We start from the raw sequence: 57,671 nt of genomic DNA, 5'->3' as shown, positions 1-57,671 counted from the left end.
CTCGGTCATCCGCATCAGGAACGCGTCCGCGGACAGGCCGGCATTGGACACCAGCACCTCGACCGGTCCCTGGTGCTCCTCGACCTCTTTGAAGGCGCGATCGACGGCGTCGTTGTCGGTGACGTCGCACTCGACGCCGAACAGCCCCTCGGGCGCCCCGGATCCGCGATGCGTGACGGCCACCTTGTGGCCGTCGGCGGCCAGCCGCTGTGCGATCGCCAGACCGATCCCCCGGTTTCCTCCGGTGACCAGGATCGAACGGGATACGAATGCGGGTCTGCGGTAGTCGGCAGCACTTTCGGTGGTGTTCTCGGTGGCCGTGTCAGTCACCCCGTCAACCTATCGTCTCGGCTCGTCGCGGCCGAAACCGGCTGACCCCGGGCGTAACGCCAGGGCGAAGAATCGAGCAGAATCTCGCCCTGCCGTTACACCCCGCATCCACGTGTCGGTGAGGCCCAGCACACTCTCGTCATGACCGACCCCTTCCTGGGCAGCGAAGCCCTGGCCGCGCGGCTGATGTCGCGCCACGAGCTGCGAAGTCGTCACGTCGCGCTGCATCGCGATGTGTACATGCCGAGGGATGCCGAACTGACGGCGATGCTGCGCGCGAAGGCATGCTGGCTGAGGTCTCGCCGCCGCGGCACCCTGGCGGGCTTCTCCGCCTCCGCCATGCATGGCGCCCGGTGGATCGACCCGTCCCGGCCCGCTGAGATCATCGACACCAATCGCCGCCCCACTTCCGGGGTGCACGCCTGGGAGGAACGCATCGAGCCCGACGAGATCGCCGTCGTCGACCAGATGCGCGTCACCACGCCGGCGCGCACCGCACTCGACCTGGCGCGCCGCCATCCCAGGGGCATGGCAGTCGCTGCGATCGACGCGCTAGTGCAAGCGACTGAGCTGAAGATGGCCGACGTTGAGCTGCTCACGGACCGCTACCGCGGCCGCCACGGCTTGAAGGCCGCCAGGGCGGTCCTCGAACTGGTCGACGGCGGGGCTCAATCCCCGAAGGAAACGTGGCTACGTCTGCTGTTGACAGATGCCGGCTTCCCGCGGCCGCAGACGCAGACGCAGATCGCGGTATACAACGAATGGGGCTGGGCCGAGGCATATTTGGACCTTGGCTGGGAGGACATCAAGGTCGCCGTCGAGTACGACGGCGACCATCACCGGTCTCTTCGCACGCAATTCGCCAAAGACATCGGCCGCTTCGAGATGCTCGAGCGTCGCGGGTGGATCGTCGTCCGGGTCATCGCCGAGCATCACCCCGACGACATCATCCGCCGGGTGCGCGACGCTCGAGCCCGCCGCATGTAACGCCAGGGCGAAGAATCGAGCAGAGTTCCGCCGTGGCGTTACGGGCGCGGGAAGAAGACTAGGTCGGCAGGCGGCGGTTGATGAGCAGCGCCGCCAACGCCGCCAACGCCAACACCAGCGCACCCAACCGCACCCAGCCCACGCTGGCATCGCCTTTGATCGTCTCGTAGCCGATCTGCTGCTGCAGCGTCGCGTAGACCGACTTCAGTTCCTGCAAAGACGCAGCGTTGTAGGCGTTCCCGCCCGAGAGCTGGGCGACCTTCTTGAGCGTCTCGTCGTCGACCGGCACCGGCTGGCGCTGGTCGTTGATCTCGACGAAGCCGTACGGCGTGCCGAAGGAGATGGTCGAGATCGGCACACCCTGGTCCTTGGCGGTGCGCGCGGCGGTGAAGGCGCCCTTCGGGTTGTCCGGATTGGTCGGCATCGTCTCCTTGCCGTCAGAGAACAACACGATGCGCGCCGGCGGCGGTTTGTCGCCGCCACCGATCACCGCGCCGACGGTCGCGATGGCCTGCAAAGCGGTGAAGATGCCCTCCCCGGTGGCGGTGCGGTCGGCGAACTGCAGCTTGTCCAGCGCGGTCTTGGTCGAATCCCGGTTGGTCGTCGGCGACACCAACACCGTCGCGGTCCCCGCATACGCGATCAGCCCGAGGTTGATGCCCGGCGTCAGCTCGTCGGCGAACTGTTTGGCGGCCTCCTGGGCGGCCGCCATCCGGTTGGGCGCGACATCGGTGGCGCGCATCGACTGCGACACGTCGATCACCAGCATCACCACCGCGCGGTTGCGGGGAATGCGGACGTCGTTGGTCGGGCCCGCCATCGCGATGGTGAACAGCACCAGCGACGCGACGAGCAGGATCGCCGGCACATGCCGCCACGTCGACGGGCGCTTGGGGGCAACGCTTTCCAGCAGCTCCATGTTGGCGAACCGCAGCATGCGCCGCTGCCGCGCCAACTGCATCAAGATGTAGAGCGCCGCCAGCCCGACGACGACCAGCAGGAACAGGAAGAACCACGAATGTTCGAAGCCCGACAACGATATCGGGCCGAGGAGCGGCAATGTCACTGCCGCCCCGCCAATGCCCCGCGCCGGCGGGATTCCACGAACCGCACGATGTCGGCGATCCAGTCGCGGTCGGTGCGAAGCGTCAGTATCGGGGCCCCGCAGCTGCGGACGGTGCGGGCCACGTCGGCGCGGTGCGCCGCGGCGGCCTTGGCGAAATCGTCACGCAGCTGGGCGTCGATGGTGAATTCGCGGGTGACCCCGGACTCGGCGTCCTGCAGCACCACGTCGCCGATGTCGGGCAGTTCGACGTCGCGGGGGTCGAGCACCTCGATGGCCAACACCTCGTGCCGGGCGGCGACCGCCCGCAACGGGCGCATCCAGTTGATCGGCCCGAGGAAGTCGCTGATGATCACCGCCATGCCGCGGCGGCGTTCCGGGCGGCGCAGCGCGTCGATCGCCGTCGCCAGATCGCCGCGCACCCCGACCGGCGCGCGGGGCGTGGTGGCGATGGTGCGCAACAGCGTCTGCTCATGCTGGCGACCCGAGCGGGCGGGCACTCGGATCATGTCCGCGCCGGTGGAGACGATCGCACCGAGCCGGTTGCCTCCACCGCTGTTGAGGTAGGTGATCGCGGCCGCGGCCGCCACCGCCAGGTCCCGCTTCTCGCACACGGTGGTACCGAAGTCCAGGCTGGCCGACATGTCGACCACCAACCACGTTTCCAGCTCGCGGTCGGCGATCATCTGCCGAACGTGGGGGTGCGTGGTGCGCGCGGTGACGGCCCAGTCCATACGCCGGACGTCGTCGCCGGGCTGATACTCGCGCGACTCCCCCGGCTCGGAGCCCGGCCCGGGGATCAGGCCGAGGTGATCGCCATGCAGCACACCGTCGAGCTTGCGTTTGACGGTGAGCTCGAGGGTGCGCAGCGCCGCCGACAGCTTCGGGTCGTCGATCTGCCCGCGCTGCATCGAGGGCGGATGGACAGCCGGCGGCCGCTTGGGATCGGTCACCGACCGCTGGCCGCGCCGGCGGGTTGCATCACCGGGGGCACCGAATGCCCTTGCTGCGGAACGGCATTCACCTGAGGCAGGGCAACCGTCTGCAGCACCCGGTTGATGACGATCTCCGGCGAGATCTCGTCGGCGAGCGCGTCGTAGGTGAGCACCAGCCGGTGGCGCAGGACGTCGGGAATGACGTCCACGACATCTTGCGGAATCACATAGTCGCGGCCGCGGACCAGCGCCAGCGACCGGGAGGCCGCGATGATGCCCAGCGAGGCACGCGGGGAGGCACCGAACGAGATCCACGTTCTGACGTCGTTCATGCCGAGCTGTTCGGGATGGCGGGTGGCGGTCACCACCCGCACCACATAGTCCACCAGCGCGTGGTGGACGAAACCGTTGGCCGCGATGTCCTGCAGCCGCAGCAGGTCGCCGGTGTTGAGGATCTGCTTGGGCTCCGGCGGGCGCACGCCCATCCGGTAGATGATCTCGCGTTCCTCTTCCGGCGACGGGTAGCCGACGTTGATCTTGAACAGGAAGCGGTCGCGCTGCGCTTCGGGCAGCGGGTAGACGCCCTCGTGCTCGATCGGGTTCTGCGTGGCCATCACCAGGAACGGGTTGGGCAGCGGGAATCTCTTGCCACCGATCGACACCTGGCGTTCCTGCATGACCTCCAGCAGCGCCGACTGCACCTTGGCGGGCGCGCGGTTGATCTCGTCGGCGAGCAGGAAGTTGACCACCACCGGGCCGAGCTCGGTGTCGAACTCCTCCTTGCCCTGCCGGTAGATGCGGGTACCGATGATGTCGGTCGGCACCAGGTCGGGGGTGAACTGGATACGCGCGAACGTCCCGCCGACCACCCGCGCGAACGTCTCGACGGCCAGCGTTTTGGCGACACCGGGAACACCCTCGAGCAGCACGTGGCCCTTAGACAACAGCCCGACCAGCATCCGCTCCACCAGCTGGTCCTGGCCGACGATGATGCGTTTGACCTCGAAGATGGCCCGCTCCAGGGTCTGGACCTCGGCGGCCAGCCCGTTACCGCCACCCGTCGGCGCTTCGTGAGCCGGCGGCCCTGATTGCCCGCCCGGGCCCGAGTAACCGCTGGCGCCTGGCGGCGGCCCACCTGCTGCTGTCATGAACTGCTACCTTCCACCGCTCAACCAACTCGATCGGACACGACTGCCGGCACGACGAATGTCGTGGGGCAGCGACGTGCCCGCGTCCAACTATTCCAGGCCTGCCGAATTCCGTCGACGCTGGTGCTCCCGCCCCGGGGACGTGCCCGCTCGGGGACACCCGGCGTCAGTACTCGATGATCCTGGTCAGGAACGGCGTCATGCCGGGCTTACGAACCGCGCTGACCGTTACCTTTCCGGCGCTGCCGGAGGCCTCCAGCATCTGGCCGTTGCCCAGGTACATGGTGACGTGCTGGCTGCCGTTCGGGCCGTAGAAGATCAGGTCGCCGCGCCTGGCCTGATCCGGCGGAATGTGGCGCCCGGCGTTGTACTGGTCACCGGAGAACCGCGGGATCAGCACGCCGACGCCGGCGAACATGTAGCGCATCAGGCCCGAGCAGTCGAAGCCGTTGATGTTGGCGCCGTCGCCGACGCCCTTGCTGGGCCCGTCCAGCGAGCCGCCGCCCCACGAATACGGGACACCCATCTGCGATCCGCCCCGCTTGATCACGTACTCGATGGCTTGGCGGCCGTAGACCCGCGGGATCTTGCCGCCCGGGTTGGTGGGGGTTGCCGCGCTGGGAGCGGGATCGCCGCCGAGGTTGATCCCGAGCCCGCCCAGGAACTGCTTGCCCAGGTTGAATGTGGTTTGGGTGGCCTGGGCGGTGGCCTGCAGCGAGGCGTTCGCGACGGCCAGCGGATCTCCCGGGGCGCCGGCGCTGATCTGGGCCGGCAGGGTGGGATCCCACGCGCCGGGGTCGGCCGTGGCCAGCGGAGCCGGGCCGGCCACGGTAAGCATCAGCCCGGTCACCACGGTGGTGATCCAGGCGAAGTTGATGAAACGAAACCGCTTGCGGCGCATAGCTCCTCGTTCAGTACTCGATGTAACGGACCACGTAGGGGGTCATGCCGCTGGTGCGCACCGGGGCGACGCGGACCTTCAACCCGATGTCGGGCGCCTCGAGCATCTGGCCGTCACCGAGGTAGATCGTCACGTGCTGGCTACCGCCCGGGCCGTAGAAGATGACGTCGCCGCGGCGCATCTGCGAGGACGGGATCTTGCGGCCCAGGTTGTACTGCGAGCCCGAGTAGTGCGGCAGCTTGATCCCCACCCCGGCGAACGAGTACAAGACCAGACCCGAACAGTCGAAGCCGGTGATGCCCGCCCCGGAGTCGATTCCCTTACTCGGGCCGGCCGCGTTGCCGCCGCCCCAGGAGTAGGGCACGCCGATCTGGGACATGCCGCGCCGGATGACGTACTCGGAAGCCTGGCGCCCATAGACCCGCGGGATCCGCCCCCCGACCCCGCCCGGCGCCGCGTTGGTGATGCCGGTGTCGTCGGGCTTGAGGATGCCGATCTGCTGCAGGAAGTTACGGCCGAGACCGGCGGTGACCTGCGTCGAGGTGGCCGAGATGCCCAGCACCTGGTTGATCACCGCGATCGGGTCGCCAGGAATGTTGGCGCTCGGGATCATCGGCAGGGTGGGGTCCCAGGCGCCGTCCCATTGGCGGCCCCCGGCCGACGGCGCCGCCGCGCCCGGTGTTCCCGACTCCCACCGGTCACCGGACGCCGGAGCCCCGCCCGTCGACCCCTGCCGGGCGGCGGCCTCACGCTTGGCCTCCTCGAGCTTGGCCTGCGCCTGGTTCCGCTCGGCGGCCAGGCGGATCATGTCCTCGCGCTGCTCGTCGAACTTCTGCCTGGAGTTGGTCAGCGCCGCCACGGCGGCATCCTGGCTGGCCTTGGCGCCGGCGGCGGCCTTGTCGGCGTTCTGCTTGGCGAGCCGCGCCGCCGATTCCTTGTTCACCTGCTCGGTGCGGGCCTGCTGCAGCTTGGCCATCACGGTCTGCGAACTGGCGGTCAGGCTCTTGGCGGCGGCTTCGGTGGCGATGATGTCGTCGGGGCTGCCGGCGTTCAGGTAACTGCTCGACGGGCCGTTCATGTAGGCGGCCGCGGCGAAAGTATCGAAGCGGCGCTGCGCCCCGGCGATCGCCGCGGTGGAATCCTTGACCGCCTGCTGGCTGGTCTGAAGATCGTGTTGGGCGGTCGCCGCGTTGTCCCGGGCGGTCTCCACGTCGACCAGGGCTTTGTTGACGCTTTCCTGCTCGGTCTGAATTTCGGCGCTGAGGTTCTGCAGGCGCTGGTTGGCCTTGGCGACGTTCGCGATCAGTGCGGCCAGATTGTCGGCGGTGGAATCACCCTGCGCCAGGCCCGGGGTGCATATCAACAGGGCCACGCTCAGCACCGACGGCACGATGGGCCGCACCAGCCGTGCGGCCGGTCGCGCGGAAGACCCCCAGCGTGTGCGTCTCATTCGACTCAGGTCTCCTACGGCTCGACGCGACGGGTGGCGCCGGCCACAGATCTCTCGTAAGGCGCCAAAGACAACACCAGCATCATTTGCACCGTACGTCACATGGGTGGGCGTGCAAACGCCCCGCTGAAATCGCACTCTCTACGTGCGTTTACTGTGACCGAACGGTGACCTGCCCCGTTTGCCGTGGCAGGGGGCGGAATTCGTCAGCCGAACCCGAAGAAACGAATACGAGTTGTCAGGCGCCGGTATTGGCCTCGGCATCCTCAGCGGCCGCCGCGTCGTCCGACGTTGCTGCGCGCTTGCTACGCACCTGCAACAACCGGGTGCCGACGGCCGCCGCGAAGACCCCGATCAAGAGGAAGATGGTCAGGCCGGTCCAGGGAAACTCGGGCGTGTCCAGCTCGTGCAGGAAATGCTGCGCCGAGGCCACCGGGTTGCCCGTCTTGGCGATGTCCTCACCGGCCTCGAGGGTGACGCGCGGGAACTGTGTGCTGTAGCTGCCGACGTAACTCGGGCTCAGTGTCAGGACGGTGGCGTCGTGATAGTCGGCGCCGACCACGGTCGAGATGTCGCGCAACGGAGTGTCGTTCGGGGGATTGTGGTCGAGCAGCACGATCTTGAGGTTGATGCCCTCGGCGTGCGCTTGGTTGACCACGTCGAGCAGTCCGGGCATGGCCGCCGGCGGCGCGCTGACTCCGGTGGCGGCGACCTGGGCCTTGACCATCGCGATGTCGACGTCCACGGGAATGTACGCGGGGAGCACCGGAACCGTTTGCGGCAGCGGTCCGACGAAAGAATCTTGCCCGTTCATTGTTTCCCTCCTGCGGCGGCGTGTCCCTCCTGGCGCAGTGCTACAGGCACCGTACGCGACGTCGCCCCGTCCCATCGCGGGCCCACCGCGCCGGCTCCGGCCCGCCACGCGGGCCCGCTTCCCCGCGACACGTGAGCCACGCACTCGGCATGCGCCGGCGGGGGTCGCCCCGCGGTAGATCTCGGCGCGATTGGGGCATGCGCGCAGGTTTAAACCGGCGGCCACCGCGATAAGACTGAAGTCAGGGCTGCTGTCGTAATGCAGGACAAACGTACTGTTAAAGTTGGCAGCGCACCCGCCGACACCAGCCCCGTCGGCGGCAGAACTAAATCCTTGGGAGTTGAAGTGACTGATTCTGTGAACTCATTCGGAGCCCGCAACACCCTCGAGGTCGGCGACAAGAGTTACCAGATCTATCGCCTCGACGCCGTCCCCAACACGGAGAAGCTCCCCTACAGCCTCAAGGTGCTGGCCGAGAACCTGCTGCGCAACGAGGACGGCAGCAACATCACCAAAGACCACATCGAGGCCATCGCAAACTGGGATCCCAAGGCGGAGCCCAGCATCGAGATCCAGTACACCCCAGCGCGGGTCGTGATGCAGGACTTCACCGGTGTGCCGTGCATCGTCGACCTGGCCACCATGCGCGAGGCGATCGGCGAGCTCGGCGGCAACCCGGAAAAGGTCAACCCGCTCGCGCCCGCCGACCTGGTGATCGACCACTCGGTGATCGCCGACCTGTTCGGCACCGCCGACTCATTCGAGCGCAACGTCGAGATCGAGTACCAGCGCAACGGCGAGCGCTATCAGTTCCTGCGCTGGGGCCAGGGAGCATTCCAGGACTTCAAGGTGGTGCCCCCGGGCACCGGCATCGTGCACCAGGTCAACATCGAGTACCTCGCCAGCGTGGTGATGAGCCGCGACGGGGTGGCCTACCCCGACACCTGTGTGGGCACCGACTCGCACACCACGATGGTCAACGGCCTCGGCGTTCTGGGCTGGGGCGTAGGTGGCATCGAGGCCGAGGCCGCGATGCTCGGTCAGCCGGTGTCGATGCTGATCCCCCGCGTGGTCGGCTTCAAGCTGACCGGCGAAATCCAGCCCGGTGTGACGGCGACCGACGTCGTGCTCACCGTGACCGAGATGCTGCGCAAGCACGGCGTGGTCGGAAAGTTCGTCGAGTTCTATGGCAAGGGCGTGGCCGAGGTGCCGCTGGCCAACCGCGCCACCCTGGGCAACATGAGCCCCGAATTCGGTTCCACCGCAGCCATTTTCCCAATCGACGAGGAGACCATCTCCTATCTGCGCTTCACCGGCCGCAAGGATGAGCAGCTGGCGCTGGTCGAGGCCTACGCCAAGGAACAGGGCATGTGGCACGACCCCACGCACGAGCCGGCGTTCTCCGAGTACCTCGAGCTCGACCTGTCCACGGTGGTGCCGTCGATCGCCGGACCGAAGCGCCCGCAGGACCGCATTGCCTTGTCGGCGGCCAAGTCCACCTTCCGCAAGCAGATCCTCAGTTACGTCGATGGCGACGGGGAGCAGGGCTACTCGAAACTGGACGAGTCGGTCGAGGAAACATTCCCGGCCAGCGATCCGGGCGCCGTGTCGAACGGACATGCCGACGACGTTCCCGAGGTGCATTCGGCGGCCGCCCATTCCCAGGGCCGACCCAGCAGCCCGGTGACGGTCAAGTCGGACGAGCGTGGCGAGTTCGTGCTCGACCACGGCGCGGTGGTGATCGCCGCGGTCACGTCGTGCACCAACACCTCCAATCCGGAGGTGATGCTGGGCGCGGCGCTGTTGGCCCGCAACGCCGTCGAAAAGGGCCTGGCGTCCAAGCCGTGGGTGAAGACCACGATGGCGCCCGGCTCGCAGGTGGTCAACGACTACTACGACAAGGCCGGCCTGTGGCCGTACCTGGAGAAGCTCGGCTTCTATCTGGTCGGCTACGGGTGTACCACGTGCATCGGCAACTCCGGCCCGCTGCCGGAAGAGATTTCGAAAGCCATTAACGACAAAGACCTTTCGGTCACCGCCGTGCTGTCAGGCAACCGAAACTTCGAGGGCCGCATCAACCCGGACGTGAAGATGAACTACCTGGCTTCACCGCCGCTGGTGGTGGCCTACGCACTGGCCGGGACGATGGACTTCGACTTCGATCAGCAGCCGCTCGGGAAAGATAAAGCGGGCAAGGATGTCTATTTGAAGGACATCTGGCCGTCGCAGCAGGATGTCTCCGACACCATCGCCTCGGCGATCAACTCCGAGATGTTCACCAAGAACTACGGCGACGTGTTCAAGGGTGACGAGCGCTGGCGCAACCTGCCCACGCCGAGCGGCAACACCTTTGAGTGGGACTCGGATTCGACGTACGTGCGTAGACCTCCGTACTTCGAGGGCATGCCCGCCGAGCCTGAGCCGGTCGCCGACATCACCGGCGCGCGGGTGCTGGCGCTGCTCGGCGACTCGGTGACCACCGACCACATCTCCCCCGCCAGCAGCATCAAGCCGGGCACTCCGGCGGCGCAGTACCTCGACGACCACGGCGTGGAACGCAAGGACTACAACTCCTTTGGCTCGCGGCGCGGCAATCACGAGGTGATGATCCGCGGCACGTTCGCCAACATCAGGCTTCGTAACCTGTTGCTCGACGACGTGTCCGGCGGCTACACCCGCGACTTCACCCAGTCCGAAAATGGAGAAGCGCCGCAAGCGTTCATCTATGACGCGGCGCAAAACTATGCGGCACAAGACATTCCGCTGGTGGTGCTGGGCGGTAAGGAGTACGGGTCGGGCTCGTCACGCGACTGGGCTGCCAAGGGAACGCGGCTGCTCGGCGTGCGCGCGGTGATCGCCGAGTCGTTCGAACGGATCCACCGGTCCAACCTGATCGGTATGGGCGTGATCCCGTTGCAGTTCCCGGACGGCAAGTCCGCCGGGGATCTGGGGCTGGATGGCACCGAGGTGTTCGACATCACCGGTATCGAGGAGCTCAACAACGGCAAGACGCCGAAGACGGTGCGCGTCAAGGCAAGCAAGGATGGTTCGGACGCGATCGAGTTCGACGCGGTGGTGCGCATCGACACCCCCGGCGAGGCCGACTACTACCGCAACGGCGGCATCCTGCAGTACGTGCTGCGCAACATGCTGAAGTCGGGCTAAGCCCGAGCCGGCCAGCCACCCGTGCCCAAGGTCAGCGAGGACCATCTGGCGGCCCGCCGCCGCCAGATCCTCGACGGCGCCCGCCGCTGCTTTGCCGAATTCGGCTACGACAAAGCCACGGTGCGCCGGCTGGAAAAGGCGATCGGGATGTCGCGCGGCGCGATCTTCCACCATTTCCGGGACAAGGACGCGCTGTTTTTCGCCCTCGCCCACGAGGACGCCGAGCGGATGGCCGATGTGGCCTCCCGCGCCGGACTGATCCAGGTGATGCGGGACATGCTGGCCGCGCCCGACCAGTTCGACTGGCTGGCCACCAGATTGGAGATCGCCCGCAAGCTGCGCAACGATCCCGCGTTCAGCCGCGGCTGGGCGGAGCGGTCGGCCGAGCTGGCGGAGGCCACCGCCGATCGGCTGCGCAGGCAGACGGAGGCACACCGGGTGCGCGACGACGTCCCCGGTGACGTGCTGCGGTGCTATCTGGAGTTGGTGCTCGACGGCCTGGTGGCCCGGTTGGCGTCGGGCGAGGATCCGCAGCGCCTGGCCTCGGTGCTCGACCTGGTGGAGAATTCGGTGCGGCGCAGTTAAGGCGCGCCGATTGTGAAGGTGCCCCGATTGTGAATCTCACGACGCGGCACGCCGATTCAGTGTCGCGGGATTCACGCTCGGCGGATTTACGGCGCGACCTTCGCGGTCCGGTTGGGGCCGCCGCGGCTGCGCATCGTGGTACCCGATTCCCGCAGCAGGCTGTGAATCGACCCGTACGACCTGCCGGTCGTGGCGACCAGGCTGCGGATGCTGGCCCCGCCTTCGTAGGCGTGGCGCAGCTCGTCCAACAACTGGTCGCGCGCCTTGGCCGACCTTTGCACTGTTCTTCTCATGGTTCCTCCGAGGCCGGGACACGATCGCAAGCACCTAGAGTAAGAAGCCATCCTCGGCCGCGGGCGGATTTCGCCAAATCACCTGTGGCCACTTGCCGCAGGTTAGTGGTGATCGCGAGCGCGGCGCAGCCGGGCGAAGCGGATCGCCACCATCAAATCAGGCGAGCTCGATCAGATCCCGGTATTCGTCGGACCAGTAGTCCTCGGTGCCGTCGGGTAGCAGCACCACTCGTTGCGGGTCGAGGGCTTCGGCGGCGCCGGGGTCGTGCGTCACCAGCACCACCGCGCCCTGATAGCTGCGCAGAGCGTCGAGCACCTGCTCGCGCGACGCGGGATCGAGGTTGTTCGTGGGTTCGTCGAGCAACAACACGTTGGCGGTCGACGCCACCAGACCGGCCAGCGCGAGCCGGGTTTTCTCACCGCCGGACAGGGTGCCCGCCAATTGGTCGAGTTGAGGGCCGCTGAACATGAACGCGCCCAGCAGGCCGCGCAGTTCTTGCTCGCCCGAATCCGGTGCGGCATGCCGGATGTTCTCCCAGACGCTCACATCGTTGTCGAGCGTGTCGTGCTCCTGCGCGAAGTAACCGATCCGCAAGCCGTGTCCGGGCTCGAGCCCTCCGGTGTCGGGGGCCTCGGTGCCGGCCAGCAGTCTCAGCAATGTGGTCTTGCCGGCGCCGTTGAGCCCGAGCACCACCACCCGTGAGCCGCGGTCGATCGCCAGATCGACACCGGTGAACACTTCCAGCGACCCATACGACTTGCTCAGCCCCTTGGCGATCAGCGGCGTGCGCCCACACGCGGCCGGCGTCGGGAACTTGATGCGGGCCACCTTGTCGGCGACCCGCTCCTCGTCGAGCGCGGCCATCATCCGGTCGGCCCGGCGCAACATATTTTGGGCGGCAACGGCTTTGGTGGCTTTGGCGCCCAGCTTCGCGGCCTGGGTTCGCAGCGCGGCGGCCTTGCGTTCGGCGTTCGCACGTTCCCGTCGGCGACGCTGCTCGTCGGTCGCGCGGGCATCGAGGTACTTCTGCCACGTCATGTTGTAGACGTCGGCCTCGCCGCGCACGGCGTCCAGGAACCACACCCGGTTGACGACGTCGGCGAGCAATTCGACGTTGTGGCTGATGATCACCAGCCCGCCGGTGTGGGCGCGCAGGAAATCCCGCAACCAGCCGATGGAATCCGCGTCCAGGTGGTTGGTGGGCTCGTCGAGAAGCAGCGTGGTCTCAGAGCCCGAGGTTCCCGCTCCCCCCTCCGAGGCGGCGAACAGGATGCGCGCCAGTTCTACCCGGCGGCGCTGCCCGCCGGACAGGGTGCGCAGCTGCTGCGTCAGCACCCGTTCCGGCAAGCCGAGACTGGCACAGATGCGGCCGGCTTCGCTTTCCGCGCCGTAGCCGCCCAGGGCCACGAAACGCTCCTCCAGCTGGCCGTACCGGCGGATCGCGCGGTCGCGGGCGTCGTCGTCGGCGACCTCGGCCATCAACGCCTGCTGCTTTTCCAGATCGGTGAGCAACACGTCCAACCCGCGGGCCGACAGGACCCGGTCGCGGGCCAGCACATCGAGGTCGCCCTCTTTGGGATCCTGTGGCAGATAACCGATTTCGCCGGTGCGGATGATCGATCCGGCATACGGCTCGGTCTCCCCCGCCAAGATGCGCAGGGTGGTGGTCTTGCCCGCGCCGTTACGGCCGACCAGCCCGATGCGGTCGCCGGGCTGCACCCGCAGGTCGGGGCCGTCGGGTGAGAGCAGGATGCGCGCACCAGCGCGGACCTCGAGGTCCGTGGCCGTGATCACGATCGCTCTCCTGAGTTGAAGGACGTCTATTTGTCGTCGGTGAACACCGCTGGTCGTCGTTCTGCGCGCGCGGCAACCGCTTCTTCGAAGTTGGCGGTGAGCAGGCGGACGAAAAGCTGTCCCAAGCCTTCGGCTTGCATGTGCCCTTCCAGGCTACCGGCGTCCAGTCCAGTCCACAGCGTGCGCTTGGTCAACTCGGTACCCGGCCGCGAGAACGCCGCGATCCGCGCCGCGATCGCATAGCAGGTGTCCAGCAGCTGCTTCTCGGGCACCTGGCACGACACCAGCCCGATCCGCTCGGCCTCCTCCGCGGTGACGTCGCGGCCGGTCAGCATGATCTCGAACGCCCGCGACGATCCGATGGCCCGGGGCAGCAGGTAAGACAGCCCCAGTTCGCTGGCCGTCAGCCCGTTGTTGATGCCCGCGGCGCGAAAGTACGCGCTGGTGGAGGCCACCCGGATGTCGGCGGCCAGCGCCAGGCACAGGCCCCCGCCGATGGCTGGGCCGTTGACCGCGGCGATCACCGGTTGGTGCAGCCGGCGCAAGGCCAGGATGACCTCGTCGAGAATCTCCATGGAACGCAGCGCATAGGTGGGTCGGGTCAGCCCCTCGACGTTGGGCACCGAGCCCGCGGACTTGTGATCGGCACCCGAGGAAAAACCCCGGCCGGCGCCCGTCAGCACCACCACGCGCACGGCGTTGTCGTATCGGACTTTCTCCAGTGCCTCCTTCAGGGGCACCATGACGTCGAACGCCATGGAGTTCATCCGCTCGGGTCGGTTGAGGGTTATCAGCGCGACGCCGGGGCGCGGGTGATCTACCAGTACCAAACTCACCCATGCAACCTAGCGCGTGGCCGACGGCAGCGCGGTGTCGCGCTTATTCGGCCGGCCCGGGTTCGGCCGCGTCAACGTCGAAGGCCCGAACCTGCTGGACCAGGTCCTCGAGGGCCGCCGGCGGCAGGGCCCCGGGCTGGTTGAACAGCAGTTTGCCCTTCTTGAAGGCCATCAGCGTGGGGATGGACCGGATCTGGGCGGCCGCGGCCAGCTGTTGTTCGGCCTCGGTGTCGACCTTGGCGTGCACGATGTCGGGATGTTTCTCCGATGACGCCTGGAAAGTGGGGCCGAACTGGCGGCACGGACCACACCAGGACGCCCAGAAGTCGACGAGCACGATGTCGTTGCCCTCGACGGTTTCGTTGAACTTCTCAGCGGTGAGATCAAGTGTTGTCACGTTTGCCGTAACGCCCGGCCGCGGCGCGATGTTCCCGGCGCGCCATGGCGCACGGCGCCGCATTCCGCCATGGTTACGGTTGCGTACGTTTTCCCGCGTCCGACAGACTGAGCCTGACCATCCGCCGCCTCAAAGGACCAGTGAGGGAATCGCGTTGGGCCACTACATCGCTAACGTCCGTGATCTCGAGTTCAACCTCTTCGAAGTCCTCGATATCGGCGCCGTCCTGGGCACCGGTGGCTACCGCGACCTCGACGAGGAGACGGTCCGAACCATATTGACCGAAGCCGCTCGCCTGGCCGAAGGTCCGGTGGCCGAATCCTTCGCCTTCGCCGACCGCAACCCGCCGGTGTTCGACCCGGCCGAGCACACCATCAGCGTGCCGGACGAGCTGGCCAAGACGGTGGCGTCGATCAAGGAAGCCGGCTGGTGGCGGCTGATGCTCGACGAAGAGATCGGCGGCATGGCGGCACCTCCGCCGCTGGCGTGGGGGGTCAACGAGATGATCATCTGCGCCAACCCGTCGGCGAACTTCTTCTGCCTCGGCCCGTTGATGGCCCAGGCCCTGTACATCGAGGGCAACGAGCAGCAGCGCCACTGGGCCGCCGAGGGCGTGGAGCGCGGCTGGGCGGCCACGATGGTACTCACCGAACCCGACGCGGGCTCCGATGTCGGCGCCGGCCGCACCAAAGCCTTCGAACAACCCGACGGCACCTGGCACATCGAGGGCGTCAAGCGCTTCATCTCCGGCGGCGACGTGGGCGACACCGCCGAGAACATCTTCCACCTGGTGCTGGCCCGTCCCGAGGGCGCCGGCCCGGGCACCAAGGGCCTGAGCCTGTTCTACGTGCCCAACCACCTGTTCGACCCGGACACTTTCGAACTCGGCGCGCGCAACGGGGTTTTCGTCACCGGCCTGGAACACAAGATGGGCATCAAGTCCTCCCCGACATGCGAATTGACCTTCGGCGCAACCGATGTGCCCGCCGTCGGCTACTTGGTCGGCGACGTGCACCGGGGCATCGCGCAGATGTTCACCGTCATCGAGCACGCACGCATGACGATTGGCGTCAAAGCCGCCGGCACGCTGTCCACGGGTTACCTGAACGCGCTGGCCTTCGCCAAAGAGCGGGTACAAGGCGCGGACCTGACCCAGATGGCCGACAAGACGGCCCCGCGAGTCACCATCATCCACCACCCCGACGTGCGTCGCAGCCTGATGACCCAGAAGGCTTACGCCGAGGGCCTGCGAGCGCTCTACATGTATGCGGCCGCACACCAGGATGACGCAGTGGCCCAACGTGTTTCGGGTGCCGATCACGACATGGCGCACCGGATCGACGATCTGCTGCTGCCCATCGTCAAGGGCGTGAGCTCGGAACGGGCCTACGAGGTGCTGACCGAGTCGCTGCAGACGCTGGGCGGGTCCGGCTTCCTGGCCGACTACCCGCTCGAGCAGTACATCCGTGATTCCAAGATCGACTCGCTCTACGAGGGCACCACCGCCATCCAGGCGCTCGACTTCTTCTTCCGTAAGATCGTGCGCGACCGGGGCCAGGCCCTGCAGTTCCTGATGACGCAGATCGCCGCGACCATCGATGACTGCGACGAGGCGCTCAAGCCGGTAGGCCAACTACTGCAGACCGCCTACGACGACGTGACGGCGATGACGGGCGCGCTGACCGGTTACCTGATGTCCGCGGCCCAACAGCCCACCGACATCTACAAGGTGGGGCTGGGATCGGTGCGCTTTCTGCTTGCGGTCGGCGACCTGCTGATCGGCTGGAGACTGCTGGTGCAAGCCGCCGTCGCGCACCGCGCGCTGAGCGACGGCGCGGCCGGACACGACGAGCCGTTCTATCGGGGCAAGGTCGCGACGGCGTCGTTCTTCGCCAAGAACATGTTGCCCAAGCTGACCGCCCTGCGCGAAGTCATCGAGGCCATCGACGACGAGATCATGAAGGTGCCCGAAGAGGCCTTCTGACGGCTCAAAGGTTAAGCACAGTTCAAACGGGTAAATTATGACGTTGGCCTTAACCGACGAATGGAGAAACGTTGATGTCTGCCAGCTGTCGCGTGCCCCGGCTCACGCGCTTCGCGGTATTCGCGGTGGCGGGAGCCACCGCACTGTCCCTGTCCGCCTGCGGCTCTTCGAACAAATCCAGCTCCACCTCGACCTCAACCTCAACGTCGACGTCGACCGTGACCTCGGCGGCCCCATCGTCCACGCCCAACGCTGAAGCCAAGGTCCGCGGCCTGATCGCGTCCGTGGCGGGCAACTCCATCCAGGTCACCAAGGAAGACAACGCCACCGCCGCGGTGAACTTCACCTCGACCACCAAGATCACCGAGGCCGTTCCGGCGGGCCTGCCGGACGTCACCCAGGGCAGCTGCGTCAGCGTGAAGCCCACCGAGGGATCGGCGCCCGGGCAGCAGGTCACGGCCGCGAAGGTCAAGATCAGCGAGTCCGTCAACGGCGTCTGCCCCAAACCGCGGGAGTCCACACCGGGCGGCGCCAGCAGCACACCACCGCCCGGCTCATCGTCGCCGTCGCCGGCGCCCGCCAAGCCGGCCATGGTGCGGGGTTCGGTGGCGTCGGTCTCGGGTAACACCATCAACGTGACCGGCACGGATCCCAGCGGGAACACCACGCAGACGGCCGTGACGGTCGACGACAAGACCAAATACAGCAAGCAGACGTCCGCGAACACTGACGCGATCACGCCGGGCAAGTGTCTGTCCGCGCGCGGAACCACGGACAGTGGCGGTGTGCTGCAGGCGACGAGCATCAAGTTACGACAAGCCGTCGACGGCAAATGCGGCAAGCCCAAGCAGCCCGGCGAAGGTGGCTGACCCGGCTCGCGCTGCGTGAAATTGCCGTAACCCCGATGGGCGCGGGTGAAAACCGCGCTTCGCCGGGGTAACTGCCCACGACGGCGAAACATGCGATGGAGAAGAGTCTGTGCGTGCCGCATCGTTGAAACCTCGGCCGACGCAGATCGCGATAGGCGCAGTGATCGCTTTCATCGCGTTGTTGGTGGCCATGTGCGGCTCCTCGCACGACACGTCGACCAGCGGCACGCCACCTACCGTCACGGCCGTCCCGCCCAGCGCGGCACCGAGCGCCGCGCCGCCGCCGGGGCCCCCGCCGCCTCCGGTCGGCAAGGACTATGTCGAGGGCATGGTCCAGTCGGTGTCCGGCGACACGATCGCGCTCCGGACCCGGAGCGGCTCCGCGACCGTGGACTACACCCCCGAGACAAGGGTCGTGCAGGTCGCCCCGGCGAAGCTGACCGATGTGACACCCGGAAGCTGCGTGAATGTCCGCGCCACCCCGGAGAGTAAGCCACCGCCCGGCGCGATCACCGCGCAATCGGTGACGGTCACCGAGTCGGCGGATGGCAAGTGCCCGCCGCCGGCCGGGTTCTACGGCACGGTGGCCTCGGTGTCGGGCAACACCATTGCCGTCACCGGTCTGGGCCCCGGCGGCCCGGGCGCTCCCACCACCGTGACCGTCGCCGACACGACCTCATATCTAAGGCAGACGCCGTCGGACGCCCAGGCGATCACGAACGGTAAATGCATGGGGGCAAACGGAACTCAAGACGGCGGCGCGCTGCACGCGACGATGATCAGCTTGGAGACGTGCCCACCCATGGGGCATCCGCACCACCACCTGCATCTGCCCCACCTCCACGTCCACCTTTAGTGGCGATCGCCAGCGCGGCGCAGCCGGGCACAGCGGGTCGCCACCATCGGATTTAGTGGCGATCGCCAGCGCGGCGCAGCCGGGCACAGCGGGTCGCCACCATCGGATTTAGTGGCGATCGCCGGCGCGGCGCAGCCGGGCACAGCGGGTCGCCACCATCGGATTTAGTGGCGATCGCCGGCGCGGCGCAGCCGGGCACAGCGGGTCGCCACCATCGGGCTGGGACGCGGGAAACCGCGAAAAGGCGCCCTTAGACCGTGAAGCCGAGGGCGCGCAGTTGCTCGCGTCCGTCGTCGGTGATCTTGTCCGGGCCCCACGGCGGGTTCCACACCCAATTGATCCGCAGCTCATCGACCAAACCGGCACCGACCACCGCGTTCTGCGACTGGTCTGCGATGACGTCTTGCAGCGGGCAGGCCGCCGACGTGAGCGTCATGTCGAGCAAGGCCACCGGGCCCATCTCACCGTGCTCAACCTCTAGGCCATACACCAGGCCCAGATCCATGACGTTGATACCGAGCTCGGGGTCGATGACATCATGCATCGCCTCCGCGACATCGGCCAGCAACGCGTCATGCGGTGTGGTGGTTTCGCTCATCTGTAACCTCCTCGAGGGCTTGACTGGCTTGGGCCAGTACGTCGTTAGCCGCGCTGGCGCGAGCCAACGCATCCTTACATGCCAACCATCCCAGCAGCGCGCACTTCACCCGCGCCGGGTACTTGGCCACTCCGGCGAACGCGACTCCATCACCGAGGACATCCTCGTCGCCGTCGATGGTTCCCCGCGAGGACACCATTTCGTTGAACGCGGTGATGGTCTTGAGCGCGTCGCCGACGCTTTGGCCGATCACCTGCTCGGTGAGGACCGAGGTGGCCGCCTGGCTGATCGAGCAGCCCTGCCCGTCATACGACACGTCGGCGATGGTTTCGCCGTCGTCGGACAACGCGACGCGCAGGGTGATCTCGTCACCGCAGACCGGGTTGACGTGAAACACCTCGGCGCCGAACGGCTCCCGCAGCCCCCGGTGTTGCGGGTGCTTGTAGTGATCGAGGATCACGTCCTGATACATCTGTTCGAGGCGCAAGGTCATTCTCTCCCAAAGAAATCCAGCGCGCGGCGCACACCGGCCACCAAACGCTCGACCTCGTCGAGGGTGTTGTACACCGCGAACGACGCCCGCGCGGTGGCGGCCAGACCGAACCGGCGGTGCAGCGGCATCGCGCAGTGGTGCCCGACGCGCACCGCGACGCCGTCGTCGTCGAGTACCTGCCCGACATCGTGCGCGTGCACGCTGTCGACGACGAATGCCACTGGGGAGCCGCGGTTTTCCAATGAGGTGGGCCCGATGATCCGCACGCCGTCGATACCGGACAGGCCCTCGATGGCGGCGGCGACCAGTTCGCGCTCGTGGGCCTCGACGGCGTCCATGCCGATGTCGTTGAGATAGCGGGCGGCCGCGGCCAGCCCGACCACTTGGGACGTCATCGGGGTACCGGCCTCGAAGCGCTGCGGCACCGGCGCGTAGGTGGAGGCTTCCATGGTGACGTTCTCGATCATCGAGCCGCCGGTGAGGAACGGCGGCAGCGCCGACAGCACCTCGCTGCGGCCGTACAGCACACCGATCCCGTTGGGGCCCAGCATTTTATGTCCGGAGAAGGCGGCGAAGTCGACGTCGAGTCCGTGGAAGTCGACCGGCCGGTGCGGCACCGACTGGCAGGCGTCCAGGACGGTGAACGCACCCACCGCCTTGGCGCGGGAGGCCAGCTCACCCACGGGTCCGAGCGCACCGGTGACATTCGAATGGTGGCTGAAGGCAACGACTTTGACCCGCTCGTCGAGTTGCAGCGAGTCCAGGTCGATGCGGCCATCTTCGGTGACCCCATACCAGCGCAGCGTGGCCCCGGTGCGGCGGGCCAACTCCTGCCAGGGGACCAGGTTGGCGTGGTGCTCGAGTTCGGTGATGACGATGACGTCGCCGGGGCCGACCGCGCGGTCGAACCGGGTGTCGCCCAGCACATAGGAGACCAGGTTGAGCGCCTCGGTGGCGTTCTTGGTGAAGACCAGCTCTTGCGCGTCGGCACCGACGAACGCCGCGATATCGGCGCGACCCTGCTCGTAGGCGTCGGTGGCCTCCTCCATCAGCTGGTGTGCACCGCGATGCACGGCGCCGTTGGAGGTGAGCAGAAATTCGCGCTCGGCGTCGAGCACCTGCAGGGGACGTTGCGCCGTCGCCCCGGAATCCAGGTACGCCAACTGATTTCCACCGCGCATGATGCGCTTGAGGATCGGGAAGTCGGCGCGGATCGCCGCCACATCCAGCGGAGTCACGGGGGCAGCCATGCTTATGCCCCGGTGGTCGCCGCTTGCGAAAAGCGCACGTAGCCGTTCTGCTCGAGTTCGTCGGCCAGTTCCGGCCCACCGGATTCCGCGATGCGGCCGCCGACGAAAACGTGCACGTATTCGGGATGGATGTAGCGCAGGATGCGGGTGTAGTGCGTGATGAGCAGAACGCCGGCCCGCACCCGCTGACCGGTGCCGTCGTCCCAGCCGGTTTCGGCGTAGCGGTTCACGCCGTCGCTGACCACCCGCAGCGCATCGACGTCCAGCCCGGAGTCGGTTTCGTCCAGGATGGCGATCTTGGGCTTGAGCAGTTCGAGTTGCAAGATCTCGTGGCGCTTCTTCTCACCGCCGGAGAATCCCTCGTTCACATTGCGCTCGGCGAAGGCCGGGTCGATCTCGAGTGCGGACATCGCGCCCCTGAACTCCTTGACCCACTGCCGCAGCTTCGGGGCCTCGCCACGCATCGTGGTCACCGCCGAACGCAGGAAGTTCGACACCGAGACGCCCGGCACCTCGACGGGATATTGCATGGCCAGAAATATCCCGGCCCGCGCGCGCTGGTCGACGCTCATCTCCAGCACGTTCTCGCCGTCCAGCGTGATGGAGCCCGATGTCACCGTGTACTTGGGGTGGCCGGCGATGGCATAGGACAACGTCGACTTGCCCGAACCATTGGGGCCCATCAGGGCGTGTGTCTCACCGGATTTCACCGTCAAGTCGACGCCGTTGAGGATGGGGATCTGCTGTTCCCCCTCGGCGGCGTTGGGGTTCTCAACGCTGACGTGCAGGTCTTTGATTTCCAAGGTCGTCATGAAACTGTTGCTCTCGATTCGGTAATGGCCAATTCGTGTTCGATGGCTGCGGTGAGGCGTTCCCGTACCTCGGGCACCGCGATCTTGGAGATGATGTCGCCGAAGAATCCGCGGATCACCAGCCGGCGGGCCTCCTCTTCCGGGATGCCGCGGGAGCGCAGGTAGAACAGTTGCTCATCGTCGAAACGCCCGGTGGCGCTGGCATGTCCGGCGCCGACGATCTCCCCGGTCTCGATCTCCAAGTTGGGTATCGAGTCGGCCCGCGCGCCATCGGTGAGAACCAGATTGCGGTTCGCCTCGAAGGTATCGGTGCCGGTGGCTTCGGCCCGGATCAACACGTCACCGACCCAGACGGTGTGAGCATCCGGGCGCTGCGACGCCGAATCTCCTTGCAACGCACCCTTATAGAGCGCATTGGACTTGCAGTTCGGCTGCGCGTGGTCGATGAGTAGCCGCGACTCGAGGTGCTGGCCGTCGTCGGCGAAATACAGGCCCAGCAGTTCGGCGTCCCCGCCGGGGGCGGAATACCGCACGTTGGCCGTCATCCGCACCACCTCACCGCCGAGCGTGACGGCGACGTGGCGCAGCACCGCGTCCTTGCCCAGCTTGGCGTGGTGCATGCTGACGTGCACGGCGTCATCGGCCCAGTCGGCGAGCCACACCACGGTGAGCCGGGCGGCATCGTCGACGATGAGCTCGACGTTGTCGGCGAAGGTTCCGCTGCCCCGGTGGTCGATGACGACGACCGCCTCGGCGAGCTCGCTGACGCGAATCTGCAGGTGTCCGTACGCCACCGCGCCCTCGCCGGGGCCGGTAACGGTGATGCCGACCGGCTCGGCGATGCGCGTGTCGCGCTCGACGGCGATCAACGTCGCGGAGTTGAACGACGAAAACGCTTGCGCCGCAACACGGTCGGTCGGCACGCCACCCTGGCCGAGGCGCTCGTCGCCGCGGCGGACGGTCTCGACCCGCAGGCCGGGTTGTTCGTCGACGCTGACCTCGGCCCTGCCGGTGGCACGCGCCGAACCGTCGTGCAGGCCGCGCAGCCGTCGCAGCGGGGTGAATCGCCAGATCTCGTCGCGGCCGTGCGGGACCTCGAACGCGTCCACGTCGAACGAGGAGAAGATCTCGCCCTTGTTGACTGCGGCCAAGGCCGAACCCTCAACCGCTTCTGTCAGATTCGTCACTAGCCGACCGCGCCTTCCATCTGCAGTTCGATCAGCCGGTTGAGCTCCAGTGCGTACTCCATGGGCAGTTCCTTGGCGATCGGCTCGACGAAACCACGCACCACCATCGCCATCGCCTCTTCTTCGGTCAGCCCGCGGCTCATCAGGTAGAACAGCTGGTTCTCGCTGACCTTCGACACGGTGGCCTCGTGGCCCATCGTGACGTCGTCCTCGCGGATGTCGACGTAGGGGTAGGTGTCGCTGCGGCTGATCATATCCACCAGCAGCGCATCGCATTTCACGCTGGATCGAGACCCGTGAGCGCCCTTGTTCATTTGAACGAGACCGCGGTAGGAGGTGCGGCCGCCCCCGCGGGCCACCGATTTGGAGACGATGTTGCTGGAGGTGTTCGGCGCCAGGTGCAGCATCTTGGCGCCGGCATCCTGGTGCTGGCCGTCCCCGGCGAACGCGACCGACAACACCTCGCCCTTGGCGTGCTCTCCGGTCATCCATACGGCCGGGTACTTCATGGTCACCTTGGACCCGATGTTGCCGTCGACCCACTCCATGGTGGCGCCGGCTTCGGCGCGGGCACGCTTGGTGACCAGGTTGTAGACGTTGTTGGACCAGTTTTGGATCGTGGTGTAACGGCATCGGCCGCCGGGCTTCACGATGATCTCCACCACCGCCGAGTGCAGCGAGGCCGAGGAGTACACCGGCGCGGTGCAGCCCTCCACGTAGTGCACGTATGCGCCCTCGTCGACGATGATCAGCGTCCGCTCGAACTGGCCCATGTTCTCGGTGTTGATCCGGAAATAGGCCTGCAGCGGGATGTCGACGTGCACGCCCGGCGGCACATAGATGAACGACCCGCCGCTCCACACGGCGGTGTTCAGCGCCGAGAACTTGTTGTCCCCGGCCGGGATCACGGTGGCGAAGTACTGCCTGAACAAATCCTCGTACTCGCGCAAACCGGTGTCGGTGTCGACGAAGATCACGCCCAGGGCCTCCAGGTCCTCGCGGATCTTGTGGTAGACCACCTCGGACTCGTACTGAGCCGCCACACCGGCCACGTAGCGATTCTTCTCGGCCTCCGGGATGCCCAACCGGTCGTAGGTGTTGCGGATGTCCTCGGGCAGCTCCTCCCAACTCTGGGCCTGGGCTTCGGTGGACCGCACGAAGTACTTGATGTTGTCGAAGTCGATGCCGCCGAGATCCGAGCCCCACGTTGGCATCGGCTTCTTGAGGAACGTCGAGAGCGCCTTCAGCCGGGCTTCCAGCATCCACTCGGGCTCGCTCTTCTTCATCGAGATGTCGCGGACAACGGCCTCGGACAGCCCGCGCTTCGCGCTGGCGCCCGCGACGTCGGAATCAGCCCACCCGTATTCGTACCGGCCCAGCGAGGCAATCGTCTCTTCCTGGGTCAACGGCTCGGTGCCAACCGCGGCCTTGGTGGCTTCTGGGCTGAGTGTCATACTGACGCTCCTTTGCTGCTCGTAGTGTCGCGGCGCGGGCTGGGCGCCTTGTTTGACATCTGGGTCAGGGGTACGTGCGTGGTACAGGCGCAGTCGCCGTTGACGATGGTCGCCAACCGCTGGACATGGGTGCCCAGCACCTCGGCCATCGCCTGCCGCTCGGCTTCGCACAACTCCGGGAATTCCTCGGCAACGTGGGAGACCGGGCAGTGGTGCTGGCAGATCTGCACACCGTGAATCGGCCCACCGACCTGCGTGGTGCTGGCGACATAGCCGGCTTTGGTCAGCGCGGTGGCGATCCGTTCCGCGGCCGCCTCGACGTCGTCGTCCGCCGCGCTGTCGGCCGCGGAGACGTCGGTCAAAATGGCGTCGATCCGTTGCCGGGCGAACGCCCGGACCGCCTCTTCACCGCCGATCTCGCGCAGCTGCCGCATGGCCGCCGCCGCCAAGTCGTCGTAGGCGTGGTCGAGCTTGGCCCGGCCGCCCGCGGTCAACCGGTAACGCTTGGCGGGGCGCCCGCGTCCCACCTGCTGCCATGCCGCAGCGGCCGCGGACTCGGCCTCCCCCGCCTCGATCAGGGCGTCGAGGTGGCGCCGCACACCGGCGGCCGCCAGGCCCAGCCGGTCACCGATCTCGCCGACGGTGATCGATCCGGATTCCAGCAGCAGGCGCACGATGGCACGACGAGTGTGACCATCCGAGGTGGCAGCGGCGACGTCGGCCGCGCCGGTACCGGCGGCCTCCTCGAGGCTGGTTCGGATTTTCACAACACCAGTGTGACTCAATTCCGGCGATCGGTCTAGCAAGGGTCCCCTGTCTTTGCGTTGCGCTGGTCACACCCAGCACAACGCGCGCCGCACTTGCGGTCACCGCGTCGCACAACGCACGCTTGCCATCGCCGCCGGCTCGGGCCCGACGGCTACGCTGCTCTGATGGCAGCCCGCCACCACACGCTGAGCTCGTCGATCGCGAGTCTGCACGGCGACGAGCAAGCGGTGGGTTCGCCGCTGAACGATACCGAGCTCACCACGCTTCGCCGCATCCGCCTGTTCGGCGCCACCGGCACCGTGCTGATGGCCATCGGCGCGCTGGGCGCCGGGGCCCGGCCGGTCGTGCAGGACCCCACGTTCGGGGTGCGGTTGCTCAACCTGCCGTCGCGGATCCAGACGGTGTCGTTGACGATGACGACGACGGGCGCGGTCATGATGGCGCTGGCCTGGCTGATGCTCGGCCGGTTCGCGCTGGGCAACCGGCGGATGTCGCGCGGCGACCTGGACCGCACCCTGCTGGTGTGGGTGCTGCCGCTGTTGATCGCGCCACCGATGTACAGCAAGGACGTCTACTCCTATTTGGCGCAGAGCCAGATCTCCCTGGAGGGGCTCGACCCGTACCGGGTCGGCCCGGCCTCTGGGCTGGGCCTGTCCCATATCTTCACCCTGTCCGTGCCGACCCTGTGGCGCGAGACGCCCGCGCCCTACGGCCCGCTGTTCTTGTGGATGGGACGCGGCATTTCCGCGATCACCGGCGAAAACATCGTCGCCGCCGTGCTGAGTCATCGGCTGGTGGAGCTGCTCGGCGTCGGACTGATCGTGTGGGCGACACCGCGGCTGGCCCGGCGCTGCGGCGTCGCCGAGGTCAGCGCGCTGTGGCTGGGCGCGGCCAACCCGCTGCTGATCATGCATCTGGTGGCCGGCGTGCACAATGAGGCGCTGATGCTGGGCCTGATGCTGGCCGGGGCCGAATTCGCGCTGCGCGGCATCGATGCTCCACGCCTGCTGCCCCACTCCTGGAAATTCGGCCCGGACTGGGAGCCGCTGGGCATGCTGCTGGCCGGCGCCGTCCTGATCACGCTGTCGTCGCAGGTGAAGCTCCCGTCGCTGCTGGCACTGGGCTTCGTCACGATGGCGCTGGCCCACCGGCGCGGAGGAAACCTGCGTGCCCTGCTGTTGGCGGGTGGCGGCATGGCGGCGCTGTCGCTGGCGGTGATGGCCGTCGTCGGCTGGGCCAGCGGCCTGGGCTTCGGCTGGATCTACACGCTGGGCACCGCCAACGTGGTGCGCAGCTGGATGTCGCCGCCGACGCTCCTGGCGCTCGGCACCGGACAGGTGGGCATCCTGCTGGGCTTGGGCGATCACACCACCGCGGTGCTGGGGCTGACCCGTGCGATCGGTGTGCTGATCATCACGGTCATGGTGGCGTGGTTGCTGCTGGCCGTTTTTCGCGGCCGGCTGCACCCGATCGGCGGGCTGGGCGTCGCGCTGGGCATCACGGTGCTGCTGTTTCCCGTCGTGCAGCCCTGGTATCTGCTGTGGGCCATCATCCCGCTGGCCGCCTGGGCGACCCGCACCGGCTTCCGGGTGGCGGCGATCGTCATCAGCCTCGTCGTCGGCATCTTCGGCCCGACCGCCAACGGCGACCGGTTCGCGCTGTTCCAGATCGTGGACGCCACCTTGGCCAGCACCGTCATCGTGGTGCTGCTCATCGCGCTGACCTACACCCGCCTACCGTGGCGGCCCCCGCCGGTGCAGGGCCGGGAACCCGACGGCCCACCGGTCGTCGACCCGGCGGCACCCGCGCAGCCTGCCCCGACCCCGCGGCCGGCCCCGGCCCACGACGCCTACGCTGATTCCACGTGAGCCGCGCCGACGACGATGCAGAGCGAAGCGATGAGGAGGAGCGGCGCACGTGAGCTCGGACGTTCTCGAAACACCTGAAATAGTGGTGCGACTGCGCGGGGTGAGCAAGCACTACGGATCCACCACGGCTGTCTCCGATCTCGACCTGGAAGTGCACGCCGCCGAAGTGCTCGCCCTGCTCGGCCCCAACGGCGCCGGAAAGACCACCACGGTCGAGATGTGCGAGGGCTTCGTGCGCCCGGACGCCGGCACGATCGAGGTGCTCGGCCTGGACCCGATCGCCGACAACACCCGGCTGCGGGCGCGCATCGGGGTGATGCTGCAGGGCGGCGGCGGCTACCCCGCGGCCCGCGCCGGCGAAATGCTCAACCTGGTCGCGGCCTACGCCGCCGACCCGCTGGACCCGGCGTGGCTGCTGGACACGTTGGGCCTCACCGACGCCGCCCGCACCACCTACCGGCGGCTCTCCGGCGGGCAGCAGCAACGGCTCGCGTTGGCGTGCGCGCTGGTCGGGCGGCCCGAACTGGTGTTTCTCGACGAGCCCACCGCGGGCATGGACGCCCACGCCCGGCTACTGGTGTGGGAACTGATCGACGCGCTGCGCCGCGACGGCGTGACGGTGGTGCTGACCACCCATCAGCTCAAGGAGGCCGAGGAGCTCGCCGACCGGCTGGTGATCATCGACAATGGGGCCACGGTCGCCTCGGGTACGCCGACCGAGCTGATGCGCAGCGGGGCCAAGGACCAGCTGCGGTTCAGCGCGCCGCCGCGGCTCGACCTGTCGCTGCTCTCCGCCGCGCTGCCCGAGGACTACAAGGCCACCGAGGTGACGCCGGGCGAGTACCTGGTCGAGGGCCCCATCGACCCGCAGGTGCTGGCGACGGTCACGGCGTGGTGTGCCCGGATCGACGTGCTGGCCACCGATATGCGCGTCGAGCAACGCAGCCTCGAGGACGTGTTCCTCGATCTCACCGGCAGGAAGTTGCGGCCTTGACGCAGAACGAAACTCGCTCGAATCGATTCCCCGCGGGCACCTTCGCCCCGGACCCGCGTCCCAGCGCGGTGCCGAAAATGCTTGCCGCGCAGTTCGGCCTGGAGCTCAAGCTGCTGCTGCGCAACGGCGAACAGCTGCTGCTGACCATGTTCATCCCGATCACGCTGCTGGTCGGGCTCACGCTGCTGCCGCTCGGCTCGTTCGGCCAGCACCGCGCGGCCACCTTCACCCCGGTCATCATGGCGCTGGCGTTGATCTCGACCGCGTTCACCGGGCAGGCGATCGCGGTCGCCTTCGATCGGCGGTACGGTGCGCTCAAGCGGCTCGGGGCAACCCCCCTTCCGGTGTGGGGCATCATCGCCGGCAAGTCCCTGGCCGTCGTCACGGTGGTGTTTCTGCAAGCAATCCTGTTGGGCGCCATCGGTTTTGCGCTCGGTTGGCGACCCGCCCTCGACGCGCTAGCCTTGGGCGCGGCGGTTATCGCGCTGGGCACCGTGGCCTTTGCGGCCCTCGGCCTGCTGCTCGGCGGGACGCTGCGGGCCGAGATCGTGCTCGCGGTCGCCAACCTGATGTGGTTCGTCTTCGCCGGCCTGGGCGCGCTGACCGTGGAAACCGGGATAATCCCCACGGCGGTCAAATGGGCGGCCCGGCTGACCCCGTCGGGCGCGCTCACCGAGGCGCTGTCGCAGGCGATGACCATGTCGGTGGACTGGTTCGGCGTGATCGTACTGGCGGGGTGGGGCACGCTGGGTGCGCTGAGCGCACTGCGCTGGTTCCGGTTCACCTGACGGTCGGCCGCGTCGCGACGCAGCACCTGCGTACACGACACGCCGACGCGGGGGCGCGTGGCTGACGGCTCGGCAACGCCGGGGCGTACTACAGCATGTAGTTTTCGGTGCCTTAGGATCGGGCCGTGCTTGGACGAATGCTGTTGCGACTGGTGGACCTGCTCCCCAATCCCAGTCTGGGCGTCCAGCGCCTGATCGCTGTGGCCGTCATTCTGACCCAGGGCGGCATCGCCATCACCGGCGCGATCGTCCGCGTCACCGCTTCGGGGCTCGGCTGCCCCACCTGGCCGCAGTGCTTTCCGGGCAGCTTCGTTCCGGTGGCCCACCCCGAGGTGCCCCGCATCCACCAGGCCGTCGAGTTCGGCAACCGGATGGTCACCTTCGCGGTGGTCATTGCCGCCGCGCTGGCCGTGCTCGCGGTGACCCGGGCCCGGCGACGCCCCGAGGTGCTGGTCTATGCCTGGCTGATGCCGGTGTCGACCGTCGTGCAGGCGGTCATCGGCGGGATCACCGTGCGCACCGGTTTGCTGTGGTGGACGGTGGCCATCCACTTGCTGACGTCGATGACGATGGTGTGGCTCGCGGTGCTGCTCTACGTCAAGATCGGCGAGCCCGACGACGGTGTGGTGCGCGTGCTGATCCCCAAGCCGCTGCGCGCGCTGACCGTCCTCTCCGGCGTGAACCTGGCCGCGGTGCTGGTCACCGGCACGCTGGTGACGGCCGCGGGCCCGCACGCGGGCGACCGCAGCGCCACCCGCACGGTGCCACGACTCGAGGTCGAAGTCGCCACCCTGGTGCATATGCACTCCTCGCTGCTGGTCGCCTACCTGGCGCTGGTCGTGGGGCTGGGCTTCGGGCTGCTGGCCGTGCACGCCACCCGGCCGGTGTTGCTGCGGCTCGGGGTGCTGCTCGTCCTGCTGTGCGCGCAGGCCGCCGTCGGCACCGCCCAGTACTACACCGGGGTTCCCGCCGCACTGGTCGCCCTGCACGTGGCGGGTGCGGCCGCATGCACCGCGGCCACCGCGGCGCTATGGGCTTCCATGCGGGAACGGTCGCGGGAACGGGCCGAGCCCGAGCCGCTCGCAGGCTGACTCGACCGCCACGGCAAACCGGCGCTGGGCGAGCTCGCGGGTGTCGACGTCCAAGTGGCGCCAACCCAGCGGCGGCGCAACGAGATTCAGCTTCACCAGCCGATCTCCGGCCACGTCGGCACGCGCGTACAGCAGCTCGGGCACGCCGATTCCGGCGCGGCCGGCGGCCGCCTCGAGCGCGGCGTGACCGAGATCCCAGGACTCGAACTCCGGCTCGCAAGGCCAGGCGTGCGATTGCTCCCCGCCCAGAAAGATCAACGCCGCCTGTGCCGCCCCGGCGGGCAGCGTCGGGATCCCGTCGCTCTCGAGGTCGCGCAGATACCGCGCATCGAAATTCCAGGCGACCGCGTCGGGCGGGTTGAGCAGGTGGCGCACGCGCCGGGTCCAGGCCAGGAATTCATCACGCCGGTCCGGGCCGTCCGCCGCGGACCGCAGGATCACCAGGTCCGCCCGGGTGGTCTCCGGATCGTCCCAGGACAGCCAGCGCGCGTGCAGGCCGCGCCGGCGCAGCGCGGGCACCAGCGCGGCGTCGTCGGGGTCGACGCCGGACCCCGCCAGCACGATGCGGGGATGGAAGACGTTTGGGCGAGCGAGCTTCATGCCCGGGCATGATAAGCACATGCACGCAATCGAAGTCAGCGAAACCGGCGGCCCCGAGGTGCTGCGCTACGTCGATACGCCCATGCCCGCGCCCGGGCCGGGCGAGGTGTTGATCAAGGCCGAGGCCATCGGCGTCAATTACATCGACACGTATTTCCGCTCGGGGCAGTATCCGCGCCAGTTGCCTTTCATCCTGGGCTCCGAGTTGTGCGGCACCGTCGCCGCCACGGGTGAGGGCGCCGACGGGTTCAGCGTCGGCGACCGGGTGGTCAGCGCCGCGGTTTCCGGAGGCTATGCTGAATTCGCTACGGCCCCAGCAGTTTTGACCGCAGCAGTGCCCGACGGTGTGACCGCCGACGTGGCGGCCTCAGCGCTGCTGAAGGGCCTGACCGCCCACTACCTGCTGATGTCGGTGTATCCGGTGCAGGCGGGCGACACGGTGCTGGTGCACGCCGGTGCGGGCGGTGTCGGCCTGATCTTGACGCAGTGGGCGCACCTGCTCGGCGCGCGGGTGATCACGACGGTCTCGACCCCGGAGAAGGCGCGGATGTCGGCGAAGGCCGGCGCCGACGAGGTGCTCTCCTACCCCGATGGCGCCGACGAGTTCGGCGAGCGGATTCGCTCGTTGACCGACGGCGCCGGGGTGGCCGCGGTGTACGACGGCGTGGGCGCGACCACCTTCGACGCCAGCCTGGCCAGCCTGGCCGTGCGGGGCACGCTCGCGCTGTTCGGCGCGGCCAGCGGGCCCGTTCCGCCGTTCGATCCGCAGCGCCTCAACGCCGCCGGCTCGGTGTTTTTGACCCGGCCGTCGCTGGCGCATTTCGTCCGCACCGGGCAGGAATTCAGCTGGCGGGCAGAGGAATTGTTCGCGGCGATCGCCGGCGGCGACATCACCGTCGAAGTCGGTGGGCGCTATCCGCTGGCCGACGCGGCCCGCGCCCACCGGGATCTGCAGGGCCGCAAGACCGTCGGATCGATCGTGCTGCTCCCCTGAGTCCAGTGCCGAGCGTCGGCGCCGCGACGGCTAGAACAGGTGCGGCAGCGCGATGGCCGAATCGATCGCCAACGCGCAGAACACCACCGCCAGGTAGTTGTTCGATTGCAGGAACAGCCGCAGTGGCTTGACCGGCTCGCCCGCGCGCACCCTCGCGTACAGCTGGTGGGCCATCGCCAGGAACCACACCCCGGCCACCAGGGCGACCGCCGCGTACAGCCAGCCGGTCGCCAGCGCCAGCGCCAGCGTGGCCAGCACCATCAGCCAGGTGTAGATCACGATGTGTTTGGTCACCTGGCGCTCGGTCGCGACGACCGGCAGCATCGGGACGCCCGCCGCTTCGTAGTCGTCCTTGTAGCGCATCGCGAGCGCCCAGGTGTGCGGTGGGGTCCAGAAGAAAATGATGGCGAACATCACCAGGGCCGGCCAGCCGATGGTGCCGGTGACGGCCGACCAGCCGATCATCACCGGCATGCAGCCGGCCGCGCCGCCCCACACGACGTTCTGCGAGGTGCGGCGCTTGAGCAGCAGCGTGTAGACGCCGACGTAGAACCCGATCGTCGCCAGGCCCAGCAGCCCCGACAACAGGTTCGTCGTCCACCACAGCCAGAAGAACGACCCGACGGTCAGCACCAGCCCGAACACCAGGGCGTTGCGCGTGGGCACAGCCGCCCGCGCGAGCGGCCGGCGCGCGGTGCGCTTCATCACCTTGTCGATGTCCGCGTCGACCACACAGTTCAGCGTGTTGGCGCCCCCGGCGGCCATCATTCCACCGATTAGCGTGTTGACGACCAGCAGCGGGTTCACCGTGCCACGCTGGGCGAGCAGCATCGCCGGAATCGCGGTCACCAGCAGCAGCTCAACGACCCGCGGCTTGGTCAGCGCCAGATACGCCAGCACCGTGCCTCGCACCCGGCTTGGCACTTGGGTCGGCGCGACGCGCCCGCGAACGCTCACGCAATAACTCCTTGGGGTCGCAGCGGCGCGCAGCATCTACTACGCACGATGGTAGACCGAGTAGGGGCCGAGCCCCGCCCGCGGGTCCATTCCCGCAGACTTTTCCCAGATTTTCGAACTGAATGTCAAGGGCTTCCGACGGGCGCGTAATTTTCACACCTGCCGGCCGCGGGTACCCGAAATCCTGCTCTGCAAGAGCCGGCCCTCCCGCACTAGGGTGGGATTGATCAGCTCGATGACCCAAGGACTGAGTCTGTGACGACACTCGAAGAGATCTCCACGCTGACCCAACCGCACCTTCCCGACGACTGGTCCGAGCTCGACTCGGCCGCCGTCGACACCGTTCGGGTGCTGGCGGCCGACGCGGTGCAAAAGGTCGGCAACGGCCACCCCGGGACGGCGATGAGCCTGGCTCCCCTGGCTTACACCCTGTTCCAGCGGGCGATGCGCCACGACCCCAGCGACACCCACTGGCTGGGCCGCGACCGGTTCGTGCTGTCGTGCGGGCACAGCAGCCTGACGCTGTACCTCCAGCTGTATCTGGGCGGTTTCGGCCTGGAGCTCTCCGACATCGAGTCGCTGCGCACCTGGGGATCCAAGACTCCCGGGCACCCCGAGTTCCGGCACACCAAGGGCGTCGAGATCACCACCGGCCCGCTCGGGCAGGGCCTGGCATCCGCGGTGGGCATGGCGATGGCCGCCCGCTACGAACGCGGCCTGTTCGACCCCGACGCCGCCCCGGGTACCAGCCCGTTCGACCACTTCATCTACGTGATCGCCTCCGACGGCGACATCGAAGAGGGCGTCACCTCGGAAGCCTCGTCGCTGGCCGCCGTCCAGGAACTGGGCAACCTCATCGTTTTCTACGACCACAACCAGATTTCGATCGAGGACGACACCAACATCGCGCTGTGCGAGGACACCGCCGCGCGCTACGAGGCCTACGGCTGGCACGTGCAGAAGGTCGAGGGCGGCGAGAACGTCGTCGCCATCGAGGAGGCCATCGCCAGCGCCAAGGCCGTCACCGACCGGCCGTCGTTCATCGAGCTGCGCACCATCATCGGCTATCCCGCGCCGAACCTGATGAACACCGGCAAGGCGCACGGCGCGGCGCTGGGCGACGAGGAGGTCGCGGACGTCAAGAAGATCCTCGGCTTCGACCCGGACAAGAACTTCGAGGTGCGCAACGACGTGATCGCCCACACCCGCAAACTGGTGGAGCGGGGCAGGGAAGCGCACGAGAAGTGGCAACCGGATTTCGACGCCTGGGTGCAGCGCGAGCCCGGCCGCAAGGCGCTGCTGGACCGATTGACCGCCAAGGAACTGCCCGACGGCTGGGACGCCGACATCCCGGAGTGGGAACCGGGTTCCAAGGCGCTGGCCACCCGCGCCGCCTCCGGTGAGGTGCTGTCGGCGGTCGGGCCGAAGCTGCCCGAGCTGTGGGGCGGTTCGGCCGACCTGGCGGGCAGCAACAACACCACCATGAAGGGCGCGGATTCCTTTGGCCCGCCGCCGATTTCGACCAAGGACTACACCGCGCACTGGTACGGGCGCACGCTGCATTTCGGCATTCGCGAGCATGCGATGGGCGCCATCCTGTCCGGCATCGTGCTGCACGGACCGACCCGGGCCTACGGCGGCACGTTCCTGACGTTCTCCGACTACATGCGCCCGGCGGTGCGACTGGCGTCGCTGATGGACATCGACACCATCTACGTGTGGACGCACGATTCGATCGGGCTCGGCGAGGACGGCCCGACCCACCAGCCGATCGAGCACCTCGCGGCGTTGCGCGCCATCCCCCGCCTGTCGGTGGTGCGCCCGGCCGACGCGAACGAGACCGCCCACGCCTGGCGCACGATCCTGGCCCGCGGCAACGGCAGCGGGCCGGTGGGGTTGATCCTGACCCGGCAGGGCGTGCCGGTGCTCGAGGGCACCAGCGCCGACGGTGTCGCCCGGGGTGGTTACGTCCTGGGCTCGGACGGTGAAAAGGCCGCCCAGGATCCCGACGTCGTCCTGATCGCCACCGGCTCCGAGGTCCAGCTCGCGGTGGGGGCGCAGAAGTTGTTGGCGGACAAGGATATCGTGGCGCGGGTGGTTTCCATGCCGTGCGTCGAATGGTTCGAGTCCCAGCCCGACGACTACCGTGACAGCGTGCTCCCCCCGTCCGTGTCGGCCAGGGTGGCCGTCGAGGCCGGCGTCGCGCAGAGCTGGCACAAGCTGGTCGGTGACACCGGGAAGATCGTTTCGATCGAGCACTACGGCGAATCCGCCGATTACAAGACCTTATTCCGCGAATTCGGCTTCACCGCCGAAGCCGTCGCTGCCGCCGCGGAACAAGTCGTGGACAACTGAGGAAGGGGTAATTCACATGACCGCTCAGAACCCTAATCTCGCGGCGCTGAGCGCCGCGGGCGTTTCCGTGTGGCTGGATGACCTGTCGCGGGAGCGGCTGCAGTCGGGGAACCTGCAAGAGCTCATCGACACCAAGAGTGTGGTCGGCGTGACCACCAATCCGTCGATCTTCCAGAAGGCGTTCGCCGAGGGCGACTCCTACGACGGCCAGATCGCCGAGCTCGCCGAGCGCGGCGCCGACGTCGACGCCACCATCCGCACCATCACCACCGACGACGTGCGCAACGGCTGCGACGTGCTCAGGCCCCAGTGGGAAGCCTCCGACGGCGTCGACGGCCGGGTGTCCATCGAGGTCGACCCGCGGCTGGCGGGCGACACCCATAAGACCATCGCGCAGGCCGTCGAGCTGTGGAAGATCGTCGACCGGCCGAACGCGTACATCAAGATCCCGGCGACCAAGGCCGGGATTCCGGCCATCACCGCCGTTCTGGCTGAAGGGATTTCGGTCAACGTGACCCTCATCTTCTCGGTCGAGCGGCACCGCGAGGTGATGGACGCCTACCTGGCGGGCATGGAGAAGGCCCGCGAAGCAGGACATGACCTGTCCAAGATCCATTCGGTTGCCTCGTTTTTCGTGTCCCGGGTGGACACCGAGGTCGACAAGCGGCTGGAAAAGATCGGCGGCGAGGACGCGCTCGCGTTGCGCGGCCAGGCCGGGGTGGCCAACGCCCGCTTGGCCTACGCGGCCTACCAGGAGGTCTTCGAAGGCGACCGCTATCGGGCGCTCAAGGGCGACGGTGCCCGCGTGCAGCGTCCGCTGTGGGCGTCGACCGGGGTCAAGAACCCCGACTACTCCGACACCCTCTATGTCACCGAACTGGTGGCGCCCAATACGGTGAACACCATGCCGGAGAAGACAATTGACGCGGTTGCCGATCACGGCGTGATCAAGGGCGACACGGTCACCGGCACCGGTGCGGACGCCCAGCAGGTGTTCGACAAGCTGACCGCGGCCGGGATCGACCTGGCCGACGTCTTCGTGGTGCTGGAGAACGAGGGCGTGGAGAAGTTCGTGGCATCCTGGACTGAGCTGGCGCAGGAGACGCAGAAGCAGCTGGACTCCGCCTCGAAATGAGCCCAGCCCGCACCGCGCAACAATGGCAAAACCCGTTACGGGACAAGCGCGACAAGCGGCTCCCGCGCATCGCCGGGCCGTGCGGGATGGTCATTTTCGGTGTCACCGGCGACTTGGCGCGCAAGAAGGTCATGCCCGCCATTTACGACCTGGCCAATCGCGGGTTACTGCCGCCCAGCTTCTCGCTGGTGGGCTTCGCCCGCCGGGAATGGAGCACGCAGGATTTCGGTCAGGTGGTCCACCAGGCCGTCCAGGAACACTGCCGCACGCCGTTCCGGCAGGAAAACTGGGACCGGCTGGCCGAGGGATTCCGTTTCGTGCCAGGCGCTTTCGACGACGACGAGGCGTTCGGCCGGCTCGCCGAGACCCTGGACAAGCTGGACGCCGAGCGGGGTACCGGCGGTAACCACGCCTTCTACCTGGCCATCCCTCCCAAGTCCTTCCCGGTCGTGTGCGACCAGCTGCACAGGTCCGGCCTGGCTCGCCCGCAGGGCGAGCGGTGGAGCCGCGTGGTCATCGAGAAGCCCTTCGGCCACGATCTGGAGAGCGCGCAGGCGCTGAACAAGGCGGTCAACGCCGTCATCCCCGAAGAGTCGGTTTTCCGGATCGACCATTACCTGGGCAAGGAGACGGTCCGCAACATCCTGGCGCTGCGGTTCGCCAATCAGTTGTTCGACCCGATCTGGAACGCGCACTACGTCGACCACGTGCAGATCACCATGGCCGAGGACATCGGGTTGGGCGGCCGCGCGGGCTACTACGACGGCATCGGCGCCGCGCGCGACGTCATCCAGAACCATCTGATGCAGCTGCTGGCCCTGACCGCGATGGAAGAGCCGGTCAGCTTCAGCCCGTCGGCACTGCAGGCCGAGAAGATCAAGGTGCTCTCGGCCACCCAGCTCGCCGAGCCGCTCGACGAGACCACCAGCCGCGGCCAGTACACCGCGGGTTGGCAGGGCGGCGAGAAGGTCGTGGGGCTGCTCGACGAGGAAGGGTTCGCCAAGGACTCGACCACCGAGACGTTCGCCGCCATCACGCTCGAGGTGGACACCCGCCGCTGGGCGGGCGTGCCCTTCTATCTGCGAACCGGAAAACGGTTGGGCCGCAGGGTGACCGAGATCGCCCTGGTCTTCAAGCGCGCGCCACACCTGCCGTTCGACGCGACCATGACCGACGAGCTGGGCACCAACGCCATGGTGATCCGGGTGCAGCCCGACGAAGGCGTCACGCTGCGGTTCGGCTCCAAGGTGCCGGGCACCGCGATGGAGGTCCGCGACGTCAACATGGACTTCTCCTACGGCTCGGCGTTCGCCGAGGAATCGCCGGAGGCCTACGAACAGCTGATCCTCGACGTGTTGCTGGGCGAGCCGTCGCTGTTTCCGGTTAATGAAGAAGTCGAATTGGCTTGGCAGATACTCGATCCCGTGCTCGATAACTGGGCGGCGGGCGGCAAGCCCGAGCCGTACGAGGCGGGCACCTGGGGTCCTGACTCCGCGTTCGAGATGGTGCATCGCACGGGCCGGGAATGGCGGCGGCCATGATGAACGGCGGAGGCCTTGATGATCATTGACATGCCGGACGCCACCACCACCGCGGTCAATAAGAAACTCGACGAACTGCGGGAAAGGGTCGGCGCCGTCGCGATGGGCCGGGTCTTGACGCTGATCATCGCGCCGGACAGCGACGAGATCTTCGAAGAGTCACTGCGAGCGGCCAACGACGCCAGCCACGAACACCCCAGCCGGATCATCGTCACGATGAGGGGCGATCCGTACGCGGACAAGCCCCGGTTGGACGCGCAGCTGCGCGCCGGCGGCGACACCGGCGCCGGCGAGGTCGTGGTGCTGCGGCTGTCCGGGCCGCTGTCCGGCCACGCGGCCAGCGTCGTCACCCCCTTCCTGCTCCCCGACATCCCGGTGGTGGCCTGGTGGCCCGACGTCGCACCGGCGGTTCCCGCGCAGGATCCGTTGGGCCGGTTGGCAATTCGACGCATCACCGACGCGACCAACGGGGTCGACCCGCTGGCGGCGATCAAGAGCCGGCTGCCCGGATACACCGCCGGTGACACTGACCTGGCCTGGGCGCGCATCACCTATTGGCGGGCGCTGCTCACCTCGGCCGTCGACCTGACGCCGCACGAACCGGTCGAGTCGGCGCTGGTGTCCGGTTTGTCAACCGAACCGGCGCTCGACATCCTGGCGGGGTGGCTGGCCAGCCGGATCGACGGCCCGGTGCGCCGGGCGGTCGGCGAGCTCAAGATCGAAATGACGCGCAGCAGCGAAACCATCGTGTTGAGCCGCCCACAGGAAGGCAGGACGGCCACGCTGAGCCGGACGACCCGGCCCGACGCGCTACTTCCCTTGGCGCGCAGGGAAACCGGCGAGTGCCTCGCCGAAGACCTGCGCCGCCTGGATCCCGACGAGATCTACCAAACCGCGCTCGAAGGCATTGAGAAAGTGCAATACGTGTGAATACCAGCATCGAAATCTTCCCCGACAGTCAGGCCGTGGTCGCGGCCGCCGCCACGCGCCTGACCGACACCATCGCGAACGCCGTCGCGGCCCGGGGGCGCGCGCTGGTCGTCCTGACCGGCGGCGGCAGCGGTATCGGGCTGTTGCGGTCGCTCGCGGGACGACCGATCGAGTGGCCCAAGGTGCATCTGTTCTGGGGCGACGAACGCTACGTCCCCGAAGACGATGACGAGCGCAACGACAAGCAGGCCCGGGCGGTGTTGCTCGATCACGTCGACATTCCGTCCAGTCAGGTACACCCGATGCCGGCCAGCGACGGCGAATTCGGCGGCGATCTCGCGGCGGCGGCGCTGGCCTACGAGCAGCTGCTGGCGGCCAACGCCGCGCCCGGCCAGCCGGTGCCGAATTTCGATGTGCACCTGCTGGGCATGGGGCCGGAGGGCCACATCAACTCGCTGTTCCCGGACACCCCGGCCGTGCTCGAAACCACCCGCATGGTGGTGTCGGTCGACGACTCCCCCAAGCCACCGCCGCAACGAATCACCTTGACACTGCCCGCCATTGCGCGTTCCCGCGAAGTCTGGCTGATGGTGTCGGGCGCCGGCAAGGCCGACGCGGCCGCCGCGGCCATCGGCGGTGCCGCACCGGTTGCGGTGCCGGCCGCCGGGGCGGTCGGGCTGGACACCACGCTCTGGCTGCTCGACGAGGACGCCGCGTCCAGGCTGCCGTCGGATCCGTCCGGCGTGGCCTGACACGACCGCTGGCACTGGACATCGGGTTCAGCCAGGCCGGTCACCGCGTCACCGGATATCCCGTCGCGTTGGTAAGTCCGCCGTCTAACGCGTCCGTACCGTCCAGCTGCAGCCCCAGTTCTGTCGGTGCTCGATCCAACACGACCGGAAAGGCTTGCGGCTCATCGCCAGTCGCGGTGATAACAAGCGTGTAGCTGCCGTCGACCGGACCTACGAGATGGTAATAGCCGTCGGCGCTCGACCGCCCTCGAGCGACTTGGCGACCGGCGTTGTCGATCAACGTCAGTGCCGCGCCGGCGAGCGGCGCGCCGTCGACGCGACGAAGATGTCCGTGCAGGACGTTGCCCTCGGCCGACTCGACGAGTTCCTCGGCGGCCTCCTCCAACTCGTGTCCGGTCGGCACGTGAGCCCTGACCACGAGGGCGTGCGCGGTGGCGAGTACCAGCACGCCGAGGAACACTGCAACCCCCGCGAGGTAAAACAGCGCGGACTGACCGTAGTGAGCGGCCACAATCCCGCCCACCCACGGCGCGAGGCCGGCGCCGATGAACCGCACGAAGCTATAAGCGGCGGAGGCTGTCGGCCTGGGCACTGGCGACACCTGCATCACGGTGCCGGTCACCAGTGTGTTGTTCATCCCGATAAACGCACCGCTGACGATCACGCAGGCGATGATCACGGGCGGCCGGTCGATCCAGAATCCGATCGCGGCTATGTCCAGCGACATGAGGAACAGCGTCAGATACAGCGCGGCGGCGGTACCGATGCGCCGCTGCGCCCACGGCGCGCAGAAGACGGCAAAGACCGCAACCAGCAGGCCCCAGCCGAAGAACACCAGCCCGAGTTCGTGCACGCCGATCTTCATCGGATATGGCGAATAGCCCATGACGATGAAGAAGCCCGAGTTGTACAGCAGGGCGGTGACGGCGACGGTCAACAGGCCACGATTGCGCAGGGCCTTGATCGGATCTGCGATCCGGGCTCGCTCGGCCGGGCGCGAAGTCGGTGCGACGAGCGTGATCACGCAGATCAAAGCGACTCCCATGAGCGCGGCTACACCGAAAAATGGTCCACGCCAGCTGATTCCGCCGAGTAGGGCCCCGACCATCGGCCCCATCGCGATGCCCACACCGAGCGCGGCCTCGTAGAGCATGATCGCGCCCGCGAAGCCCCCGCTGGCCGCGCCGACGATGACCGCAAGCGAGGTCGCGATAAACAAAGCGTTGCCCAGACCCCACCCGGCGCGAAAGCCGATGATCCCGTTCACCCCGCCGGCGGTCCCCGCAAGAGCGCTGAACACGGCGATGATGACCAACCCGACGACAAGCGTCCTCTTGGCGCCAATACGGGACGAAACCCAGCCGGTGACGAGCATCGCCACCGCGGTGACCAACAGAAAGCTGGTGAACAACAACGACATCTGCGCCGGTGTCGCACGCAGCTGCCTGGCCATGGTCGGCAGGATCGGATCGACAAGACCGATACCCATGAACGAGATCACACACGCGAAGGCGACCGCCCACACCGATCTCGGCTGGCGTAGAAAGCCAGACGCCCCACGGGTTTTCGTCATCGTCATCCTCCTGAATGCCGTGCATGGCAAGCGGCCTCAACCGCAGAATTAGATAGGTATCCTATCAAACTGGGTTCGGTGACGGCCGCCACACCGGCCTGACGCAGGGGGTCATAATGGCGTTCATGGCAGACAGAACCGTACGCGGGGGCCAAGAGCGAAGCCGGATCAAGACGCTCACCCAGGCCGCGTTGAACGCCGACAAGACGGTGGAGCAGGTCGAAGACGTCCTCGACGGTTTGAGCAACACCATGAAAGAGCTCAACAGTTCCCTGTCAGCCCTGAATGCCACCGTGGAACGCCTGGAAACCGGCCTGGACCACCTGGACGGCACCATGGCCAGCCTGGACGATCTGGCCAAGCGGTTGATCGTGCTGGTCGAGCCGGTGGAAGCCATCGTCGCGCGGATCGACGAGTTGGTGAAGGTGGGCGAGACCATGATGTCTCCCCTGGCGATCACCGAGCACGCGGTGCGCGGTCTGGTGGACAGGCTGCGGAACCGGACCGTGCAGTAGGCCCCGCCGGGACCCCCGATGGCCACGTTGCTGCTGCACCATTCGGCCTTCGCCGCCCACCGGACCGCCCCCGGGCATCCGGAGCGGCCGGATCGCTACCGCGCGGTGGCAGCGGCGCTGAGTCAGCCCCAGTTCGACGCGCTGGTGCGCGAGACGGCCGAGCCGGCCGAGCCGGCGGCCACGCGCTACGTGCACTCCAATCGGTATGTGGACGCGCTGGAGGCGGCGCGTCCCGAGCACGGCTACGTGTATCTCGACGGTGGCGACACGATGATGGAGCCCTCGACGTGGGAGACGGCGTTGCGCGGGGTGGGTGCCACGCTGCGGGCCGTGGACCGGGTGGTGGCCGGCGACGTGCAAAACGCATTCATCGCGTGCCGACCGCCGGGCCATCACGCCGAAACCGAGCGCGCCATGGGTTTCTGCTTGTTCAACAACATCGGCATCGGCGCGCGGCACGCGCAGCGCAAACACGGGCTGATGCGGGTCGCCATCGTCGATTTCGACGTCCATCACGGCAACGGCACGCAACAGATCTTCTACTCCGACCCGAGCGTGCTCTATGCGTCCACGCACCAGATGCCGCTGTTTCCCGGCACCGGTGCGGCGCGAGAAACCGGAGTCGGCAACATCTTCAACTCGCCGCTGGCGCCCGGAGACGGTGGCGCCGAGCTGCGAGCTGCCTTTCGGGACCGGATATTGCCCGCGCTGCAAGCTTTTTCGCCCGAATTGATCATCGTGTCCGCCGGCTTCGACGCCCACGAGCGCGATCCGCTCGGCTCACTGCGCATGACGGCCGACGACTTCGCCTGGGTCACCAGGGAATTGATGAACTCGGCGGAGAAGCTCTGCGACGGCCGGTTGGTCGCGGTGCTCGAAGGCGGTTATGACCTGCAAGCACTGGCCGATTCGGTCACCGCGCACGTCGGTGAGCTGCTGAAAGGCTGAACCCTCCCCCGGTCAGCTCGCCTTTTTCTCGTGCATTTCCGGGGCCGGGCCGCCGACCGGAGTCGCCGACTTCATGATGTCCCCGATCGCGGCAAGGTCTGCCTCGGACAGCGTGACGTCAGCCGCGCCGGCACTGTCCTGGAGGTAGGTGACGTGCTGAGCCCCCATGATGGCGGCGTGCACGCCGGGTTGCGCAAGAGTCCACGCGATGGCCAACTGGCTCATCGTGACACCGAGATCGATGGCCAAATGCCCTAGATCCGCAACGACTTTCAGATTGCGCAGATAGTCCTCGCCGTTGAAGATCGGACTCTTGCTGCGCCAGTCCGCGGCGGCAAGGCGGGTGTCGGCCTTCATCGTTCCCGTGAGCAAACCGTGCGCCAACGGTCCGTACACCATCACCCCAATGTCGTTGGCGTGGCAATAGGGCAGCAGGTCACCCTCGATGTCACGGCGGAACAGGTGGTAGGGCGGCTGCACGGTTTCCACCGCAAGCGTGGCCGAGAGCGCTTCGATTTGGGCGGTGTCGTAGTTCGACACGCCCACGTGCCGAATCTTGCCCTCCGACACCAGTTCTGCGAGCGCCTCGCCGGTCACCTCCGGTGGAGTCGTGGGATCGGGCCAGTGCACCAGGTAGATGTCGATGTAGTCGACGCCCAGCGCGCGAAGGCTGGACTCAACACCGCTTCGCAGGTACGCGGGGCTGGCATCGCGGACCAGTCCCGTGTCGGTTTTGCGCAACCCACCTTTGGTGGCGATCACCAACTCGTCCCGGGCCCGCGTGAATTCGGGGCGAAGGGCTTTACCGAGGATGCGCTCGGATTCCCCGAACCCATACTGCTGGGCGGTATCGAAGAAGTTGATCCCCAGGTCGCGGGCGCGGCGGATCATGGTGATCGCGGCGTCCTCGTCGGCGTGGCCCCAGTCGCTGCTGAACTCCCAGGTACCGAAGGCCAACCGGGAAACCTCAAGTCCCGTCTTGCCGAATGTGATGGATCTCAATGCCAACCTCCCCCGTTGGATAGTCTTCCCCTGCGCGTGCGGCCCGCGTAGGCAAGGCCACGACTCAACCATAACGACGCCGACACCATGTGCCGCAACACCAATGGTCAGCGCGGAAAGTACCGGCTGTGCGACCCTGCCGGGCCCGGGGACCGATTCGCGCGTCGTCAGCCGCTGTTTCGCAGCGCGCTGGCCAGCCCGTTCATCGTCAGCAAAATCCCGCGCTGCACCAATTCGTCGTCGTCGCCGGAACGGTAACGGCGCAGCAATTCCACCTGGAGGTGGTTGAGCGGCTCGAGATACGGGAAGCGGTTGAACACCGAACGCGCCAGCGCCGGGTTGTCGGCGAGCAGGTTGTCCTGCCCGGTGATGAGCTTGTGCATGGCGATGGTTCGCCGGTGCTCATCGACGATCTTGCCGAACACCCGGTGCCGTAATTCCTCGTCGTCCACCAATTCGGCGTAGCGCGCCGCCAGGCCGAGATCGCTTTTGGCCAGCACCTGAGCCAGATTGGACAGCACGCTGCGGAAAAACGGCCACCGCCGGTACAAGTCGTGCAGGATGCCCACCCGCTCGGCCTCGCCCCGCGGGCCCGCCGCGATCCACTGCTCGAATGCCGACCCGGTGCCGTACCAGCCGGGCAGCATGACCCGCGACTGACTCCACGCCAGCACCCACGGGATGGCGCGCAGGTCCGAGATCGACTCGGTGGGTTTGCGGGATGTCGGCCGACTGCCGATATTCAGCGGGCCGATCTCGCTGACCGGTGTGGAAGCCATGAAGTAGTCGACGAAACCGGGTGTGTCGTGCACCAATTCGGCGTAGGCGCGGCGGGCCAGGACGGCCACTTCGTCGAGCACCGCGTACGCCGGTTCGGCGGTGTCGTCCAGGCCCTCGACGTCGAGCAACGTGGACTCCAGCGTGGCGGCCAGCAGGCTTTCCAGATTGCGTTGCGCCACCTGCGGTTCGGCGTATTTGGCGGCGATCACCTCGCCCTGCTCGGTGAGCCGCAGCGAGCCGTTCACCGCGCCGGGCGGCTGGGCCAGGATCGCCTCGTAGCTCGGCCCGCCGCCGCGGCCGACGGTGCCGCCGCGACCATGGAAGAGCCGCAACCGGATTCCGGTTTTGCGCGCCACTTCCACCAGCGCCAGCTCGGCCCGGTACACCGCCCAGCTGGACGCCAGATACCCCCCGTCCTTGTTGGAGTCCGAGTAGCCCAGCATCACCTCCTGGCTTTCGCCGCGCGCCGCCACCAGCGCCCGGTAGATCGGAAGTTCCAGCATCGCGTGCAGGATCGTCGCGCCGTTGTGCAGGTCGTCGATGGTTTCGAACAGCGGGGAAATGCCCACCGGACAGTACGGCTGCGGCCCCGACGCGTCGATCAGCCCCGCCTCTTTCAGCAGGATCGCGGCCTCGAGGACATCGGAGACCGAGCGGCACATCGAGATCACGTAGTTCGGAACGGCGGACAGCCCGTACCGCTTGATCGCGCGCGCGGCCGCGCGCACCACACCCAGCTCGCGGCGGGCCAAGTCGGACAATTGCGCGTCGTCACCGACCAGCGGGCGGCGGGTGCCCAGTTCGGCCGCCAACAGCTCGACCCGCACGTCTTCGGGCAGCGAACGGTAATCCGGGTGCACCCCGGCCCAGGCCAACAGCTCGCCGACCACCTCTTCGTGCGCGTCGGAGTTTTGCCGCATGTCCAGGCCGCACAGATGAAACCCGAAGACCCGCACGCTTTCTCGTAGCAGTGCCAGGCGGTCGTCGGCCAGCAGTGCGCTGCCGTGGGCGCGCAGCGAGCCATCGATGGTGTCGAGGTCGGCCCCCAGCTCGGCCGGGGTCTCATACGGTCGCAACCCCAGATCCAACACCTGCTGCGGTGCCCGGTCCAGGATTTCGGCGCTCGTCGCGCTGAGCCGGCCGCGGATCACCCGCACCGCCCGCCGGTACGGTTCGTCGGCGCGGGCCTCCTCCGCGCAGCCCCCGGCCAGTTCGGCCAGCTCGGGGGTGACCGCGACGAGGCGCGCCGACATCGACAGCTCCTGCTCCAATGCAGTCAGTTCGGCCAGGTAGTGCGCCAGCGCGGTGAACGCGGCGTCACCGGTGGCCTGGCGCACCACGTCGGCCGTCACGTTCGGATTGCCGTCGCGGTCGCCGCCGATCCAGGAACCGGGCGCCACGATCGGCTCGTTGAGCAGGTCGGCGTCGGGCCAGCGGGCACGCAGGGCGTTGCGAACCTCGGCATTGACCTGCGGGATCACCGTGAAGAACGCGGCGGGGTAGTAGCGCAGCCCCACCTCGATCTCGTCGGTGATCTGCAGCCGGGACAACCGGATCAGCGCGGTCTGCCACAGCGTGAGGACCTGGCGGCGCAACTCGAGTTCGATGTTGCCGCCCTCGTCGGTCTCGGTGTGCCCCTCGGCGTGCAGCCGCATCAGCTTGGTGATCCGGTGCTGAGTGACGAAGACGGTGCGCCGGCGGGTCTCGGTGGGGTGGGCGGTGATCACCGGGGCAACCACCGCACCCCGCAGCGCGTCGGCCACCGTGGCCGAATCGAGTTGTGCGTCATCAAGTTTGGCGTAGGTGGCGGCCAGGGTGCTGTCCTGCGGAGGTTCGCCGGCGGCGACGTGAATCGCGCGGCGGCGCTCGCGGTGGATGTCTTCGGCGACGTTGGCCAGCAGCGCGAAGTGGCTGAACGCCCGGATGACCGGGACGGCCTGGTGGATGTCGATGCCGTCGAAGAGCCGCGCCAGCTCCGCGCGGTCGATCTCGGAGCGCCGCACCCGGAACGATTCCACCCGGGCGCGTTCGACGAGCTCGAACACCTCGCGCCCGTTCTGCTCGCGCACGGTGTCGCCCAGGATGGCGCCCAGCAGCCTGATGTCGGCCCGCATCGGCTCCGTCGCCTCGCGCCCCACCGGGGTGCGCTGGACGGCGCCGATCGGTTCCAGCGAGCCGTCGGAGACTTCGGAGGAGGCGTCAGCCATGCGTCCCAGTGTCGGTGTGGCGCTGTACGAGGCAGGTCAGTTTGTCAGTGGTACTTGATCAGCAGCGCCATAGCGATGATGCACACCAGCCAGATGGCGGTGATGAAATACGTCAGCCGGTCCAGGTTCTTTTCCACCACTGTGGACCCGGACAGGCTGGACTGGACGCCGCCACCGAACAGCGTGGACAGGCCGCCACCCTTGGCACGGTGCAGCAGCACCAGCAGCACCACCAGGATGCTGGTGACGACCAGGGTGATCTGCAAGGCCAACTGCATGACGGCCAGCCTACCGGTGCCGGGCAGCTCTCAGGACCCCGCCCTAGGGGAGAGGCCCACCGGCGGCGATGGCCGCCAGCGTCGCGAATTGCTCGCCGTCCAGCGACGCACCGCCGACCAGACCGCCGTCGATGTCGTCGCGGGCGACGATCTCACCGACGTTCTTGGCGTTGACCGAGCCGCCGTAGAGCACCCGCACCGAGTCGGCGATCTTGGGCGAGGCGAGTGACGCCAATTCCTTGCGGACGGCCGCGCACACCTCCTGGGCGTCGGCGGCGCTGGCCACCCGCCCGGTGCCGATCGCCCATACCGGCTCGTAGGCGATGACGACCTTGCCGATCTGCTCGGCCGAGAGCCCGGCCAGCGAACCGCGCAGCTGCTCCTCGCAGTGGATGACGTGGTTTCCGGCCTCGCGGACGTCGAGGTGCTCGCCGATGCAGACGATCGGGGTCAGTTCGTACTTGAGCGCGGCGGCGGTCTTGGCGGCCACCACCGCGTCGTCCTCGTGGTGGTACGTCCTGCGCTCGGAGTGCCCCACGACGACGAACGTGCAGCCCAGCTTGGCCAGGAAGGCGCCGCTGACCTCCCCTGTGTAGGCGCCCGAGTCGTGCTGGGACAGGTCCTGCCCGCCGTAGGTCAGCCGCAGCTTGTCGCCGTCGACCAGGGTCTGCACGCTGCGCAGGTCGGTGAACGGCGGCAGCACCGTGACGTCAACTTTGTCGTAGTACTTGTCCGGCAACGCGAACGCGATCTTTTGCACCAGCGCGATCGCCTCGAAGTGATTGAGGTTCATCTTCCAGTTGCCGGCGATCAGTGGCTTGCGGCTCACGACTCTGGGCCTCCCTAGTTGTGGTCGGGCTGGGGTCGACTCAACACCTCGATACCTGGAAGCGTCTTGCCCTCAAGGTATTCCAGCGATGCTCCACCGCCGGTGGAGATGTGCGAGAAGTCGCTCTCCGGGATGCCCAGCGCGCGCACGGCGGCCGCGGAGTCGCCGCCGCCGACCACGCTGAAGGCGCCCTTTCCGGTTGCCGCGGCGATCGCTTCGGCGACACCCTTGGTTCCCGCGGCGAACGCCGGGAACTCGAACACGCCCATCGGCCCGTTCCAGAAGACGGTTTCGGCGTTGGACAGCAACGTGGTGAACCGCTTGACCGATCCCGGCCCGATGTCCAGGCCCGTCAGGTCGTCCGGGATGGCATCGGCGGCGACGGTCTGCGGCGTCGCGTCGGCGGCGAACTTGTCGGCCACCACGATGTCCACCGGCAGCCGCAGCACGTCGACGTAGGTGTCCAGCAGCCTGCGGCAGGTATCCACCATCTCGGTCTCCAGCAGCGATTTACCGACCGAAAAGCCTTGCGCCGCCAGGAAAGTGAAGCACATGCCGCCGCCGATGACGATGCTGTCGGCCTTGGTGGCCAGCGATTCGATGACACCGAGCTTGTCGGACACCTTCGACCCGCCGAGCACCACCGCGTAGGGGCGTTTGGTGGAGCTGGTCAGCTGCTCCAGCACTGCGATCTCCTCGGCCACCAGCGTGCCGGCGTAGTGCGGCAGCAGGGTGGCGACGTCGTACACGGAGGCCTGCTTGCGGTGCACCACACCGAAGCCGTCGGAGACGAAAGCCCCAGTCGGCCCGACCAATTCGGCCAGCTGCCGAGCCAGGGCGAGCCGCTGGTCGTCATCCTTGCTGGTTTCGCGGGAATCGAAGCGGATGTTCTCCAGCAGCAGGACGTCGCCGTCGGTCAGCCCCTCGGCGCGGGCCAGCGCGTCGGCGCCGACGACTCCGAACTGATCGGAGCCGGCCAGTTGCACGTGCCGGCCCAGCTGCTCGGACAGCGCCGCGGCGACCGGCGCCAGTGACAACGCCGGGTCGGCCCCGCCCTTGGGACGGCCGAGGTGCGCGGTGACCACCACCTTGGCGCCGGCCTCGACCAGCGCCTTCAGCGTCGGCACCGAGGCGGTGATGCGCCCGGGGTCGGTGATCCTGCCGTCATCGAGCGGCACATTCAAATCCGAGCGCACCAGCACGCCGCGACCCGAAACCCCCTCGCCGAGAAGGTCTTTCAACGTGTGGACAGCCACGGGTTACAGCGACTTGCCGACCAGGGCGACCAGGTCCACCAGGCGGTTGGAGTAACCCCATTCATTGTCGTACCAGGACACCACCTTGGCCTGGTCGTCGATCACCTTCGTCAGACCAGAGTCGAAGATCGAGCTGTGCGGGTCGGTGACGATGTCGCTGGAGACGATCGGCGCGTCGTAGTACTTGAGGATGCCCTTCATCGGGCCCTCGGCGGCGGCCTTCATCGCGGCGTTGATCTCGTCGGCGGTGGCGGACTTCTTCAGGTCGGCGGTCAGGTCGGTCACCGAGCCGGTGGGGATCGGCACCCGCAGCGCGTACCCGTCGAGCTTGCCCTTCAGCTCGGGCATCACCAGCCCGATGGCCTTGGCCGCGCCGGTCGAGGTGGGCACGATGTTCAGCGCGGCGGCGCGGGCGCGGCGCAGGTCCTTGTGCGGCCCGTCCTGCAGGTTCTGGTCGGCGGTGTAGGCGTGGATGGTGGTCATCAGGCCCTTGACGATGCCGAACTCGTCATGCAAAACCTTGGCCAGCGGTGCGAGGCAGTTCGTGGTGCACGACGCGTTGGAGATGATGTTCTGGCTGCCGTCGTACTTGTCGTCATTGACCCCCAGACAGATGGTGATGTCCGGGTCGGTGGCCGGCGCGGAGATGATCACCTTCTTGGCGCCCGCATCCAGGTGGCCCTTGGCCTTGGCGGCGTTCGTGAAGATGCCGGTGGACTCGACGACGACGTCGACGCCCAGGTCACCCCAGGGCAGCGCCGCCGGGCCTTCCTTGACCTCCAGCGCCTTGATCTTGGTGTTGCCGACGACGATGGTGTCGTCACCCTCGAGGCTGACGTCGTGCGGGAGGCGGCCGAGGATGGAGTCGAATTTCAGCAGGTGCGCCAGGCTGGCGTTGTCGGTGAGGTCGTTGACCGCGACCACCTCGATATCAGCGGTGCCCTGCTCCTGTTGAACCAATAAGGCCCGGTAGAAGTTCCGCCCGATTCGACCGAAGCCGTTGATACCTACTCGGACCGTCACTTGTCTCTCCTCTGTCTTTCTTTCCTGTGTCCGCTGATTTGCGCTCGCCGCCAGCCTAGATCAGTGAGGCCTATCGTTGCCGCGCTGGTGCATCACCCGTGACGTCGGCCACACGCCGGCCGCGGGCTACCGGCGACGCTTCCGCAACCGGCCCAGCGCCGCCTCGGCGGCGTAGTAACCGCACAGCCCGTGGATGCCGGCCCCCGGCGGCGAGGACTGCGAACACAGGTATACCCCCGGCACACCGGTCGCGTACGGGTTGACCGAGACGCGCGGGCGCAGGATGACCTGCAGCCCGTCGTTGGCGCCGCCGATGATGTCGCCGCCGATGAAATTGGGGTTGTAGGCCTCCAACTCGGCGGTGCCCTTGCTGACGGTGGCGACGATGCGGTCGCGGAATCCCGGGGCGAACCGCTCGATCTGGTCGATGACGGCCGCGGTGGCGTCGCCGCTGTAGCCGAACGGCACGTGCGCGTAGGCCCAGATCGGATTGATGTTGCCCGCCGAGCGCGAGGGGTCGGCCAGATACTGCTGGCCAACGAGCACGAACGGCCGCCGCGCCATCGTGCCTTGCGCGCGTTGACGTTCGGTGTCGGCGACCTCGGCGAACGTGCCGCCCAGGTGGACGGTGCCGGCGCGACCGCAGTCGGGATTGGTCCAGGGGATGTGGCCTTCGATGGCGAAGTCGACCTTGAACGCCGAGGACCCCTGGCGGTAGCGCCGATAGGACCGCTTGATCCGCGCGGGCATGACGTCGCCGTAGATGTTCAGCGCCGCGGCCGGGCTGACATCGAGCAGCACGATGTCGGCGGTGGGGATGTCGTTGCGACCGGTGACGGTGACGCCGGTGGTCACGGCGCCGCCGTGCTCGGTGAGGGCGGCGGCCAGCGCCCTGGTGATCGAACCCGATCCCCCTTCGGCGACGGGCCACCCGTACCGGTGGCCGCTGGCCAGGATCATCAGCCCGAGGGATGCGGTGAGCGGGCGGTCCAGCCGGGTATAGATGTGTGCGGCCGATCCGCCGAACAGCGCCCGCGCCTGTTCGGTGCGAAACCAGCGGGCCATCATGGTGGCCGGCAGCGCCGCGCGCGGCCCGAACGCGGCCAGGCGGACCGGGTGGCGTGGAACGTTGAGCACGGGGCGGAGCAGGTCTTGCGCCAGGGCGTCGAATCCGGCCGCGAGGTCCCCGATCGCGCGGCGCCACCGGGGCCCGTCGGGTCCCATGCCGGCCGTCGTCTCATCGATCGACTGGTACAGGACCCCGGCGGTCCCGTCGTCGAGCGGATGCGCACAGTCGACCTCCGGCCACTTCCAGGCGAGCCCGTACCGCTGCAGGTCGATCTGCTTCCAGAACGGCGAACCGATCCCCAGCGGGTGAAACGCCGAGCAGTGGTCGTGGATCACCCCGGGCACCGTCAGCTCACCCGAGCGCGCTCCCCCGCCGACGGTCTCGCCGGCCTCCAGCACCTGGACGTCGACGCCGTGGCGGGCGAGATGGATCGCGGCGGCCAGGCCGTTGGGCCCGGCACCGACCACGACCGCGGTCGTCATCGGGTGCTGCGCCGCGTGGCCCGCGGCGATCGCAAGCGCGGCGAAGCCGGGCGCGGCGGGTCACCGCCATCGATTCGCGGCGATCGCAAGCGCGGCGAAGCCGGGCGCGGCGGGTCACCGCCATCGATGACGTGCACGGGATAGTCGTCGCCGGGCTCGGGCCAGGGCTGGCGGCTCAGCATGTCCTTGATGTCGACGTAGCCCTCTTCGATCACGCCGGTCTTGGCGTCAAGGATGCGATACGACTGCCGTTGGATGTGGATGGGCTGGCCCTCCAGGACGATGACGCGGACGTCGCCGTCCTCGAAGTGGCACCGGCGTTGCACCGCCTCCAGCAGTTGCTCGTTGTGCAGGTGGCCCTCGCCGAAGTTCCAACCGACGAGCGGCCCGGCAACGATTTCGCCCTCACGGATCTTGTAGTCGGCTTCGTCGTCGATCGCGCGCGGCAGCAGCCCGTTGAGCGCCCGGCCATGCACGTGCATCGCGCGGAAGGCGGCGATTTTGTCTGCCAGGATTTCGGCGGTTTCCGGGTCGTAGAGCCTCGCCAGCTGATTGACGACGAGCGCAGAGCTCTTCACGATGTCGGCGTCGATCTTTTCCTCGGCGCCCGCGCGGAAGCACCACACACTGGTGGCCCAGTTGCCAGCGTAGTAGCGCATTGCCGGAAGGAACGAAATCTTCTCGGGGAACATGTTTCCCGCGATGACCACCACCACCGCGAGGATCACGAGGGCCAGCAGCACAGGCGAGTGAAGATCGGTGGCCCGGACCGCGCCGTAGTGCCCGAACAGGTAGAACAGCGAGAAGATGAAGAACACGTTCCACTCCAAGGGCACTCCCATCGGGAGGTTGGAAATGATGTTGAGATGGAACAGCACCATGAACCCGATCAGGAACCACCGCCACGGGTGATCGCCCGCGAAGAAGACCAGAACCGTCGGAACCACGAATTCCGCTGTGGTGCCGCCAACATGGGCCATCAGCTTGGGCACCAGGGACGGTCGCAGGTCGTTGACATGGTCGAGGTAGAGCAGGTGCTTCACCGGATTGAACAGGCGGCCTCGCAGCAGCGCGTTGTTGCTGGTCATCACCGCCACCACGTAAGGGAAATGGTGGTTGAGCTTGGAAACCGCTGCGCCCCACCACAAGCAGAGCATGATGATCTTGAAGGCCGCGATCTGATCGGTGAACGGGAAAAAGAACACGAACAGCTTCAGCCAATAGTGTTCACCGCGGGCGGCCAGGAAGACCGTCTTGTCTCGTAGACCCAACAGGGCCAGCGCCACGATCGTCGGGATGACCAGGACGGGATCGATCAGGCCGACATCGCCGGCGGTGGTGACCGGCCCGCCGTGACCGGGCGACAGCAGCGCCCACACCCCGCCGATCAGAACGATGGCATACAGCGTGACATCGACGGCGGTGCGGGTGTCACCACGGGTGAACGGAACCTTGTCGGGCCAGGCTGGCAGACGAATCGTGTTGGGCCGCAACCAGTAAAGAATGCCTCCGATCGGTGGCATGAACCGCCCGGTCAGCGGCCCGGATCCGCAGCCGAGGCCCGTGACCTCGAACAGCAGCGTGAAGATGACGACCTTCTGGTAGACGATGGGTTGCGTCCACCAGTCGCCGATGCGGCCCAGGCCGCCCAGGCCGGGGGTAAGCGAGATGATCGCGGCGGGCACGACGATGTACAGGGCGATCTTGAGCAGGTACAGCAGATACACGGCATACGGCGTCCCGAAGCCGTGTTCCGCCCAGTGCCGGGTTACGACTTGCAGCCGGGTGGCCCGGGGCAACGTGTGCCAGGTGCTGCGATCGACGTCCGGAAGTTCCGGTGACATGAATCCCATGGGGCGGCCTCGTTCCTGTCGGAAAAACCAGCTGGCCCATCGAATGTATCGGCACCGCCCGGCGAGCGTGCCGATTCGTGCGCCTCAGCCGGTTTTGTGCCCGCCACCCAGCCGGAGATTCGATGACGAAAACCGCTGCGGCACCCTTTGATTCACCCCGGACCGGGGCCTCAACGGCGGACCGCGAGCTGGCCCCGCGGCGAACCGGCGGGGGTTTCGGCCGGTGCCCGGCGGGCAAATCGGCGGCACAGCTTTTCGGCCAGGGCCTCGACCGTCTGCTGATCCTGTTCGGCGACCCGTACCAGGCGCCGGAAGCCGGCCGCGGCGTCGATGTCCCCCTTGGCTTCCGCGGCGGCGATTTTCCGCTGGTACTCGTCGATGCGCTGATCGATGAGGCCGCGCTGCCCGGCGAGCAGGCGCACGAAGTAGTCGGCCTGCAGCTGGTCCGCCGTGCCCGGTGCTGCTGCGGCGAACGGCCCCGCGGCCCGCTCGATGGCCGGCGCGGGCCGGGATGGTCCTTGAGTTTGACGGGCCGATTCCGCGCGGACGCCATTGGTATGGGAGCGTCGCTCGCGCCGTTCCCGGGTGCTCGCTGATCTATGTGTGGCGCTCGAACGCGCGCCGCGGTCGGCTGAGAGACCGGCTACGTCCATCGGGTCCCCATTTCTCGAGGGGTACTCAGGGCGTCGTAACGATAACGCCCCGATCCGGACCACACCATATGCCCGGGCGAAAAAGCCAAAACACGATGACGACGGCGCCACCCCGGTCGCTACCATCGAGGGACTCGACTCGGCCCCTCAGACCTCAAGTGGCCTCGCGCGAGCGTCAAGGGAGGAACGTGACCGGCAGCGACGACCCCGATGACGGGGACATCGGCAAATTCGACCCCGTCCTGACCCAGCGCCTGATGGCGGTGATGCGGCCGGTCTTGAAGACCTACTTCCGGTCGGAGGTGCACGGCCTGGATTCGTTCCCGCCCGGCGGAGCGCTGGTCGTCGGTAACCACTCCGGCGGCATGTTCCCCATGGATGTCCCGATCTTCAGCGCCCACTTCTACGACAAGCTCGGCTACGACCGGCCCGTCTACACGCTGAGCCACGACATCCTCATGACCGGCCCCACCGCGGACTTGTTCCGGCGCGCCGGATACATCCGGGCCAACCGGGAGAACGCGGCCGTCGCGCTGCGCTCCGGCGGCGTCGTCATCGTGTTCCCCGGCGGCGACTACGACGCCTACCGGCCCACCCTGTCGGAGAACGTCATCGACTTCAACGGCCGCAAGGGGTACATCCGCACCGCCATCGATGCCGGCGTGCCGATCGTGCCGGCGGTGTCGATCGGGGGGCAGGAGACCCAGCTCTACCTGACCCGGGGCACCTGGCTGGCCGAGCGGCTGGGAATCAAGCGCTTGCTGCGCAGCGCCATTCTGCCGTTGTCGTTCGGCTTCCCCTTCGGCTTGAGTGCCGTCATCCCGCCCAATCTGCCACTGCCCACCAAGATCGTGACCCGGGTGCTGGAGCCGATCGACATCGCCAAGCGGTTCGGCGAGAACCCCGACATCGACGAGGTCGACGAGTACGTGCGGTCGGTGATGCAGGAAGCCCTGACCGAGCTCGCCGCCAAGCGCCGGTTCCCAATTCTCGGCTGAGTCATGCCAAATCCTTTCAGCGAGACCCTTGGTCTGATCGGCACCATGCGCCGCGCCGGCCTGATCGCGCCCATGCGCCCGGATCGCTATGTGCGGATCGCCGCGGCCATGCGCCGCGAAGGCATGGGCATGACGTCGGGGTTCGCCAGCGCCGCCCAACGTTGCCCGGACCGGCCGGGCCTGATCGACGAACGCGGCAGCCTGACCTGGCGAGAACTCGACGAGCGGTGCAACGCGCTCGCCGCGGCGCTCCAGGGATTGCCGTGCGGCCAGCCCCGGGTGATCGGCATCATGTGCCGCAATCACCGCGGTTTCGTCGAGGCCCTGGTGGCGGCCGACCGGATCGGCTCGGACATCTTGTTGCTCAACACGTCGTTCGCCGGGCCGGCGCTGGCCGACGTGGTGACCCGCGAAGGCGTCGACGCCGTCATCTACGACGAGGAGTTCACCGCGACGGTGGAGCGCGCGCTGGCCGGTGCGCCCGACGCGCTCCGCATCGTCGCGTGGACCGGCGCCGAGCATGAGCGCAGCGTCGAGGGGCTGATCGCCGCCCACATCGGGGCGCAACCGAAACGCACCGGCCGCAAGGGCAAGATGATCCTGCTCACTTCCGGCACCACCGGAACTCCCAAGGGCGCCAAGCAATCTGGCGGTGACGCGGGAATCGGCACGCTGAAGGCGATCCTGGACCGCACGCCGTGGCGGGCCGAGGAGCCCATCGTGATCGTGGCGCCGATGTTCCACGCCTGGGGTTTCTCCCAACTGCTGCTCGCGGCGTCGTTCGCCTGCCCGGTGATCACCCGGCGCAAATTCGACCCGGAGGCCACGCTGGACCTGATCGACCGGCACCGCGCGACCGGCCTGGTGGTGGTGCCGGTGATGTTCGACCGGATCATGGATCTGCCCCCCGAGGTGCGGCGCCGCTACAGCGGCCGGTCCCTGCGGTTCGCCGCGGCATCGGGTTCGCGGATGCGACCCGACGTCGTCACCGCGTTCATGGACGAGTTCGGCGACGTGATCTACAACAACTACAACGCCACCGAGGCGGGCATGATCGCCACCGCCACCCCGGCCGACCTGCGCGCCGCGCCCGACACCGCGGGCCGGCCCGCGGGCGGCACCGAAATCCGCATCCTGGACCCGGATTTCAACGAGCTGCCGGCCGGCGAGGTCGGCAGCATCTACGTCCGCAACAACACCCAGTTCGACGGTTACACCTCGGGCAGCAGTAAGGACTTTCATGCCGGATTCATGTCGTCGGGCGACGTCGGGTATCTGGACTCCGCGGGGCGGTTGTTCGTGGTCGGCCGCGACGACGAGATGATCGTGTCCGGCGGCGAGAACGTCTACCCGATCGAGGTGGAGAAGACGCTTGCGGCACATCCCGACGTGGCGGAGGCATCGGTGATCGGCGTGGACGACGAACAATACGGACAGCGGCTGGTGGCTTTCGTGGTGCTGGAGGCCGGCGCCGGGGCCACCCCCGACGTCCTCAAGCAACACGTGCGGGAGAACCTGGCCAACTACAAGGTGCCCCGCGAGATCACCGTCCTGGACGAACTTCCCCGCGGCAGCACCGGCAAGATCCTGCGCGCGGACCTGCGAGCACGGGTCGACGGCTGATGCGGCTCCCCCGGGCGATCAGAAGACCACGGCCGCTGGCGCGCGCCGCGCTGGAATTGGCCAACGCCGCCAACGGATTACGCCCGCTCGCCCGCAAGGGCTACAGCACGGTGCTGGTGTTCTGGTTCGGCTGGCCGGCCTCCGAGGTGCCGGGCGTGTACTTCTCCGCTTCGCTGGCCGATGCGCTGCGGCGGGGGCGCCGCGGTGACTTCGCGGGACGCCGCGGGAAGGCGGCGCTGGCGCTGACGGTGGCGTCCTGGGCCATCCTGGGCGTGATCAAGTATCGGGGTGTCACCACCCCCGGCCCGGTGCTGGAGGCGGGGTTACGCGGCCAACTCGGCGACGACTACGAAGAGGCGCTGGGCAAGCTGCCCCAGACCGAGCCCACTCGCAGCGGGCGTCGCACCCTGCCGCTGGGAAACACGGTGGCGCGGCGCCGCTACGTCGAGAAGACGAACGTCGTGTCCTACGGCCCGCACGGCCGCGCCAACCTGGCCGACATCTGGCGCCGCCACGACCTCCCGCGCGACGGCAAGGCGCCGGTGCTGGTGCAGGTGCCCGGCGGGGCATGGGTGATCGGAATGCGCCGGCCGCAGGCCTATCCGCTGATGAGCCACCTGGCCGCGCGCGGCTGGGTGTGCGTGTCCATCGGTTACCGGGTTTCGCCGCGGCACACCTGGCCCGACCACATCGTCGACGTCAAACGCGCGCTGGCCTGGGTCAAGGAGAACGTCTCCCACTACGGCGGGGACCCGAACTTCGTCGCGATCACCGGCGGGTCGGCCGGCGGCCACCTGTGTTCGCTGGCGGCGCTGACCCCCAACGACCCGACGTTCCAGCCGGGCTTCGAGGACGCCGACACGTCGGTGGTCGCCGCGGTTCCCGTGTACGGGCGCTACGACTGGTTCTCCACCGAGGGTGAGGGCCGGCGCGAATTCGTGGATTTGCTCCAGAAGTTCGTTGTCAAACGGAAATTCAACGCCCACCGCGACATCTACGTCGACGCCTCGCCGACCCGGCGGGTGCGCGCCGACGCACCACCCTTCTTCGTCTTGCACGGCCACGACGATTCCCTCATCCCGGTGGGCGAGGCGCAGGAGTTCGTCGAGGAGCTGCGCGCGGTGTCGAAGTCTCCCGTCGCCTATGCCGAATTACCGCACGCCCAACACGCTTTCGACATCTTCAGTTCCCCGCGCGCGCATCGGTCCGCGGAGGCCGTGGCGCGGTTCTTGTCGTGGGTGTACGCGACCAATCTGCCCGAGCGCGACTGAGGTCCCCAATCAGAAATGCGGAACCGGCGTGGTTTGGCGTTGTGAGGACGGCAGGACTGTGTCGAACGTGGGGCCTGGGTACGAATCCCTGTCATTTTTCGTCCATACCCACACGCTCGGCAAGCCGTGGCGCACTTGCAATCGAATTAGCGACTCATGACACCAGGGCGGCTCCGTCACCGGCTGTCATCGTGACGGTCCACCGAACCGGATACTGAAATCGTATATCGAAATCCCTTGTGTCACTGTGTTTTCAGTGGTCACAGGGCGGGGTTTTTTGTCGGTGGGTGTCGATAGTTTCGCTTGTATGAGTTCAACTGGTCTGCCCGATGTCGA

Annotated in this window: 50 protein-coding genes and 2 pseudogenes (1 of these 52 running past the window's edge); 21 read left to right on the top strand and 31 right to left on the bottom strand. The window is 67.6% G+C overall.

From position 1 onward, the window contains the following. Positions 1-330, bottom strand: partial view of a 3-oxoacyl-ACP reductase FabG1 gene (gene fabG1 / locus EPN51_RS17140; protein ID WP_293044691.1) — the 5' end (the start) only. The gene continues 438 nt to the left of window position 1, outside the view; the window shows 330 of its 768 coding nt (coding positions 1-330); the start codon lies at positions 328-330; its stop codon lies beyond the left edge, outside the window. A gap of 141 nt (positions 331-471) precedes the next feature. On the opposite strand from fabG1, the gene EPN51_RS17135 reads away from it, so the two are divergent. Next, positions 472-1,317, top strand: coding sequence for a hypothetical protein (locus tag EPN51_RS17135; protein WP_293044689.1), 846 nt, complete (start codon positions 472-474; stop codon positions 1,315-1,317). 58 nt (positions 1,318-1,375) lie between these two features. On the opposite strand, the gene EPN51_RS17130 is transcribed toward EPN51_RS17135, so the two are convergent. The 6 genes from EPN51_RS17130 to EPN51_RS17105 all read right to left on the bottom strand — a co-directional run bounded on the left by EPN51_RS17130 (position 1,376) and on the right by EPN51_RS17105 (position 7,628). Beyond that, positions 1,376-2,383: a VWA domain-containing protein gene (locus EPN51_RS17130; protein ID WP_293044687.1), complete on the bottom strand. Its 1,008-nt coding sequence runs from the start codon at positions 2,381-2,383 to the stop codon at positions 1,376-1,378. Further along, positions 2,380-3,333 (bottom strand): DUF58 domain-containing protein, encoded by a 954-nt coding sequence (locus tag EPN51_RS17125; protein WP_293044685.1) that lies wholly within the window; start codon positions 3,331-3,333, stop codon positions 2,380-2,382. The genes EPN51_RS17130 and EPN51_RS17125 overlap by 4 nt, the downstream gene beginning before the upstream one ends. Next, positions 3,330-4,463: a MoxR family ATPase gene (locus tag EPN51_RS17120; protein WP_293044683.1), complete on the bottom strand. Its 1,134-nt coding sequence runs from the start codon at positions 4,461-4,463 to the stop codon at positions 3,330-3,332. Before EPN51_RS17120 ends, EPN51_RS17125 begins: the two co-directional genes overlap by 4 nt. A 166-nt stretch (positions 4,464-4,629) precedes the next feature. After that, positions 4,630-5,364: an NlpC/P60 family peptidoglycan endopeptidase RipB gene (gene ripB, locus EPN51_RS17115; protein ID WP_293044681.1), complete on the bottom strand. Its 735-nt coding sequence runs from the start codon at positions 5,362-5,364 to the stop codon at positions 4,630-4,632. A 10-nt stretch (positions 5,365-5,374) separates the two neighbouring features. Then, positions 5,375-6,814: an NlpC/P60 family peptidoglycan endopeptidase RipA gene (gene ripA, locus EPN51_RS17110; RefSeq protein WP_293044679.1), complete on the bottom strand. Its 1,440-nt coding sequence runs from the start codon at positions 6,812-6,814 to the stop codon at positions 5,375-5,377. 238 nt (positions 6,815-7,052) lie between these two features. Then, on the bottom strand, positions 7,053-7,628 hold the full coding sequence (locus tag EPN51_RS17105) for a DUF6676 family protein (protein WP_293044677.1): 576 nt from the start codon (positions 7,626-7,628) through the stop codon (positions 7,053-7,055). Between the two features lie 345 nt (positions 7,629-7,973). On the opposite strand from EPN51_RS17105, the gene EPN51_RS17100 reads away from it, so the two are divergent. Together EPN51_RS17100 and EPN51_RS17095 are read left to right on the top strand one after the other, a co-directional pair. Continuing rightward, a complete protein-coding gene (locus EPN51_RS17100; protein WP_293044675.1) occupies positions 7,974-10,793 on the top strand; it encodes an aconitate hydratase in 2,820 nt (939 codons plus the stop codon). A 21-nt stretch (positions 10,794-10,814) separates the two neighbouring features. Beyond that, positions 10,815-11,378, top strand: coding sequence for a TetR/AcrR family transcriptional regulator (locus tag EPN51_RS17095; RefSeq protein ID WP_293044673.1), 564 nt, complete (start codon positions 10,815-10,817; stop codon positions 11,376-11,378). Between the two features lie 86 nt (positions 11,379-11,464). On the opposite strand, the gene EPN51_RS17090 is transcribed toward EPN51_RS17095, so the two are convergent. From EPN51_RS17090 to trxA, 4 genes are all read right to left on the bottom strand, one after another. Next, positions 11,465-11,659, bottom strand: a complete 195-nt coding sequence (locus EPN51_RS17090; RefSeq protein WP_293044776.1) for a helix-turn-helix domain-containing protein — start codon at positions 11,657-11,659, stop codon at positions 11,465-11,467. A gap of 169 nt (positions 11,660-11,828) precedes the next feature. After that, the gene (locus EPN51_RS17085; RefSeq protein WP_293044671.1) at positions 11,829-13,466 is read right to left on the bottom strand and encodes an ABC-F family ATP-binding cassette domain-containing protein; all 1,638 of its coding nucleotides are present in this window, start codon (positions 13,464-13,466) and stop codon (positions 11,829-11,831) included. 26 nt (positions 13,467-13,492) lie between these two features. Beyond that, positions 13,493-14,302: an enoyl-CoA hydratase gene (locus EPN51_RS17080; RefSeq protein ID WP_293044669.1), complete on the bottom strand. Its 810-nt coding sequence runs from the start codon at positions 14,300-14,302 to the stop codon at positions 13,493-13,495. Positions 14,303-14,345: 43 nt separating this feature from the next. Then, positions 14,346-14,699: a thioredoxin gene (gene trxA / locus EPN51_RS17075; RefSeq protein ID WP_293044667.1), complete on the bottom strand. Its 354-nt coding sequence runs from the start codon at positions 14,697-14,699 to the stop codon at positions 14,346-14,348. A 154-nt stretch (positions 14,700-14,853) separates the two neighbouring features. Here trxA and EPN51_RS17070 point away from each other — a divergent pair, with 154 nt between their 5' ends. The 3 genes from EPN51_RS17070 (at position 14,854) to EPN51_RS17055 (ending at position 18,408) form a co-directional block, all read left to right on the top strand. Beyond that, positions 14,854-16,683 (top strand): acyl-CoA dehydrogenase, encoded by a 1,830-nt coding sequence (locus EPN51_RS17070; protein WP_293044665.1) that lies wholly within the window; start codon positions 14,854-14,856, stop codon positions 16,681-16,683. Positions 16,684-16,757: 74 nt separating this feature from the next. Further along, positions 16,758-17,552: a DUF5666 domain-containing protein gene (locus EPN51_RS29045; RefSeq protein WP_366509453.1), complete on the top strand. Its 795-nt coding sequence runs from the start codon at positions 16,758-16,760 to the stop codon at positions 17,550-17,552. A 124-nt stretch (positions 17,553-17,676) separates the two neighbouring features. Next, positions 17,677-18,408 carry a DUF5666 domain-containing protein gene (locus EPN51_RS17055; protein WP_293044771.1) on the top strand — a complete coding sequence of 244 codons (732 nt, stop codon included), beginning with the start codon at positions 17,677-17,679 and terminating at the stop codon, positions 18,406-18,408. 250 nt (positions 18,409-18,658) lie between these two features. On the opposite strand, the gene EPN51_RS17050 is transcribed toward EPN51_RS17055, so the two are convergent. The 7 genes from EPN51_RS17050 to EPN51_RS17020 are packed head-to-tail and all read right to left on the bottom strand — an operon-like array spanning position 18,659 to position 25,008. Further along, positions 18,659-19,006 carry a metal-sulfur cluster assembly factor gene (locus EPN51_RS17050; protein ID WP_293044663.1) on the bottom strand — a complete coding sequence of 116 codons (348 nt, stop codon included), beginning with the start codon at positions 19,004-19,006 and terminating at the stop codon, positions 18,659-18,661. Then, positions 18,981-19,499: a Fe-S cluster assembly sulfur transfer protein SufU gene (gene sufU, locus EPN51_RS17045; protein WP_293044661.1), complete on the bottom strand. Its 519-nt coding sequence runs from the start codon at positions 19,497-19,499 to the stop codon at positions 18,981-18,983. The genes EPN51_RS17050 and sufU overlap by 26 nt, the downstream gene beginning before the upstream one ends. Next, a complete protein-coding gene (locus EPN51_RS17040) occupies positions 19,496-20,749 on the bottom strand; it encodes a cysteine desulfurase (RefSeq protein ID WP_293044659.1) in 1,254 nt (417 codons plus the stop codon). The genes sufU and EPN51_RS17040 overlap by 4 nt, the downstream gene beginning before the upstream one ends. Before the next feature lie 2 nt (positions 20,750-20,751). Continuing rightward, complete coding sequence (gene sufC, locus EPN51_RS17035; RefSeq protein ID WP_293044657.1) at positions 20,752-21,561, bottom strand: Fe-S cluster assembly ATPase SufC; 810 nt, start codon at positions 21,559-21,561, stop codon at positions 20,752-20,754. Continuing rightward, complete coding sequence (gene sufD / locus EPN51_RS17030) at positions 21,558-22,748, bottom strand: Fe-S cluster assembly protein SufD (RefSeq protein ID WP_293044655.1); 1,191 nt, start codon at positions 22,746-22,748, stop codon at positions 21,558-21,560. Before sufD ends, sufC begins: the two co-directional genes overlap by 4 nt. Further along, positions 22,748-24,202 carry a Fe-S cluster assembly protein SufB gene (sufB, locus tag EPN51_RS17025; RefSeq protein ID WP_293044653.1) on the bottom strand — a complete coding sequence of 485 codons (1,455 nt, stop codon included), beginning with the start codon at positions 24,200-24,202 and terminating at the stop codon, positions 22,748-22,750. The genes sufD and sufB overlap by 1 nt, the downstream gene beginning before the upstream one ends. Beyond that, positions 24,199-25,008 (bottom strand): metalloregulator ArsR/SmtB family transcription factor, encoded by an 810-nt coding sequence (locus tag EPN51_RS17020; RefSeq protein WP_293044651.1) that lies wholly within the window; start codon positions 25,006-25,008, stop codon positions 24,199-24,201. Before EPN51_RS17020 ends, sufB begins: the two co-directional genes overlap by 4 nt. Before the next feature lie 126 nt (positions 25,009-25,134). Here EPN51_RS17020 and mptB point away from each other — a divergent pair, with 126 nt between their 5' ends. The 4 genes from mptB (at position 25,135) to EPN51_RS17000 (ending at position 29,711) form a co-directional block, all read left to right on the top strand. Continuing rightward, a complete protein-coding gene (mptB, locus tag EPN51_RS17015) occupies positions 25,135-26,838 on the top strand; it encodes a polyprenol phosphomannose-dependent alpha 1,6 mannosyltransferase MptB (RefSeq protein ID WP_293044649.1) in 1,704 nt (567 codons plus the stop codon). Positions 26,839-26,887: 49 nt separating this feature from the next. Next, positions 26,888-27,832: an ABC transporter ATP-binding protein gene (locus tag EPN51_RS17010; protein WP_293044647.1), complete on the top strand. Its 945-nt coding sequence runs from the start codon at positions 26,888-26,890 to the stop codon at positions 27,830-27,832. A 77-nt stretch (positions 27,833-27,909) separates the two neighbouring features. Next, positions 27,910-28,620: an ABC transporter permease gene (locus EPN51_RS17005; protein ID WP_293044769.1), complete on the top strand. Its 711-nt coding sequence runs from the start codon at positions 27,910-27,912 to the stop codon at positions 28,618-28,620. 137 nt (positions 28,621-28,757) lie between these two features. Next, positions 28,758-29,711, top strand: a complete 954-nt coding sequence (locus tag EPN51_RS17000; RefSeq protein WP_293044767.1) for a heme A synthase — start codon at positions 28,758-28,760, stop codon at positions 29,709-29,711. Here the strand turns inward: EPN51_RS17000 and EPN51_RS16995 are convergent. After that, positions 29,649-30,311, bottom strand: a complete 663-nt coding sequence (locus tag EPN51_RS16995) for a hypothetical protein (RefSeq protein ID WP_293044645.1) — start codon at positions 30,309-30,311, stop codon at positions 29,649-29,651. The genes EPN51_RS17000 and EPN51_RS16995 overlap by 63 nt on opposite strands. Before the next feature lie 19 nt (positions 30,312-30,330). On the opposite strand from EPN51_RS16995, the gene EPN51_RS16990 reads away from it, so the two are divergent. Further along, entirely contained in the window at positions 30,331-31,305 is a 975-nt protein-coding gene (locus EPN51_RS16990; RefSeq protein WP_293044643.1) for a quinone oxidoreductase, read from the top strand. Between the two features lie 30 nt (positions 31,306-31,335). On the opposite strand, the gene EPN51_RS16985 is transcribed toward EPN51_RS16990, so the two are convergent. After that, on the bottom strand, positions 31,336-32,262 hold the full coding sequence (locus tag EPN51_RS16985) for a heme o synthase (protein WP_293044641.1): 927 nt from the start codon (positions 32,260-32,262) through the stop codon (positions 31,336-31,338). A 255-nt stretch (positions 32,263-32,517) separates the two neighbouring features. On the opposite strand from EPN51_RS16985, the gene tkt reads away from it, so the two are divergent. From tkt to pgl, 5 genes are read left to right on the top strand one after another with little or no spacing between them, the layout of a single operon-like run. Further along, positions 32,518-34,617 (top strand): transketolase, encoded by a 2,100-nt coding sequence (gene tkt / locus EPN51_RS16980; RefSeq protein ID WP_293044639.1) that lies wholly within the window; start codon positions 32,518-32,520, stop codon positions 34,615-34,617. A 16-nt stretch (positions 34,618-34,633) separates the two neighbouring features. After that, entirely contained in the window at positions 34,634-35,752 is a 1,119-nt protein-coding gene (gene tal, locus EPN51_RS16975) for a transaldolase (RefSeq protein ID WP_293044637.1), read from the top strand. Next, positions 35,749-37,293 carry a glucose-6-phosphate dehydrogenase gene (gene zwf / locus EPN51_RS16970; protein WP_293044635.1) on the top strand — a complete coding sequence of 515 codons (1,545 nt, stop codon included), beginning with the start codon at positions 35,749-35,751 and terminating at the stop codon, positions 37,291-37,293. Before tal ends, zwf begins: the two co-directional genes overlap by 4 nt. 18 nt (positions 37,294-37,311) lie before the next feature. Then, positions 37,312-38,223 carry a glucose-6-phosphate dehydrogenase assembly protein OpcA gene (gene opcA, locus EPN51_RS16965; protein WP_293044633.1) on the top strand — a complete coding sequence of 304 codons (912 nt, stop codon included), beginning with the start codon at positions 37,312-37,314 and terminating at the stop codon, positions 38,221-38,223. After that, entirely contained in the window at positions 38,220-38,975 is a 756-nt protein-coding gene (gene pgl, locus EPN51_RS16960; RefSeq protein ID WP_293044631.1) for a 6-phosphogluconolactonase, read from the top strand. Before opcA ends, pgl begins: the two co-directional genes overlap by 4 nt. Before the next feature lie 40 nt (positions 38,976-39,015). Here pgl and EPN51_RS16955 read toward each other — a convergent pair whose 3' ends face one another. Further along, positions 39,016-39,378 carry a carboxypeptidase-like regulatory domain-containing protein gene (locus EPN51_RS16955; RefSeq protein ID WP_293044765.1) on the bottom strand — a complete coding sequence of 121 codons (363 nt, stop codon included), beginning with the start codon at positions 39,376-39,378 and terminating at the stop codon, positions 39,016-39,018. Positions 39,379-39,384: 6 nt separating this feature from the next. Continuing rightward, a pseudogene (locus EPN51_RS16950) lies at positions 39,385-40,554 on the bottom strand (MFS transporter); the annotation flags it as partial. A gap of 110 nt (positions 40,555-40,664) precedes the next feature. Between EPN51_RS16950 and EPN51_RS16945 the strand changes: the two are divergent. Both EPN51_RS16945 and EPN51_RS16940 read left to right on the top strand, forming a co-directional pair. Further along, positions 40,665-41,063, top strand: a complete 399-nt coding sequence (locus EPN51_RS16945) for an ATPase (protein WP_293044629.1) — start codon at positions 40,665-40,667, stop codon at positions 41,061-41,063. Positions 41,064-41,081: 18 nt separating this feature from the next. Further along, a complete protein-coding gene (locus tag EPN51_RS16940; protein ID WP_293044627.1) occupies positions 41,082-42,011 on the top strand; it encodes a histone deacetylase family protein in 930 nt (309 codons plus the stop codon). A 12-nt stretch (positions 42,012-42,023) separates the two neighbouring features. On the opposite strand, the gene EPN51_RS16935 is transcribed toward EPN51_RS16940, so the two are convergent. The 9 genes and pseudogenes from EPN51_RS16935 to EPN51_RS16895 form a co-directional block, all read right to left on the bottom strand. After that, positions 42,024-43,013, bottom strand: a complete 990-nt coding sequence (locus tag EPN51_RS16935; protein WP_293044625.1) for an aldo/keto reductase — start codon at positions 43,011-43,013, stop codon at positions 42,024-42,026. A gap of 167 nt (positions 43,014-43,180) precedes the next feature. Then, complete coding sequence (gene ppc / locus EPN51_RS16930) at positions 43,181-46,000, bottom strand: phosphoenolpyruvate carboxylase (protein WP_293044623.1); 2,820 nt, start codon at positions 45,998-46,000, stop codon at positions 43,181-43,183. Positions 46,001-46,044: 44 nt separating this feature from the next. Continuing rightward, positions 46,045-46,278 carry a preprotein translocase subunit SecG gene (gene secG / locus EPN51_RS16925; protein WP_293044621.1) on the bottom strand — a complete coding sequence of 78 codons (234 nt, stop codon included), beginning with the start codon at positions 46,276-46,278 and terminating at the stop codon, positions 46,045-46,047. 43 nt (positions 46,279-46,321) lie between these two features. Next, the gene (gene tpiA / locus EPN51_RS16920; RefSeq protein WP_293044619.1) at positions 46,322-47,107 is read right to left on the bottom strand and encodes a triose-phosphate isomerase; all 786 of its coding nucleotides are present in this window, start codon (positions 47,105-47,107) and stop codon (positions 46,322-46,324) included. A 14-nt stretch (positions 47,108-47,121) separates the two neighbouring features. Further along, the gene (locus EPN51_RS16915) at positions 47,122-48,363 is read right to left on the bottom strand and encodes a phosphoglycerate kinase (protein WP_293044617.1); all 1,242 of its coding nucleotides are present in this window, start codon (positions 48,361-48,363) and stop codon (positions 47,122-47,124) included. 3 nt (positions 48,364-48,366) lie between these two features. Continuing rightward, the gene (gene gap / locus EPN51_RS16910; protein ID WP_293044615.1) at positions 48,367-49,386 is read right to left on the bottom strand and encodes a type I glyceraldehyde-3-phosphate dehydrogenase; all 1,020 of its coding nucleotides are present in this window, start codon (positions 49,384-49,386) and stop codon (positions 48,367-48,369) included. 126 nt (positions 49,387-49,512) lie between these two features. After that, a complete protein-coding gene (locus tag EPN51_RS16905) occupies positions 49,513-50,937 on the bottom strand; it encodes an NAD(P)/FAD-dependent oxidoreductase (RefSeq protein WP_293044614.1) in 1,425 nt (474 codons plus the stop codon). 128 nt (positions 50,938-51,065) lie between these two features. Then, a pseudogene (locus EPN51_RS16900) lies at positions 51,066-52,790 on the bottom strand (DUF3556 domain-containing protein); the annotation flags it as partial. A 170-nt stretch (positions 52,791-52,960) separates the two neighbouring features. Then, positions 52,961-53,443 carry a hypothetical protein gene (locus tag EPN51_RS16895; RefSeq protein WP_293044612.1) on the bottom strand — a complete coding sequence of 161 codons (483 nt, stop codon included), beginning with the start codon at positions 53,441-53,443 and terminating at the stop codon, positions 52,961-52,963. Positions 53,444-53,700: 257 nt separating this feature from the next. Here EPN51_RS16895 and EPN51_RS16890 point away from each other — a divergent pair, with 257 nt between their 5' ends. From EPN51_RS16890 to EPN51_RS16880, 3 genes are read left to right on the top strand one after another with little or no spacing between them, the layout of a single operon-like run. Continuing rightward, complete coding sequence (locus EPN51_RS16890; protein ID WP_293044764.1) at positions 53,701-54,441, top strand: lysophospholipid acyltransferase family protein; 741 nt, start codon at positions 53,701-53,703, stop codon at positions 54,439-54,441. Between the two features lie 3 nt (positions 54,442-54,444). Continuing rightward, on the top strand, positions 54,445-56,064 hold the full coding sequence (gene fadD12 / locus EPN51_RS16885) for an acyl-CoA ligase FadD12 (protein WP_293044610.1): 1,620 nt from the start codon (positions 54,445-54,447) through the stop codon (positions 56,062-56,064). Next, a complete protein-coding gene (locus tag EPN51_RS16880) occupies positions 56,064-57,335 on the top strand; it encodes an alpha/beta hydrolase (protein WP_293044608.1) in 1,272 nt (423 codons plus the stop codon). The genes fadD12 and EPN51_RS16880 overlap by 1 nt, the downstream gene beginning before the upstream one ends. Positions 57,336-57,671 lie beyond the last annotated feature (336 nt).

The sequence above is a fragment of the Mycobacterium sp. genome, from assembly GCF_004298145.1.
Lineage (GTDB): Bacteria > Actinomycetota > Actinomycetes > Mycobacteriales > Mycobacteriaceae > Mycobacterium.
Note: the sequence above shows the minus strand (reverse complement) of the source record. Positions and strands in the feature narration are given on the sequence as shown.

What these genes read in the sequence shown, in the direction of transcription:
- sufC (WP_293044657.1), bottom strand. Translation starts at nt 21,561, where the DNA reads ATGACGACCTTGGAAATCAAAGACCTGCACGTCAGCGTTGAGAACCCC.
- EPN51_RS17005 (WP_293044769.1), top strand. Translation starts at nt 27,910, where the DNA reads ATGCTTGCCGCGCAGTTCGGCCTGGAGCTCAAGCTGCTGCTGCGCAAC.
- tal (WP_293044637.1), top strand. Translation starts at nt 34,634, where the DNA reads ATGACCGCTCAGAACCCTAATCTCGCGGCGCTGAGCGCCGCGGGCGTT.
- opcA (WP_293044633.1), top strand. Translation starts at nt 37,312, where the DNA reads ATGATCATTGACATGCCGGACGCCACCACCACCGCGGTCAATAAGAAA.
- EPN51_RS17040 (WP_293044659.1), bottom strand. Translation starts at nt 20,749, where the DNA reads ATGGCTGCCCCCGTGACTCCGCTGGATGTGGCGGCGATCCGCGCCGAC.
- sufU (WP_293044661.1), bottom strand. Translation starts at nt 19,499, where the DNA reads ATGACCTTGCGCCTCGAACAGATGTATCAGGACGTGATCCTCGATCAC.
- EPN51_RS17120 (WP_293044683.1), bottom strand. Translation starts at nt 4,463, where the DNA reads ATGACAGCAGCAGGTGGGCCGCCGCCAGGCGCCAGCGGTTACTCGGGC.
- EPN51_RS17135 (WP_293044689.1), top strand. Translation starts at nt 472, where the DNA reads ATGACCGACCCCTTCCTGGGCAGCGAAGCCCTGGCCGCGCGGCTGATG.
- fadD12 (WP_293044610.1), top strand. Translation starts at nt 54,445, where the DNA reads ATGCCAAATCCTTTCAGCGAGACCCTTGGTCTGATCGGCACCATGCGC.
- zwf (WP_293044635.1), top strand. Translation starts at nt 35,749, where the DNA reads ATGAGCCCAGCCCGCACCGCGCAACAATGGCAAAACCCGTTACGGGAC.
- EPN51_RS17105 (WP_293044677.1), bottom strand. Translation starts at nt 7,628, where the DNA reads ATGAACGGGCAAGATTCTTTCGTCGGACCGCTGCCGCAAACGGTTCCG.
- EPN51_RS17000 (WP_293044767.1), top strand. Translation starts at nt 28,758, where the DNA reads ATGCTGTTGCGACTGGTGGACCTGCTCCCCAATCCCAGTCTGGGCGTC.
- ripB (WP_293044681.1), bottom strand. Translation starts at nt 5,364, where the DNA reads ATGCGCCGCAAGCGGTTTCGTTTCATCAACTTCGCCTGGATCACCACC.
- EPN51_RS16995 (WP_293044645.1), bottom strand. Translation starts at nt 30,311, where the DNA reads ATGAAGCTCGCTCGCCCAAACGTCTTCCATCCCCGCATCGTGCTGGCG.
- sufB (WP_293044653.1), bottom strand. Translation starts at nt 24,202, where the DNA reads ATGACACTCAGCCCAGAAGCCACCAAGGCCGCGGTTGGCACCGAGCCG.
- EPN51_RS16880 (WP_293044608.1), top strand. Translation starts at nt 56,064, where the DNA reads ATGCGGCTCCCCCGGGCGATCAGAAGACCACGGCCGCTGGCGCGCGCC.
- EPN51_RS16905 (WP_293044614.1), bottom strand. Translation starts at nt 50,937, where the DNA reads ATGACGACCGCGGTCGTGGTCGGTGCCGGGCCCAACGGCCTGGCCGCC.
- EPN51_RS16945 (WP_293044629.1), top strand. Translation starts at nt 40,665, where the DNA reads ATGGCGTTCATGGCAGACAGAACCGTACGCGGGGGCCAAGAGCGAAGC.
- secG (WP_293044621.1), bottom strand. Translation starts at nt 46,278, where the DNA reads ATGCAGTTGGCCTTGCAGATCACCCTGGTCGTCACCAGCATCCTGGTG.
- EPN51_RS16895 (WP_293044612.1), bottom strand. Translation starts at nt 53,443, where the DNA reads ATGGACGTAGCCGGTCTCTCAGCCGACCGCGGCGCGCGTTCGAGCGCC.
- ppc (WP_293044623.1), bottom strand. Translation starts at nt 46,000, where the DNA reads ATGGCTGACGCCTCCTCCGAAGTCTCCGACGGCTCGCTGGAACCGATC.
- EPN51_RS17050 (WP_293044663.1), bottom strand. Translation starts at nt 19,006, where the DNA reads ATGAGCGAAACCACCACACCGCATGACGCGTTGCTGGCCGATGTCGCG.
- mptB (WP_293044649.1), top strand. Translation starts at nt 25,135, where the DNA reads ATGGCAGCCCGCCACCACACGCTGAGCTCGTCGATCGCGAGTCTGCAC.
- EPN51_RS16990 (WP_293044643.1), top strand. Translation starts at nt 30,331, where the DNA reads ATGCACGCAATCGAAGTCAGCGAAACCGGCGGCCCCGAGGTGCTGCGC.
- EPN51_RS16940 (WP_293044627.1), top strand. Translation starts at nt 41,082, where the DNA reads ATGGCCACGTTGCTGCTGCACCATTCGGCCTTCGCCGCCCACCGGACC.
- EPN51_RS16890 (WP_293044764.1), top strand. Translation starts at nt 53,701, where the DNA reads ATGGCGGTGATGCGGCCGGTCTTGAAGACCTACTTCCGGTCGGAGGTG.
- EPN51_RS29045 (WP_366509453.1), top strand. Translation starts at nt 16,758, where the DNA reads ATGTCTGCCAGCTGTCGCGTGCCCCGGCTCACGCGCTTCGCGGTATTC.
- ripA (WP_293044679.1), bottom strand. Translation starts at nt 6,814, where the DNA reads ATGAGACGCACACGCTGGGGGTCTTCCGCGCGACCGGCCGCACGGCTG.